Source organism: Chryseobacterium sp. VAUSW3 (genome assembly GCF_002205795.1).
Classification (GTDB): Bacteria; Bacteroidota; Bacteroidia; order Flavobacteriales; family Weeksellaceae; genus Kaistella; species Kaistella yananensis.
The window spans coordinates 57,672-115,223 of sequence record NZ_NIUY01000001.1 but is presented as its reverse complement, the minus strand read 5'-3'; the positions used below and the strand labels follow the sequence as shown (position 1 = coordinate 115,223).

The 57,552-nt window shown below is 39.4% G+C and carries 57 protein-coding genes (2 of these 57 running past the window's edge); 35 read left to right on the top strand and 22 right to left on the bottom strand.

Going from position 1 to position 57,552, the window contains the following annotated elements:
- Positions 1–1,145, bottom strand: the 5' portion of a protein-coding gene (locus tag CDW55_RS00535; protein ID WP_088467797.1) for an RsmB/NOP family class I SAM-dependent RNA methyltransferase. 61 nt of this gene lie to the left of the window's left edge; 1,145 of the gene's 1,206 nt are visible here — the first part of the coding sequence; the start codon lies at positions 1,143–1,145; its stop codon lies off the left edge, out of view.
- A gap of 252 nt (positions 1,146–1,397) precedes the next feature.
- On the opposite strand from CDW55_RS00535, the gene CDW55_RS00530 reads away from it, so the two are divergent.
- Positions 1,398–1,730, top strand: a complete 333-nt coding sequence (locus tag CDW55_RS00530) for a zinc ribbon domain-containing protein YjdM (RefSeq protein WP_088467796.1) — start codon at positions 1,398–1,400, stop codon at positions 1,728–1,730.
- A 174-nt stretch (positions 1,731–1,904) separates the two neighbouring features.
- Here CDW55_RS00530 and CDW55_RS00525 read toward each other — a convergent pair whose 3' ends face one another.
- Complete coding sequence (locus CDW55_RS00525; protein ID WP_088467795.1) at positions 1,905–2,843, bottom strand: sulfate/molybdate ABC transporter ATP-binding protein; 939 nt, start codon at positions 2,841–2,843, stop codon at positions 1,905–1,907.
- A gap of 90 nt (positions 2,844–2,933) precedes the next feature.
- Here CDW55_RS00525 and CDW55_RS00520 point away from each other — a divergent pair, with 90 nt between their 5' ends.
- Both CDW55_RS00520 and alaS read left to right on the top strand, forming a co-directional pair.
- Entirely contained in the window at positions 2,934–3,584 is a 651-nt protein-coding gene (locus CDW55_RS00520) for a YceI family protein (RefSeq protein WP_410492759.1), read from the top strand.
- Between the two features lie 166 nt (positions 3,585–3,750).
- A complete protein-coding gene (gene alaS, locus CDW55_RS00515) occupies positions 3,751–6,408 on the top strand; it encodes an alanine--tRNA ligase (protein WP_088467794.1) in 2,658 nt (885 codons plus the stop codon).
- 98 nt (positions 6,409–6,506) lie between these two features.
- Here the strand turns inward: alaS and CDW55_RS00510 are convergent, their stop codons facing one another.
- From CDW55_RS00510 to CDW55_RS00490, 5 genes are all read right to left on the bottom strand, one after another.
- Positions 6,507–6,944 carry a hypothetical protein gene (locus tag CDW55_RS00510; RefSeq protein ID WP_088467793.1) on the bottom strand — a complete coding sequence of 146 codons (438 nt, stop codon included), beginning with the start codon at positions 6,942–6,944 and terminating at the stop codon, positions 6,507–6,509.
- Between the two features lie 126 nt (positions 6,945–7,070).
- The gene (locus CDW55_RS00505; protein ID WP_088467792.1) at positions 7,071–7,313 is read right to left on the bottom strand and encodes a hypothetical protein; all 243 of its coding nucleotides are present in this window, start codon (positions 7,311–7,313) and stop codon (positions 7,071–7,073) included.
- 80 nt (positions 7,314–7,393) lie between these two features.
- Entirely contained in the window at positions 7,394–7,888 is a 495-nt protein-coding gene (locus CDW55_RS00500; RefSeq protein WP_088467791.1) for a GNAT family N-acetyltransferase, read from the bottom strand.
- A gap of 13 nt (positions 7,889–7,901) precedes the next feature.
- The gene (locus CDW55_RS00495) at positions 7,902–9,107 is read right to left on the bottom strand and encodes a metallophosphoesterase (protein WP_088467790.1); all 1,206 of its coding nucleotides are present in this window, start codon (positions 9,105–9,107) and stop codon (positions 7,902–7,904) included.
- 61 nt (positions 9,108–9,168) lie between these two features.
- A complete protein-coding gene (locus CDW55_RS00490; protein ID WP_088467789.1) occupies positions 9,169–10,236 on the bottom strand; it encodes a 3-oxoacyl-ACP synthase III family protein in 1,068 nt (355 codons plus the stop codon).
- Positions 10,237–10,338: 102 nt separating this feature from the next.
- Here CDW55_RS00490 and CDW55_RS00485 point away from each other — a divergent pair, with 102 nt between their 5' ends.
- From CDW55_RS00485 to CDW55_RS00455, 7 genes are all read left to right on the top strand, one after another.
- Positions 10,339–10,908, top strand: a complete 570-nt coding sequence (locus tag CDW55_RS00485) for a hypothetical protein (RefSeq protein ID WP_088468646.1) — start codon at positions 10,339–10,341, stop codon at positions 10,906–10,908.
- Between the two features lie 7 nt (positions 10,909–10,915).
- Positions 10,916–11,638, top strand: a complete 723-nt coding sequence (ubiE, locus tag CDW55_RS00480) for a bifunctional demethylmenaquinone methyltransferase/2-methoxy-6-polyprenyl-1,4-benzoquinol methylase UbiE (RefSeq protein WP_088467788.1) — start codon at positions 10,916–10,918, stop codon at positions 11,636–11,638.
- Between the two features lies 1 nt (position 11,639).
- Positions 11,640–12,425, top strand: a complete 786-nt coding sequence (locus CDW55_RS00475; RefSeq protein ID WP_088467787.1) for a porin family protein — start codon at positions 11,640–11,642, stop codon at positions 12,423–12,425.
- A 138-nt stretch (positions 12,426–12,563) separates the two neighbouring features.
- The gene (locus CDW55_RS00470) at positions 12,564–12,866 is read left to right on the top strand and encodes a hypothetical protein (RefSeq protein WP_088467786.1); all 303 of its coding nucleotides are present in this window, start codon (positions 12,564–12,566) and stop codon (positions 12,864–12,866) included.
- Entirely contained in the window at positions 12,866–13,153 is a 288-nt protein-coding gene (locus CDW55_RS00465) for a cell division protein ZapA (RefSeq protein WP_088467785.1), read from the top strand. The genes CDW55_RS00470 and CDW55_RS00465 overlap by 1 nt, the downstream gene beginning before the upstream one ends.
- Before the next feature lie 216 nt (positions 13,154–13,369).
- Positions 13,370–14,941: a ribonuclease Y gene (gene rny / locus CDW55_RS00460; protein ID WP_088467784.1), complete on the top strand. Its 1,572-nt coding sequence runs from the start codon at positions 13,370–13,372 to the stop codon at positions 14,939–14,941.
- Between the two features lie 171 nt (positions 14,942–15,112).
- Positions 15,113–15,463 carry an arsenate reductase family protein gene (locus CDW55_RS00455; RefSeq protein WP_088467783.1) on the top strand — a complete coding sequence of 117 codons (351 nt, stop codon included), beginning with the start codon at positions 15,113–15,115 and terminating at the stop codon, positions 15,461–15,463.
- A gap of 89 nt (positions 15,464–15,552) precedes the next feature.
- Here the strand turns inward: CDW55_RS00455 and CDW55_RS00450 are convergent, their stop codons facing one another.
- Positions 15,553–15,777 (bottom strand): hypothetical protein, encoded by a 225-nt coding sequence (locus CDW55_RS00450; protein ID WP_143332905.1) that lies wholly within the window; start codon positions 15,775–15,777, stop codon positions 15,553–15,555.
- A 183-nt stretch (positions 15,778–15,960) separates the two neighbouring features.
- On the opposite strand from CDW55_RS00450, the gene CDW55_RS00445 reads away from it, so the two are divergent.
- On the top strand, positions 15,961–16,389 hold the full coding sequence (locus CDW55_RS00445; RefSeq protein ID WP_088467781.1) for an Hsp20/alpha crystallin family protein: 429 nt from the start codon (positions 15,961–15,963) through the stop codon (positions 16,387–16,389).
- 71 nt (positions 16,390–16,460) lie between these two features.
- Here CDW55_RS00445 and gcvT read toward each other — a convergent pair whose 3' ends face one another.
- Both gcvT and idi read right to left on the bottom strand, forming a co-directional pair.
- The gene (gcvT, locus tag CDW55_RS00440; protein WP_088467780.1) at positions 16,461–17,543 is read right to left on the bottom strand and encodes a glycine cleavage system aminomethyltransferase GcvT; all 1,083 of its coding nucleotides are present in this window, start codon (positions 17,541–17,543) and stop codon (positions 16,461–16,463) included.
- A 150-nt stretch (positions 17,544–17,693) separates the two neighbouring features.
- Positions 17,694–18,206: an isopentenyl-diphosphate Delta-isomerase gene (gene idi, locus CDW55_RS00435; protein WP_088467779.1), complete on the bottom strand. Its 513-nt coding sequence runs from the start codon at positions 18,204–18,206 to the stop codon at positions 17,694–17,696.
- 200 nt (positions 18,207–18,406) lie between these two features.
- Between idi and CDW55_RS00430 the strand changes: the two genes are divergently transcribed.
- Positions 18,407–18,808, top strand: coding sequence for a phosphoheptose isomerase (locus CDW55_RS00430; RefSeq protein ID WP_088468645.1), 402 nt, complete (start codon positions 18,407–18,409; stop codon positions 18,806–18,808).
- Between the two features lie 7 nt (positions 18,809–18,815).
- On the top strand, positions 18,816–19,775 hold the full coding sequence (locus CDW55_RS00425) for a D-2-hydroxyacid dehydrogenase (RefSeq protein WP_088468644.1): 960 nt from the start codon (positions 18,816–18,818) through the stop codon (positions 19,773–19,775).
- A 67-nt stretch (positions 19,776–19,842) separates the two neighbouring features.
- Here CDW55_RS00425 and mscL read toward each other — a convergent pair whose 3' ends face one another.
- Positions 19,843–20,214, bottom strand: coding sequence for a large conductance mechanosensitive channel protein MscL (gene mscL / locus CDW55_RS00420; protein WP_088467778.1), 372 nt, complete (start codon positions 20,212–20,214; stop codon positions 19,843–19,845).
- A 143-nt stretch (positions 20,215–20,357) separates the two neighbouring features.
- Between mscL and CDW55_RS00415 the strand changes: the two genes are divergently transcribed.
- Positions 20,358–21,860 (top strand): NAD(P)H-hydrate dehydratase, encoded by a 1,503-nt coding sequence (locus CDW55_RS00415; protein WP_088467777.1) that lies wholly within the window; start codon positions 20,358–20,360, stop codon positions 21,858–21,860.
- Positions 21,861–21,905: 45 nt separating this feature from the next.
- Here CDW55_RS00415 and lgt read toward each other — a convergent pair whose 3' ends face one another.
- Together lgt and yidD are read right to left on the bottom strand one after the other, a co-directional pair.
- A complete protein-coding gene (gene lgt / locus CDW55_RS00410; RefSeq protein WP_088467776.1) occupies positions 21,906–22,775 on the bottom strand; it encodes a prolipoprotein diacylglyceryl transferase in 870 nt (289 codons plus the stop codon).
- A 22-nt stretch (positions 22,776–22,797) separates the two neighbouring features.
- Positions 22,798–23,052, bottom strand: a complete 255-nt coding sequence (gene yidD / locus CDW55_RS00405; protein WP_088467775.1) for a membrane protein insertion efficiency factor YidD — start codon at positions 23,050–23,052, stop codon at positions 22,798–22,800.
- A 184-nt stretch (positions 23,053–23,236) separates the two neighbouring features.
- Here yidD and CDW55_RS00400 point away from each other — a divergent pair, with 184 nt between their 5' ends.
- The 4 genes from CDW55_RS00400 to CDW55_RS00385 all read left to right on the top strand — a co-directional run bounded on the left by CDW55_RS00400 (position 23,237) and on the right by CDW55_RS00385 (position 28,486).
- Positions 23,237–24,208: a beta-ketoacyl-ACP synthase III gene (locus tag CDW55_RS00400; protein WP_088467774.1), complete on the top strand. Its 972-nt coding sequence runs from the start codon at positions 23,237–23,239 to the stop codon at positions 24,206–24,208.
- A gap of 80 nt (positions 24,209–24,288) precedes the next feature.
- On the top strand, positions 24,289–25,113 hold the full coding sequence (locus tag CDW55_RS00395) for an SDR family oxidoreductase (RefSeq protein WP_088467773.1): 825 nt from the start codon (positions 24,289–24,291) through the stop codon (positions 25,111–25,113).
- A 91-nt stretch (positions 25,114–25,204) separates the two neighbouring features.
- Positions 25,205–26,482 carry a replication-associated recombination protein A gene (locus CDW55_RS00390; RefSeq protein WP_088467772.1) on the top strand — a complete coding sequence of 426 codons (1,278 nt, stop codon included), beginning with the start codon at positions 25,205–25,207 and terminating at the stop codon, positions 26,480–26,482.
- Positions 26,483–26,560: 78 nt separating this feature from the next.
- Positions 26,561–28,486: a M1 family aminopeptidase gene (locus CDW55_RS00385; protein ID WP_088467771.1), complete on the top strand. Its 1,926-nt coding sequence runs from the start codon at positions 26,561–26,563 to the stop codon at positions 28,484–28,486.
- 4 nt (positions 28,487–28,490) lie between these two features.
- Here the strand turns inward: CDW55_RS00385 and pheA are convergent, their stop codons facing one another.
- Genes pheA through CDW55_RS00370 form a run of 3 tightly spaced genes read right to left on the bottom strand, consistent with a single transcriptional unit; the run spans position 28,491 to position 31,673 of the window.
- Positions 28,491–29,330 (bottom strand): prephenate dehydratase, encoded by an 840-nt coding sequence (gene pheA / locus CDW55_RS00380; RefSeq protein WP_088467770.1) that lies wholly within the window; start codon positions 29,328–29,330, stop codon positions 28,491–28,493.
- Positions 29,327–29,863 carry a hypothetical protein gene (locus CDW55_RS00375; protein ID WP_088467769.1) on the bottom strand — a complete coding sequence of 179 codons (537 nt, stop codon included), beginning with the start codon at positions 29,861–29,863 and terminating at the stop codon, positions 29,327–29,329. The genes pheA and CDW55_RS00375 overlap by 4 nt, the downstream gene beginning before the upstream one ends.
- Positions 29,864–29,912: 49 nt before the next feature.
- Positions 29,913–31,673, bottom strand: a complete 1,761-nt coding sequence (locus CDW55_RS00370) for a discoidin domain-containing protein (protein WP_088467768.1) — start codon at positions 31,671–31,673, stop codon at positions 29,913–29,915.
- Between the two features lie 206 nt (positions 31,674–31,879).
- Between CDW55_RS00370 and pepE the strand changes: the two genes are divergently transcribed.
- Positions 31,880–32,572: a dipeptidase PepE gene (gene pepE / locus CDW55_RS00365; protein WP_088467767.1), complete on the top strand. Its 693-nt coding sequence runs from the start codon at positions 31,880–31,882 to the stop codon at positions 32,570–32,572.
- On the opposite strand, the gene CDW55_RS00360 is transcribed toward pepE, so the two are convergent.
- Positions 32,569–32,985 (bottom strand): acyl-CoA thioesterase, encoded by a 417-nt coding sequence (locus tag CDW55_RS00360; protein WP_088468643.1) that lies wholly within the window; start codon positions 32,983–32,985, stop codon positions 32,569–32,571. The two genes, pepE and CDW55_RS00360, sit on opposite strands and share 4 nt — an antisense overlap.
- A gap of 133 nt (positions 32,986–33,118) precedes the next feature.
- Here CDW55_RS00360 and dnaA point away from each other — a divergent pair, with 133 nt between their 5' ends.
- The 4 genes from dnaA (at position 33,119) to CDW55_RS00340 (ending at position 36,269) form a co-directional block, all read left to right on the top strand.
- Complete coding sequence (dnaA, locus tag CDW55_RS00355) at positions 33,119–34,573, top strand: chromosomal replication initiator protein DnaA (protein WP_088467766.1); 1,455 nt, start codon at positions 33,119–33,121, stop codon at positions 34,571–34,573.
- A gap of 88 nt (positions 34,574–34,661) precedes the next feature.
- Positions 34,662–35,123 (top strand): low molecular weight protein-tyrosine-phosphatase, encoded by a 462-nt coding sequence (locus tag CDW55_RS00350; protein ID WP_088467765.1) that lies wholly within the window; start codon positions 34,662–34,664, stop codon positions 35,121–35,123.
- Positions 35,124–35,129: 6 nt separating this feature from the next.
- Positions 35,130–35,828 carry an SAM-dependent methyltransferase gene (locus CDW55_RS00345; protein ID WP_088467764.1) on the top strand — a complete coding sequence of 233 codons (699 nt, stop codon included), beginning with the start codon at positions 35,130–35,132 and terminating at the stop codon, positions 35,826–35,828.
- Between the two features lie 63 nt (positions 35,829–35,891).
- Positions 35,892–36,269, top strand: a complete 378-nt coding sequence (locus tag CDW55_RS00340; protein ID WP_088467763.1) for a hypothetical protein — start codon at positions 35,892–35,894, stop codon at positions 36,267–36,269.
- Between the two features lie 47 nt (positions 36,270–36,316).
- Here the strand turns inward: CDW55_RS00340 and CDW55_RS00335 are convergent, their stop codons facing one another.
- The 3 genes from CDW55_RS00335 to metG all read right to left on the bottom strand — a co-directional run bounded on the left by CDW55_RS00335 (position 36,317) and on the right by metG (position 39,804).
- Positions 36,317–36,721, bottom strand: coding sequence for a hypothetical protein (locus tag CDW55_RS00335; protein ID WP_088467762.1), 405 nt, complete (start codon positions 36,719–36,721; stop codon positions 36,317–36,319).
- Between the two features lie 52 nt (positions 36,722–36,773).
- Positions 36,774–37,649, bottom strand: a complete 876-nt coding sequence (locus tag CDW55_RS00330) for a DUF4349 domain-containing protein (RefSeq protein WP_088467761.1) — start codon at positions 37,647–37,649, stop codon at positions 36,774–36,776.
- 121 nt (positions 37,650–37,770) lie between these two features.
- Complete coding sequence (gene metG, locus CDW55_RS00325; protein WP_088467760.1) at positions 37,771–39,804, bottom strand: methionine--tRNA ligase; 2,034 nt, start codon at positions 39,802–39,804, stop codon at positions 37,771–37,773.
- Between the two features lie 334 nt (positions 39,805–40,138).
- Here metG and CDW55_RS00320 point away from each other — a divergent pair, with 334 nt between their 5' ends.
- The 8 genes from CDW55_RS00320 to CDW55_RS00285 all read left to right on the top strand — a co-directional run bounded on the left by CDW55_RS00320 (position 40,139) and on the right by CDW55_RS00285 (position 53,237).
- The gene (locus CDW55_RS00320) at positions 40,139–42,907 is read left to right on the top strand and encodes a SusC/RagA family TonB-linked outer membrane protein (protein WP_088467759.1); all 2,769 of its coding nucleotides are present in this window, start codon (positions 40,139–40,141) and stop codon (positions 42,905–42,907) included.
- A gap of 12 nt (positions 42,908–42,919) precedes the next feature.
- Positions 42,920–44,485, top strand: coding sequence for a RagB/SusD family nutrient uptake outer membrane protein (locus tag CDW55_RS00315; RefSeq protein ID WP_088467758.1), 1,566 nt, complete (start codon positions 42,920–42,922; stop codon positions 44,483–44,485).
- Positions 44,486–44,504: 19 nt separating this feature from the next.
- Entirely contained in the window at positions 44,505–45,596 is a 1,092-nt protein-coding gene (locus tag CDW55_RS00310; RefSeq protein WP_088467757.1) for a SusE domain-containing protein, read from the top strand.
- A 26-nt stretch (positions 45,597–45,622) separates the two neighbouring features.
- A complete protein-coding gene (locus CDW55_RS00305) occupies positions 45,623–47,053 on the top strand; it encodes a SusE domain-containing protein (protein WP_088467756.1) in 1,431 nt (476 codons plus the stop codon).
- A gap of 136 nt (positions 47,054–47,189) precedes the next feature.
- A complete protein-coding gene (locus tag CDW55_RS00300) occupies positions 47,190–49,346 on the top strand; it encodes a glycoside hydrolase family 97 protein (RefSeq protein ID WP_088467755.1) in 2,157 nt (718 codons plus the stop codon).
- A 67-nt stretch (positions 49,347–49,413) separates the two neighbouring features.
- Complete coding sequence (locus CDW55_RS00295; RefSeq protein WP_088467754.1) at positions 49,414–51,273, top strand: glycoside hydrolase family 13 protein; 1,860 nt, start codon at positions 49,414–49,416, stop codon at positions 51,271–51,273.
- 33 nt (positions 51,274–51,306) lie between these two features.
- Entirely contained in the window at positions 51,307–51,831 is a 525-nt protein-coding gene (locus CDW55_RS00290) for a nuclear transport factor 2 family protein (protein ID WP_179285881.1), read from the top strand.
- Positions 51,832–51,851: 20 nt separating this feature from the next.
- Positions 51,852–53,237 (top strand): MFS transporter, encoded by a 1,386-nt coding sequence (locus CDW55_RS00285; protein ID WP_088467752.1) that lies wholly within the window; start codon positions 51,852–51,854, stop codon positions 53,235–53,237.
- Between the two features lie 54 nt (positions 53,238–53,291).
- On the opposite strand, the gene CDW55_RS00280 is transcribed toward CDW55_RS00285, so the two are convergent.
- Positions 53,292–53,651, bottom strand: a complete 360-nt coding sequence (locus CDW55_RS00280) for a DUF488 domain-containing protein (RefSeq protein ID WP_088467751.1) — start codon at positions 53,649–53,651, stop codon at positions 53,292–53,294.
- Positions 53,652–53,748: 97 nt separating this feature from the next.
- On the opposite strand from CDW55_RS00280, the gene CDW55_RS00275 reads away from it, so the two are divergent.
- Both CDW55_RS00275 and CDW55_RS00270 read left to right on the top strand, forming a co-directional pair.
- Positions 53,749–54,462, top strand: coding sequence for a pirin family protein (locus tag CDW55_RS00275; protein WP_088467750.1), 714 nt, complete (start codon positions 53,749–53,751; stop codon positions 54,460–54,462).
- A 48-nt stretch (positions 54,463–54,510) separates the two neighbouring features.
- The gene (locus tag CDW55_RS00270) at positions 54,511–55,047 is read left to right on the top strand and encodes an NADPH-dependent FMN reductase (RefSeq protein WP_088467749.1); all 537 of its coding nucleotides are present in this window, start codon (positions 54,511–54,513) and stop codon (positions 55,045–55,047) included.
- Positions 55,048–55,120: 73 nt separating this feature from the next.
- Here the strand turns inward: CDW55_RS00270 and CDW55_RS00265 are convergent, their stop codons facing one another.
- Entirely contained in the window at positions 55,121–55,996 is an 876-nt protein-coding gene (locus CDW55_RS00265) for a DUF808 domain-containing protein (protein WP_088467748.1), read from the bottom strand.
- A gap of 292 nt (positions 55,997–56,288) precedes the next feature.
- Between CDW55_RS00265 and purM the strand changes: the two genes are divergently transcribed.
- Positions 56,289–57,278, top strand: a complete 990-nt coding sequence (purM, locus tag CDW55_RS00260; protein WP_088467747.1) for a phosphoribosylformylglycinamidine cyclo-ligase — start codon at positions 56,289–56,291, stop codon at positions 57,276–57,278.
- 16 nt (positions 57,279–57,294) lie between these two features.
- Positions 57,295–57,552, top strand: the 5' end (the start) of a protein-coding gene (gene purN / locus CDW55_RS00255; protein WP_088467746.1) for a phosphoribosylglycinamide formyltransferase. 315 nt of this gene lie beyond the right edge of the window; the window shows 258 of its 573 coding nt (coding positions 1–258); the start codon lies at positions 57,295–57,297; its stop codon lies off the right edge, out of view.

Below are 57,552 nucleotides of genomic sequence, written 5' to 3'. Positions count from 1 at the left end.
TTTTCTTCTTTTATTAAAGAAAATCCATCGTTGTTTTTAAGGAAAGTTTCCACCTGTTCGTTGTTTTCACTTGGTAAAATGGAACACGTTGCGTAAATCATTTTACCGCCTTTTTTCAAAATTTTAGAATAATCTTGCAGGATTTGCTGTTGCTCTTTTTTAATTCTGTCGATAAAATCCTGGTCAATTTTCCATTTGGAATCTGGGTTTCTTTTTAAAACGCCCAATCCCGAACACGGTGCGTCGATCAGCAGTCTGTCGGCTTTTTCATGAAGTCTTTTGATCACTTTATTGTCTTCAATGAAACGGGTTTCAATATTATGTGCTCCGGCTCTTTTCGCACGGCGTTTCAGTTCGGCCAGTTTCCATTCGTAAATATCCAATGCGATAATCTGACCTTTGTTTTTCATTAAGGCTGCTAAGTGAAGGGTTTTTCCACCGGCTCCGGCGCAGGCATCCACCACCCGCATGCCTTCCTGAACATCCAGAAGTTCACCGATTTTCTGAGAAGAGGCATCCTGAACTTCGAATAAACCATCCTTAAAAGCTGAGGTTAAAAATACGTTTTTCTTCTCATCAAGCTGAACGGCATCAGGATAATTTCTGATCTGGAAGCTTTCCACATTTTCATCCTTCAGGTCAGAAATCAATTCTTTCGCTGTGGTTTTCAAGGTATTGGCGCGAAGAATTGTCGGAGCCTGCTCATTCAGCGCATGCATTTCTTTTTCCCAGTTGTTCCCGAGTTCTTTTTCCATCGTTTCGGCAAGCCACTCGGGAATTGAATATTCAATTGCTTTGGTGGGAACTGTATTCTTCTTCAGTTTATTAAGAATGTCAGCATTTTTAATCCCGTCAAATTCCTCAAACTTTTTATAATGTGTTTTGGTCCAAAGGCAATAGGCGAGGATCAGTTTATAGATATTATTCGGTTTCACGCCTTCGCCCATATAATATTCTAGGCGTTTTTTCCAGCGGATGATGTCGTAGAAAATTTGTGAAACTACCTTGCGGTCTTCGCTGCCCCATTTTCTGTTGGCTTTCAGAAGCCGCTCTATCACTTTATCTGCATATTTTCGGTCCTCGAAAAAGGTTTCCTGTAAAGCGTCGTGAATTCCTATTAGTAAGTTTCTGTGTATCAGTTCCATGTATGGATAGTTAAATGTTTAGTTTCGCTCGGATTTCCGGGACAAAATTTTTGCAAAAATACAGTTTTTAACTGAATAATGATGCCATTGATTTGGGCGCCAATTTCCGCCCTCCGTTCCCGCTTTTTTTCTTCCACTGCGTTCCATATAAAAGAGCTCCACTCAGGTCGGGGCGCAGCGGGGTTGTTGAGAATCAGGGATTTTTAATGACCGTAAAAAATCCGTACTTTTGTGTTTCAAAAAAATAAAACGATGAGCGATACCATAATTTGCCCGAAATGCCAGTCCGAATTCACTTACGAACAGGATAATCTGCACGTGTGTTCCCAATGTTTTCATGAGTGGGATCCTAATGAAGTAGCCAGTGGCGAAACCATTCTGGACATGAACGGCAACGAACTCCAAAACGGAGATTCTGTAATAGTGATGAAAGATCTTCCTGTAAAAGGAGCACCAAAACCTGTAAAGGCGGGAACAAAGGTTAAAAACATCCGCCTTCGCCCTGATTCTGATCATAATATCGACTGCAAAATCGACGGTTTCGGAGCGATGGCGCTGAAATCTGAATTTGTGAAAAAGGCATAAAAAAAGGAAAGATTTGGACAGGGTTCTGTTTCAAAGACTTGGTTGTCCGAAATTAACGGACTAATTTCGTCTTAAAGGCAGAAAGAGAATTAACCAAAAATTTCCTTATTTGGGAAGAGTAAAGTTAAGAAAATATTTTCAATTTCCATACCAGTTTTTTAAAACATGTTGATTTTAGTCTATGAAATCAACTTTCACCGCACCGGAAATTTGAGTGTCGTTATAGATAATCAATTCTTTTCCGCTCACCAAAGCTTTGTTCCAATAGTGGTTTCCGGCGAAACGGCTTTCGAGAATTTGGGCATCTTTCCCTGACTGTGATATTTTTATCTCGTGAGGATACCAGAAATTTTTAAAAAGACCGAATGCTGACTTCTCTTCATCAGAGAAAACATTCACTTCCCCGAAAAGTTTAGCCACATAAGCATTGTAGGGGTTTGTGAAAATATCTCTTGGGCTGTCGTTCTGTATCAGCCTGCCTTCCTGAAGAACAACAATCTGATCAAGCCACGGCATCACTTCCTGAATTTCGTGAGTGGAAATAATGAGTGAAATGTTTTTCTCCTTTACATAATTAAAGAGTTTCTCCCGCAGTTCAATTTTTCTGGAATAATCAAGATTGCTAAAAGGTTCATCCAGCAAAAGCAGTTTCGGCATTACGGAAAGCGCCCGTGCAATCGCAACACGCTGCTGTTGGCCTCCGCTCAGGTATTTTGGGAGAACATTCGTGTATTGTTCAAGGCCTACAACTTTCAGCAGTTCCAGCACTTTGTGTTTTTTTTCCTGAAGATTAATATTCGAAATAAACTTTCCTACGTTATCGGAAACCGTTGCATAAGGCATCAGATCATAGTTCTGTGCCACGAGTTTCATCTCTCTTTCTCCGGGAACGATGTTTTTTTTAGGACCATATATGGGTTTTCCATCAAAAATAATCTCTCCTTTTTCCCAGTCGAGCAAGCCATAAATTAAATTAAGCAATGTGGATTTTCCACAGCCGCTTTCGCCGGCCAGCGCTATAATCCTGCCTCTTTCAATCTTTAAATTCAGATTTCGGAAAAGCTCTTTTTCAGGGGAATAAGAGAAAAACAATTGATTGATTTCTAATAGCATATCTGCAAAATTAATAAATTTGATCTTACTGTGAATTATTTTTATTATTTTAGCGGGAGCAATAAAAAAAGCAAAAATTTGATGAAAAATATGTTTAAGATCTCAGTGTTTTCAGCATTTATTTTGGGAATGACAGTAGTTTCATGTGGAAAAGACAAACCGCTGAGCAGCGTAAACAACGAGGTTACTACAACAACAGAAGGAAATTCTTTTCAGGTAGATACTTTAAACAGTAAAATTGAATGGAAAGGCTTTAAAATTCTGAAATCCGACAATACCAGCCATTTTGGAACCATTAAGTTCGAAAGTGGAGATGTTACCGTAAAAGACGGGAAACTGGAAAGCGGAAAATTTGTTGCAGACATGAATTCTTTAACTTCAGTTGATCTGAAAGATGATGCTGAACAACTCAATAAATTAAATGGACATTTGAAAAGTGGTGATTTCTTCGAAGTAGAAAAATTCCCAACCGCTTCTTATGAAATTACAAAAGTTTCTGAAAATGCCAACGGCGACTATAATACTTTACTCGATGGCAACTTAACCATTAAGGGAATTACAAAACCGCTTCAGTTCAATGCGAATGTTACCGTTAACAATGGTGAGGTGAGCATTGCTACAGAACCCAAAGACATCAACAGAGAGGATTTCGGTGTGAAATTCCAGATGCCTGTTGCAAACGGCGTGATCAAAAATGAGGTAAATCTTCAGATTTTGATTAAAGCCCTGGAAAAGAAATAATTTTTTTTATTTAAGTGTGATAAGTGATGTGAATTCGTCTCATTGTTAATGAGGCGGATTTTTTTTAATGCCGATAATTACGCCCTGTTTTTCCCTCAAAATTTATTAAATTTGCAGACTTACGGAAGGCTTTAAACCAAGCACTTTCTGCATAAATTCAAAACATATGACTTCACAAGAGATACGCCAGCAGTTTTTAGATTATTTTAAAGAAAAAGGTCACCTTATCGTTCCTTCCGCACCTATTGTGCTGAAAGATGATCCAACGCTCATGTTCTCGAACTCGGGAATGACGCAGTTTAAGGATTATTTTCTGGGTTATAAAGAACCCAAAGCCCCGAGAATTGCAGATACGCAAAAATGTTTGCGGGTTTCCGGGAAACACAACGATTTGGATGATGTGGGCCGCGATACTTACCATCACACGATGTTTGAAATGCTGGGGAACTGGTCTTTCGGCGATTACTTCAAGAAAGAAGCCATCGGTTTTGCCTGGGAACTTTTAACGGAAGTTTATAAAATCCCGAAAGAGAATTTATATGTAACCATTTTCGAAGGTGATGCTTCCGAAAATCTTGCGCGCGACCAGGATGCCTATGATTACTGGAAAACACATATCGATGAAAGTAGAATCATCAATGGAAATAAAAAAGACAATTTCTGGGAAATGGGAGAAAGCGGACCTTGCGGACCCTGTTCGGAAATCCATGTCGATTTAAGGTCTGAAGAAGAAAAGGCGAAAGTTCCGGGAATTGAATTAATCAATAATGATCATCCGCAGGTCGTGGAAATCTGGAACAACGTTTTCATGGAGTTCAATAGAAAAGCCGACGGAAGTTTAGAGAAACTGCCCGCTCAACACGTTGATACAGGAATGGGCTTCGAACGCCTGTGTATGGCTTTGCAAGGCAAAAAATCCAATTACGATACCGATGTTTTCACGCCTTTAATTGCTAAAGTAGAAGAGCTTTCAGGTAAAAAGTACACTGGGATTTTAGAAGATGAAAAAGACATCGCGATTCGTGTTGTCGTGGATCATATTCGTGCTGTAGCATTTGCAATTGCCGACGGACAGCTGCCTTCCAACGGTGGAGCAGGATATGTGATCAGAAGAATTTTAAGAAGAGCAATTTCATATTCTTACCGTTTTTTAGGAATGAAAGAACCTTTTCTTTTTGAATTGGTTGCTGTTTTGAGAAGTGAAATGGGCGAATTTTTCCCGGAACTTGTGAAACAGCAGAAACTGGTTACAGAAGTGATTAAAGAAGAAGAAACTTCTTTCCTGAAAACCATTGAACATGGTTTAAAAAGAATCGATTTAATTATTAATGAAACCCTTTCCAAAAACGAAAAAACACTTCCCGGTGCTGAGGTTTTTGAACTTTATGACACATACGGCTTCCCGGCAGATCTCTCAAGAATCATCGCGGAAGAAAAGCAGTTAACCGTCGATGAAAAAGGTTTTGATGAAGAAATGGAAAAGCAGAAACAGCGTTCCAAAAAATCATCAGCGCAGAAAGTTCACGATTGGGTGATTCTGGAGGAAAAGCAGGAAAGTTTCGTTGGTTATGACCAAACCGAAGCTGAAACATACATCACCCGTTACCGCAAAATCGAGAATAAGGACGGCGAGTTTTATCAGATCGTTCTCTCAAAATCGCCTTTTTATCCAGAAGGCGGCGGACAGATTGGCGACAAAGGTATTCTGATTCCAAGTTATACTGAAGGTTTCGACATCTCTAACCCAAGCGTTTTCGGAATTACTGATTGCGCAGATATTGTAGAAATTCTGGAGACGAAAAAAGAAAATAATCTTATCGTTTCTTTAATTAAAGATCTGCCGAAAGATGCAGGAGCGGTTTTCTATGCAAAGGTGAACGCAACAGAAAGAAAAAACACCCAGGCTAACCATTCAGTGACGCATTTGTTACATGAAGCTTTGAGAGAAGTTTTAGGAACTCATGTCGAACAGAAAGGTTCTTTTGTGGGTCCGGATTATCTTCGGTTTGATTTCTCGCATTTCTCTAAAATGAATGAAGAAGAACTGAAATTGGTTGAAGAGAAGGTAAATTCAAAAATAAAAGAAAATATTGCTTTGCAGGAATTCAGAAATATTCCGATTGCAGAAGCGATGGAAAAAGGAGCAATGGCACTTTTCGGCGAGAAATATGGTGATAAAGTAAGAATGATTCAGTTCGGAAGTTCCCGTGAACTTTGTGGCGGAACTCACGTAAAAAATACCGGTGAAATCGGGTATTTTAAGATTCAGAACGAAAGTTCTACCGCAGCCGGAATCCGTAGAATTGAAGCGATTTCAGGAGATAAATCTGCGGAATACTTCAAGAATCTGGAAGCTCAGGTTAAAGAAATTTCTGCTTTATTAAAATCCAGGGATTTAGCGAAATCTGTAGAGAAATTACTGGAAGAAAATTCGGCTCTGAAATCAGAAGTTGAATCCTTGAAAAAAGAGAAAGCAAAAGGCGAAACAGCGAACTGGAAAAATGATTTCACTGAGAAAGGCGACAAAAAACTGTTGGTTAAAAAAGTTTCAATGGATGCCGGAAGTGTGAAAGATATCGTTTTTCAACTCAAAAAAGAGGTTGAAAATTCTGTAATCATCATTATTTCAGACGCTGATCAGAAACCGATGATTACGGTTGGAGTTTCTCAGGACCTGCAATCTACATATCACGCTGGAAACATTGTAAAAGAACTGGCAAAAGAAATCCAGGGCGGCGGCGGCGGAAATCCCGGGTTTGCTACAGCCGGTGGGAAAAATCTTGCCGGGATTGATGCAGCTTTAGCAAAAGCGCTTGAACTCTAAATCTAAAGTCGAAAAATTAAATAAAGTAAAAGAGTTTCGGGAAGACCGAAACTCTTTTTTTTTATGGGACATCAATTTCAAAATTAATTGTAGAAATTTCAGTCAGGAACTTCTATTAATTCCATTTTCGGATTGAGTTTCCTTATTTTTTCTTCCGTTTTCCTGATTTTTTTCTCAAGATTTTCGATGTTTCTTTTGCTTCGCGCGAGTCTTTTATTTGCAGTTTCGGCTTTTTTCATTTTTCTTGCTGCTGATCTTGCTCCTCTTTCATTTTTACCGAAATTTGTTGTGCTTTTGAAATTGTCGCCGGCTTTATCAGCATCGCGGGTCGCTTTTTTAGCATCTTCATATTCCACGGCGTACTCTTTTCTGGCTTTTTCGAGTTCTTTTTTGTCTTCGGTCAGTTTCATGCTTAATTTCAGAACTTCTTTTTCAGACTTTGAAATAGTAACACTGTCGGCAACAGATTGGGCATTTAATGTACCACAGCTTAAAATACCAACGAAGATTATGGCGATATACAGCGTTTTTTTCATAATGATTTTTAAAACTTAATTAATACAAATGTAGCCGATTTATTTTGTATTTAAACTCAGTTTTACATAATAAAATCCCGAAAAACGAATTTTCCGGGATCTTAATATAAGTGAAATTAATGATGTTTATTTGTTTCCTCCTCCTCTGGCTACCAATGCGATGATTACGATAAGAACTAATGCACCGATTACCCAAACTAATGGATTGCTCATCCAGTCGCCACTCATGCTGTCTCCGCCTTTATCCAGGTCTACATCGACATTTAAATCGGCTGCTTTTTCCTGTGCTTTTACCATAATTGTTGCAAAGTTTGCGGCAACTGCCAATGCGAAAATCTGAATCTTTGTAAGTAGGTTAGAACGTGTCATAATTTAATTTTTTAATGTTATACTTTCTAAGTATTCTAAAAGTGTACCAAAACTAAATGACGTTCAAAAAAATTCTGGGATCATAAAATGCATTCCATTAAATAATCGTCCATTACAAATCCGTTTCCGATATCAAAAACGCCTTCTTCATAAATGTTGAAACCTTGTGATTCGTAAACAGATTTCGCGCTGTTTTCTTTGTTTACATTCAAAATAATGCGGGAATCTCCTTTTTCGGAGGTTTGTTTTTTAAGAAAATTCAACGCGGTTTTTCCACAGCCTTTTCCTTTTGCTTCTTCAATAAGATAAATCCTGTGAAGTTTGGTGGTTTTGGGCTCATAATGATGTTCGTAACCTATAAAACCAACGGCTTTATTATCATTGAAAATTAAATAATAATGATAATCTGGATTTTGTAAATGTGCTGAAATTTCCTCCACCGAATACATTTGAGATAACATATAATCAATCTGTTGCTGAGAAAGAAGTCCGCTGTAAGCCGAATTCCAGGATTTTTCGGCAAGGTCGCGGATCAGCGGGATGTCTTTTTCTGTTGCTTTTACTAAAGAAGTCATTGATTTTAACTTTTTAACTCAGTTCGAAAAGGGTGATTTCGGGTTCAATTCCAACTCTTCCAGGGAACGCAATTACTCCAAAACCACGGTTAACGTAGAGGTATTTCCCCTGGCTTTCATATAAATCTGCCCATTTTTTATACCGATACTGAACCGGCGACCAACGAATATTTTTCAAATCGATCCCGAACTGCATCCCGTGTGTATGTCCGGAAAGCGTGAGCTGAATATTTGCCGGATGATGTTTTACGATTTCATCAAAATGGGTAGGATCGTGACTCATTAAAATTTTGGCAGCATCTGCCGGCACCCCAAACGCAGCTTTATTCAGGTCGCCATATTGTGGGAAGGGCTTCAGTCCCCAATTTTCAACGCCCAGAATATAAAGTTTTTCTCCATTTTTTTGGATAATACGGTGTTCATTACGGAGCACCTCAAATCCAGCTTCTTTCTGAAGTTGAATTAAATTCGGGACGTTCTGTGCTTTTTCACCTTGGGATTTCCATTCGGCGTAATCTCCGTAATCATGGTTTCCGAGGACTGAAAATTTCCCGTCTTTTGCCTTAATTCCGGCAAACATCGGAACAAATGGTATGAATTCACTGGCAAAATTATTAACAATATCGCCAGTACACAGAACCAAATCTGCATTCTGTTCATTGATTAAATCAACTGCTTTCTGCAGTTTTTCGGGATTAAAAAAACTACCGGAGTGAATATCTGAAATCTGGATGATTTTGTACCCTTTAAAACTCTCTGGTAGTCCGGCAATTTTCAGTTTAACGCGACGTACCCGGTGTCTGTATTTTCCGAAAACAATTCCGTCAATAATCATGGCCGAAAATCCTGCAGCTACGGCAAGCCCAATGATGCTTACAAATTTTCTTCTTTCAGGGAAATAGGTTTCGGGTTTTACGAAAAACGTAAAAAGATAATTGAAGAATCTTGCAATGTCTTCCATTAAAAGAAGAAGAACGATGAAAAGTTTTGGAACCAGAAAAATGAGAAATGTAGATGCTACAACCTGAATCCGGTGATGGTCTCGGTCGCTCCGTTTAAAATTAAGTAGTTCATAAACAAAAAAGCCATATACCAAAAGCGTTACAAGCCAGTAACCAACCCGCATCCAACTGTTGGAAGTGATGGTTTTGAAGGCTTGGTAGACGTAGAACTCCAGAATGAAAACAATTCCGGTGATGATTAGAAAATTTTTCTGCATAAGTTTTCATTAAAAAAGCACAAAATCGATTTTGTGCTTTCTTTATCTTTATATAAATTTTTTAAGGAAATCGGTACACAACCGCATTGATATTCATTCCTGCACCTACCGATGCAAAGACGATGTTACCTTTTTCTGCGAAGGACTGATCTTTCATTTCGCCTTTAATGATGAGGTCGAACATTGTTGGGATGGTGGCTACAGAAGAATTTCCGAACTGCTGAATGGTCATGGGTGCGATGTCATGGTCGTAATCTTTTTTACCATAAAGTTTAAACAGCCGCGAGATCATTGCATAATCCATTTTCGCATTGGCCTGATGAATCAGTATTTTATCAATATCATCAATGGTTAATCCTGCTTTGTCGATGGTTGCTTTTATTGCATCCGGAACATTTTTCAGCGCATATTCATAAATTTTTCTGCCGTGCATTCTGATGTATAGTGGTCGCCGGTCTTCATCCTGTTTCAGCGAAGGTGCGTTTTCGAGATAATTCAGTTCTACATTATTGTCGCAAAGTGTGGCATCTGCAATAATTCCCACATTTTCTTCATCCGTTGCCTGTACAACTACGGCTCCTGCGCCGTCGGCAAAGATCATTTTATTTCTGTCGAAAGCGTCGGTTACACGGCTTAGTGTTTCTGAACCCACTACCAGAATTAATTTGGCTTTTTTAGCTTTAATTAAAGTGTCGGCCAAAATCATGGCTTCAACCCAACCCGGGCAGCCAAAAATCATATCGTAATTTACGCAGTTTCTGTTTTGAATCCCGAGTTTGTTTTTTAAACGTGCCGACATTGAAGGCATAAAATTGGTCATCCCATTTGTATCTACTTCGCCAAAATTACTTGCGTAAATGATATAATCTAAATCTTCCTGATTAATTTTCGCATCGTAAATAGCCTCTTTTGCCGCCCTGAAACCCAGATCAGAGTTAAATTCATCGTCCTCCAGATATCTTCGGTTTTCGATTTCGGTGATTTCTACAAATTTCTGAATAATTTCTTCGTTGGGCTTGTTGATTTTATCGCCTTCGTCGGTATAAAATACCGAATCCATGAAGTGGTCTCTTCCGATAATTTTGGTTGGAATGTAACTTCCTGACCCTATTATGATTGTATTGGGCATATTTTTTTGTATTGAAAAATTTCGGACAAAGTTAAGAATTATATTGTATCGGGTTGAATGAAAATTATTATTAAATTTGCAAAGGTTTTTTTGAAAGATTTTATGAAAATAAGTCCTGCTACTAAAGGTTTAATTATATCGGTCATTGCTGTACTGTTTGCTTTCGGAGTTTACTTTTTGTTTTTGGCTAAGAAAAATTATTACCTTGTAGATAATCCTACCGGCGAAACTTATTATTTCAGACTCAATAAAGGAGACGAAAAAATCATCGCTGCTGGGCAAATGCTTAAGGTAAATCTGAATAAAGGTAAAAACGGAATTCAGGTTTTTGACGGGAAAAAAGAACTGCTTTATGACTCTGCATTTGTGGTGAACAAAAACCGTGGTTTGCTGAATATCGCCCATCAGGATTATTATATCAACGAACAGTTCTACGGTTATGGTCTCGATAAAGATTCACTCTTATCTGCAAGAAAAACAACAGTGATCGACGGAAAAAAATATGTGAACGCCCCAAAACACTTCAATAAATTATACACAGACGAATTTTACTATAACATTGATGAAGACTACGACAAAATCGTAAAAAATGTTCAGAAAGTAGAATCGCGTACCAAAATATTCAGAAAAGTTGATTTTCTGAATTATTACAAAGAATATTACAAATTTTAAAATCTCAATCTTGAACACTGTAAAACCTTATAATACAGAAGCCGGAAAAAAGCATGAAGTTGAAGAAATGTTCGACAATATTGCTCCGAAATACGATTTGCTGAACCATGTTCTTTCGATGAAAATTGATGTGCTGTGGCGAAATACACTCGTGAAATGGCTAAACAAAGACCAGCCAAAAGAGGTTTTGGATGTGGCTACAGGAACAGGAGATCTCGCCATTGCCGTTCAGAAAGGAACCGGTGCGCAGATTGTAGGTTTCGATCTGTCGCAGCAGATGCTGAATGTAGGTATCGATAAAATAAAAAAACTTAATTTAGACGGCAAGATAAGCATGATAAAAGGCGACGCCGAAAACATGCCTTTCGAAAGCAATAAATTCGATGCGGTTACCGTTGCCTTTGGAGTAAGAAATTTCGAGAATCTGGAAAAAGGTCTGGCGGAACTCAGAAGAGTAGTGAAGGAAAATAAAAGCGTTTATATTCTTGAGTTTTCTAAAGTGGAGGGCTTTTTAGGTCCGCTTTATATGTTCTACTTTAAAAATATTCTGCCTCAGATCGGTAAACTGGTTTCTAAAGATAACCGCGCATACACTTATCTTCCGGATTCGGTAAATGCATTTCCGTTCGGCGAGAAAATGAAAAATATTTTGCTCGAAACAGGATTCAAAAATGTGGAATATAAAAAACTGAGTTTAGGCATTGCAACGATTTACAAGGCAACCAAATAATATGTGGAAAACAGCATCTAAAATTCATTTTGTAGCAGCAATTTTTATTGCCTCCCTCGGCAATGCACAGCTTTTCCGGACGAAAGACCGGGCAGATAATCTGGAGGGTTTTGATAATCAGAAATTCAGTTATGGTTTTTATCTTGCCGGTAATAACTTCGATTATAAATTGGTTTTAGATCCTATGTTTGGTATGGAAGGGCAGAAAAATCTCGTGCAAAGCAAATCATCTTACAGTTTTGGCGCCGGACTTATCGGGAAACTTCGTCTGAATGATAACTTCGACTTAAGATTTGAGCCCGGTTTGCAGTTTGTAGAACGAGAACTTTACTTCAATACCCAATCTAACGACCAGTATGCGGGCGGAACCAACGCTAATCCACCTTTCACCCCCAGAACTTTAACGGATGCAGATAAACTCAGAACCGTAAAATCTACGTATGTTGATCTGCCTCTTTTAATTGAAGTACATGGTGACCGATGGTACAACTCCCGTCCTTACGCAGCGGCAGGAGTGAACTGGATGATGAATCTCCAGTCCAACAGCAAAGCAGCCGATGACAATTCTCAGGGCCTTTTCCGGACCACTTCAAGTAACTTTGCATGGTCGGCGGAGCTTGGGATTCAGTTTTATTTCAGCAGATTTAAGCTCACGCCAGGCTTCCGCGGAACATTTATGATCAATGACGAAATGGTTGCCGATAATCCAGATACACCACCTTACTGGACTTCAGCCATCAGCAGTGCGAAATCCCGTGCGCTGATGTTTGTCCTGAAATTCGAATAAATTTTCATTTAAAATATTGATAAAGAGAAGGCAATCAGGGTCTTCTCTTTTTTATTTCAAGATATTTTTAAATAATCCATCAATTCAAATTAAAATTTTATATTTTTGCTTCATAGTTAGAATTAATTAAGCCTGAAAATGCTCAAAGATTTAGAAAACAATTTTTCGGTTTTAGAAAAAAAGATTTTGAATGTAAGCAAGAATTACCAAAATCTGAACGAAAAATATTTGGAATTATCGCAGGAGCATGAATTACTGAAGAAGAAATACGACGAGGAAAGAAAAAAAAGCCAGGTTTTAGCAGAAGAACAAAAAAATATAAAACTTTACTCAGCAATTACCGGTAATCCCGATCATAACCGACTGATGAAAAACCACATCAACAGGTTGATAAAAGAAGTGGATCACTGTATTGCAGAACTTCAAAACAGCGGTCTGTAATGGAAGTAAGAAGAATTACCATCAGCATTGCCGGAAGAAATTATCCGCTGAATGTGCCAGCTGCAGAAGAAGAAACCCTGCGGAAAGTAGGGAAACAGATTGAAGTGATGATTAAAGATTTTGAACAGAATTTTGATGTTAGAGATAAACAGGATGCCCTCGCAATGTGTGCCTTAAAATTAGGTACGAATGCAGAAGTATCGGTGATCACCAACGAAAAAAATATACATGCTTCCAACGAAAGATTAATGAAAATTAATCAGATGCTGGAAGAGCTGGAAAAGTAGATTTTTCTTTTCCGAAAACAACTGCCTACAATAGTTCTAACACATTAAGGTAAACTCAACGCTAAACAATTACCGAACGAAAGTTCACTTAATGGCGCGCCGGCCTGCCCGGATTACAGAAAGTGAAAATCAGTTCAAATCGTGTTGATTAGGAGTTTACTCTAAATCACTGAATTATTGTAGGTTTTTTTATTTGAGACAATTTAAACTAAACATATGACAACAACCGCCATTATTATCGGTATTGTTTGCCTGGTAGCCGGAGCTGTAATTGGAATGTTATTTTCCAAAAGTTCCCTTAATGCCAAGGCAAAATTCATCGTACAGGATGCAAAGAAAAATGCCGAAAACCTTATAGAAAAAGCCAACGTACAGGCAGAATCCATCAGAAAGGAAAAACAGCTTCAGGCTAAAGAAAAATTCATGGAACTGAAATCTCAGCACGATGCTGATATCCAGGCCCGGGAAAAGAAAATGCAGGATGCTGAAAAAAGAATCAAAGACAAAGAAAACAAGCTCAATGACGAATTGAGTAAAACCGGTAAACTGGAAAAAGATCTGGACCGACAGATTGCAGATTACGCCAAGAAGCACGAAATTCTCGAAAGAAAACAGCAAGAACTTGATAAAGCCACAGCACAGAAAGTTGAAATGCTTGAAAAAATAGCTAATTATTCTGCCGAAGATGCCAGAAATGAACTTGTTGAAGCCATGAAATCTGAGGCGAAAACAAGAGCTCAGGCTCATGTACAAAGCATCATGGAGGAAGCTAACCTTAATGCAAAACAGGAAGCCCGAAAAATCGTCATCCAAACCATCCAGAGAATTGGTACAGAGCAGGCTATTGAAAACTCAGTATCTGTTTTCAATATTGAATCTGATGAGGTAAAAGGAAGAATTATCGGTAGGGAAGGTAGAAATATACGTGCTTTAGAGGCTGCTACGGGTGTAGAAATTATCGTTGATGATACACCGGAAGCTATTTTGCTTTCATGTTTCGATCCGGTAAGAAGAGAAATCGCAAGACTTTCGCTTCACAGACTTGTTACAGATGGAAGAATTCATCCGGCGAGAATCGAAGAAGTGGTGGAGAAAACCAAAAAACATATTGAAGAAGAAATTATTGAGGTCGGTAAAAGAACCGTCATCGATTTAGGAATACACGGTCTACATCCGGAACTTGTGAAAATTGTGGGGCGTATGAAATTCCGTTCTTCTTATGGGCAGAACCTTTTGCAGCACTCCAGAGAGGTTGCAAATATCGCTGCTACCATGGCTGCAGAATTAGGACTGAACGTAAAATTGGCCAAAAGAGCCGGTTTACTTCACGATATAGGGAAAGTTCCTGAGCAGGAATCTGAACTTCCTCACGCACTTCTCGGAATGCAGTGGGCAGAAAAGTTTGGTGAAAATGCAGAAGTGGTAAACGCGATCGGAGCGCACCACGATGAGGTGGAAATGACTTCATTACTGTCGCCAATCATTCAGGTTGCCGATGCGATTTCCGGTGCAAGACCGGGCGCACGTCGTCAGGTTTTGGAATCTTATATCCAAAGACTGAAAGATCTGGAAGCGGCAGCATTAAGTTTCGATGGTGTGTCCAGTGCTTACGCCATTCAGGCCGGTCGCGAACTTCGTGTTATGGTAGAAAGCGGAAAAGTAAGCGACGATAAATCAGCACAGCTTTCTTATGATATTTCAGAGAAAATTCAGAATGAATTAACTTATCCTGGGCAGGTGAGAGTAACAGTAATTCGCGAAACCAGATCAGTAAATATTGCAAGGTAATTCCTTTTTTATACCTATTGCAATCCTTCCATTTATATAGTGGAAGGATTTTTTTTTCTGTTTTAGTAAATTGTTGGCCAAAGAAATGTTTTATTAATTATATTTTCTTAAATTTCACTAATTATTAGCTAAACCTTTTTTAATTCCTTTTATTAACCCTATTTTTGAAAAATGAAGAAAGTATTTTATTTAAAAACTTGTGATACCTGTTTGAAAATTCTTAAGAAATTTAATTTAAAAGATTGGGAACTTAGGGAAATAAAAATAAATCCTGTAACAGTTGAAGAGCTGGAAGAAATGTACAAGCTAGCAGGTTCCTACGAAGCACTTTTCAGCAAAAAATCAAACCAGATCAAGCTCCGGGAAATAAATCCTAAAACATTGCAGGAAAACGATTACAAGGAACTTATCCTGGATCATTATACTTTTCTTAAACGTCCGGTTTTTATGACAGATAAAGAAATCTTTATTGGTAACGAAAAGAAAACCCTGGAAGCTTTACGCGGATATTTTGCAGATTAAATCATGAAATTCCTGTCGGTTTTTCTTTTGTTATTTGCCCTGACTATTTCAGCACAAACTGTTTATAAAACACCTTCAGGCTCTAAATATCATTTGTCATCCTGCCAGATGGTAAAAAATGTTTCCTCAGCATTAAGCATCGAGAAAGCACTGAAAGCGGGTCTTTCGCCCTGTAAAATCTGTAAGCCACCTTTCAGACAAGGATTGGGAATTGTTTCAAAGCCCAAAAAAACATCCGGAACAGATATAGCGAACCGGTGTTTTGCAACAACAAAAGCAGGAACACGGTGCAAGAGAAATACAAGTATAGGCAACAATTTCTGTTTCCAGCATTTACCCAAATAAGTCAAAAATTTTAGAAATTTTATTTCATTTATGACATAATTTCCTGAGATTCAGTTTTGTGCAGTAATTTTGTCTGGTAATTGTAGCAGGCATTTTTTTTGAGGAACATACCGTAATCAGTTACAAAATGTTTAACCTTTAAATTTAATGTCATGTCAAATTTAATCAGAAGCAACAGTTTTTTTGATGATTTCCTTACAAAAGATTTATTTGAATTTAACAGACCGAAATTTAACAGATCGGAGTTGACTTTGCCATCAGTTAACGTGAAAGAACTTGATAATGGTTTTGAAATTCATGTAGCTGCACCCGGAATTAAAAAAGAAGATTTAAAAATTAATCTGGAGCGAAATGTTTTAACCATTTCCAGCGAGACTAAAACCGAAAACCAAGAAAAAGACGAAAAAGGTGCATTTACCCGAAGAGAATTTAATTACAGCTCTTTCAGCCGTGCGTTCACCCTGCCTGAAGATGCTGAACCGGAAAAAATTGAAGCAACCTATGAGGACGGTATTCTGAAAATCACCATTCCGAAGAAAGAAGTAATGATGCAGAATGTGAAAACAATTGAAGTGAAATAATTTGATTTAACAATAAAAATAAAACCGTTTGAAAAATTCAAACGGTTTTTATTTATATCGAAAGAGATCTTTTATACAAATGGAAGTTTTACCACTTTCGCAGGAACATTTTTATTTCTAATCTGGACGAAGATTTCAGAACCTACTTTAAAGTGTGGTTTTGCTACGTAAGCAAGACCGATCCCGATATTTTTCATCGCGCTCATGGTTCCTGATGTTACTTTGCCAATTTCTTTACCTTCTGCATCCACCACAAGGTAATCGTGTCTTGGGATGGCTCTTTCCTGCATTTCGAAACCAACAAGCTTTCTTGTAACCCCTTCTTCCTTCTGTTTTGCGAAGGTTTCTTTGTCTACAAAATCTTTATCAAATTTGGTGATCCAGCCCAAACCGGCTTCCATTGGAGAAGTGGTGTCATCAATATCGTTTCCGTAAAGACAGAATCCTTTTTCTAACCTCAAAGTATCTCTGGAAGCTAATCCGCAAGGCATTAAACCGAATCCTTCGCCAGCTTCCGTTAGGGCGTCCCACATTTTTACGGCATCTTCATTTTTAAAATAAATCTCGAAGCCGCCGCTTCCTGTATACCCGGTGTTGGAGATAATCACGTCGGAAACTCCCGCAACGGTACCTACAATAAAATGATAGTACGGAATATCTGCCAAATTAGAGTCAGTAAGTTTTTGAAGTGTTTCTGTTGCTTTCGGACCCTGAATCGCGATAAGCGACATTTCATCGGAAGCATTTTTCAGTGTCGCCCCGAATTTTTCGTTGTATTTGGAGATGTGATCCCAGTCTTTATCAATATTCGAAGCGTTTACCACCACAAAATATTTTTCGTCGGCCATTTTGTATACGATAAGGTCGTCTACAATTCCGCCGTTTCCATTGGGCAAACAGGTGTACTGCGCTTTTCCGTCTTCAAGCGAATCAACGTTATTGGTGGTTACGTATTGCAGCAAATCTTTTGCGGCGGGGCCTTCAACAAAAAATTGTCCCATGTGTGAAACATCAAAAATCCCGACTTTTTCGCGTACGGCAAAATGCTCATCAGTAACGCCGGAATATTGCACAGGCATCTCGAAGCCTGCAAAAGGTACCATTTTTGCACCCAGAGCAACATGCTTGTCAAACAGGGCTGTCTTTTTATTCATTTTTTCTAATTTATTTTATTTTTTTTTCAGGAGCTTGGGGTTTCGGTTCTATTTCGAAAACCCGTCCCGCTTTCCGCTGTATCTTTTGCTCCGCTGCGCTCCGCAAAAGGATGCCGCTTCAATCGGGGCTATAACAAAGTTTCTTTTTTTTTATCCGAGGTGCTGTTTGTATTCTTTGAGGATAATCTTAAACCATTCCGTGAAGTTTTCCGGATTCGCCGACATTTCCTTATCAAGCTCATCAATCGAAATATAGCGAACTTCCGACACTTCCTCTTCATTCAGCTTAAATTCTCCCTCGAAATTTCCGGTGAACACATGATCCAGTTCGTGTTCCCACAAATTCTGGCCTACATCTGCCTTGTAAAGAAAATTAAACCGGTAGGTGATTGGCGTTTCGATTCCCAACTCTTCTTTCAGCCGGCGCTGTGCCGCTTCCATATAAGTTTCGCCCATTCTTGGGTGCGAGCATACCGCATTGGTCCATTGGTTAGGCGAATGGTATTTGTCGGCAGCTCTTTTCTGCAGCAGCATTTCACCTTTGTCATTAAATAAAAAAACTGAAAATGCACGATGCAGAATCCCATTTTCATGAGCCTGCATTTTATCCATGACGCCTAGAATTTCGTCCTTTTCAGAAACTAAAACCACTTGTTCTTCCATATCACACAAATTTAAGTTTTAAAAACTAGGTACTCAAATTTTTGTGAAATTTTAATAACCCAACCATTAAAAATCACCGGTTACAAGTAATGTTATCTTACGTTTTCTGGCAGATTTTATGGCATCCATTTGCGGAATTTTAGATTTATATGCCTGTGAACCGACGAAAATTTGTAATTTTGCTCCTTAAAATTCACGCCATGGAACTCGAATATAAAGACCATTTAAGCCCGATGTTGAAGGGTGATATCAAGAACTATCTTATTGATATCGATGGCACCATAACCGATGATGTACCCAATGAAGAGCCGGAAAGAATGATAGATTGCCAACCCTATCCGGATGCGCTGGAAACCATCAACCGCTGGTACGACCAGGGACATATCATCTGCTTTTTTACATCGCGTACAGAGAATCTTAAGCAGCTTACCATCGACTGGTTAGATAAACACGGGTTTAAATATCACAGTGTTTTATGCGGAAAACCACGTGGCGGAAATTATCACTGGATCGATAATCATTTGGTAAGAGCCACAAGATATAAAGGAAAATTCACAGATTTGGTTGAAAAACAGGTCACCATTGAAGTATTTAAAGATTAAGGAAAAAATGAAGATTTTAGCAAACGACGGTTTAGACCAATCAGGGATCGATGCCCTAACCGAAAAGGGTTTCGAGGTTATTACCACTAAGGTTCCACAGGAATTGTTAGTGGGTTACATCAACGAAAATAATATAAGAACAGTTTTAGTAAGAAGCGCAACACAGATTCGCAAAGAGCTTATCGACGCTTGCCCGTCCATCGAAATTATCGGCAGAGGCGGTGTAGGGATGGATAATATCGATGTGGATTATGCACGTTCGAAAAATATTCATGTCATCAACACACCGTCTGCATCATCGGAATCGGTGGCAGAGCTCGTATTTGCACATTTGTTTTCGGGCGCGAGATTTTTGCAGGATTCTAACCGCAAAATGCCGATAATAGGCGATTCGGAATTCGCAAAACTTAAAAAATCCTACGAAAAGGGAATCGAGCTTCGCGGTAAAACCATCGGGATTATCGGGATGGGAAGAATCGGTCAGGAGGTTGCGAGAATCGCTTTAGGCTTAGGAATGCGCGTTATCGCAGCAGATAACAATGTAGGTCGCGCGAGTATTAAAGTTAAATTTTACAACAATCAGTTCATCAACGTTGATATTGAAACTGAACCTCTCGAAGGAGTTTTGAGACACGCAGATTTCATCACTCTTCATATTCCGGCACAGAAAGAAGGTTACATGATTGGCGAAAAAGAATTTGCTGTTATGAAAAACGGTGTTGCAGTGGTAAACTGTTCCAGAGGTGGAGTAATCGATGAAGAAGCCTTAATTTCAGCTTTAGATTCCGGAAAAGTTGCATTTGCAGGTCTGGATGTTTTCATCAATGAGCCAACGCCTTCAAAAGAAGTGCTGAATCATCCGAAAATTTCTCTTACGCCTCACACAGGTGCCTCAACCGTGGAAGCACAGGACAGAATCGGGCTCTCATTAGCAGAGCAAATATGCAGCATTCTGCAGGTTTACTAGGACATTCTGCTTATCATAAAAAAACAAACCCGGAATTTTCCGGGTTTTAATATTTATGACAGTCTGTTTATTTATTCTTTAAAAGGTCACGAATCTCTGCAAGAAGCACTTCTTCATTACTAGGTCCTGCGGGCACTTCTTCTACCGGTTTGTTCAGTTTATTGGCTCCTTTAATCAGCCAGAATAATACCATTGCGATACATAAAAAGCTGATGACTGCGGAAAGAAAATTTCCGTACTTTACGCCATTCCAGCTCAGCTGGGCAATGTTTTCTGCGCCTACCGCTTTCAGCGCTGGATTCAGTAATAGTGGAGTAATTACGTCTTCAACCAAAGAAGATACAATTTTGCCAAATGCAGCGCCAATAATCACACCGACTGCTAAATCAATCACATTTCCTTTGAAGGCAAATGTTTTAAATTCCTGTACAAGTCCCATAATTTAAGTTTTTAATTTACTCAAATGTAATAAATAATTTTAAAATCTGGCTATTTTGTTTACGGAAACTTCAACCCATCAATATTTTCTTTAAACTTTTATCTATTTAAATTTATTTAAGTAAATTTATTTAAACAAATGATATGAAAATATTTACCTCACCACAGATCAGAAAGTGTGATGCTTTCACGATCGAAAATGAGCCTGTAACTTCTCTGGCTCTTATGGAAAGAGCTGCTTCAGCCTGTGCGGGTTGGCTTAGCCGCAAGTTTTCAGGAGAAACAGTGTACAACATTTTTTGTGGACACGGAAACAATGGCGGCGATGGCTTTGCATTGGCAAGGCTGCTGTATCATAAAGGCTGTGATGTAAATGTTTTTATGGATTCTGCCCAAAATTTAAGTGCGGATGCTGAAATAAATTTTAAGAGAACCAGGGATATTTCAGGAATTGAATTTTCAGATTTCAGTAAGGTTAATAAATTTCAGTTCGAGAAGGAAAGCGTTATTATTGACGCGCTTTTTGGTACAGGACTTAATAAAGCCATCAAAGGGAAATCTGCTGAATTGATTAAGGTATTGAATGAACTTAAATTTACGAAAATTTCTATCGACATTCCTTCTGGTTTATTTGCTGATGAGGTTTCGGATAAAAACAGTGTCGTGTTTAAGGCCGATGAAACATTGAGTTTCCAATTCTGGAAAAAAGCATTTTTACATTCTGAAACCGGTAAGTTCTGTGGTAAAATTAATATCCTTGATATCGGCTTAAATTCCGAATTTATTGAGAATGAAATTTCAGACAGTTTTGTGATTGATGAAGGTTTGGTACGCGAAATTTATCGCCCGCGGCAAGAATTTTCTCACAAAGGAAACTTCGGAAAAACCGTAATTGCCGCCGGAAGTTCAGGCAAAATGGGTGCTGCAGTTTTGGCGACGCAGGCCGCGTTGAAAACCGGTTCGGGACTCACTTTCAGTCTTTCACCGCAGTGTGGATACGAAATTCTGCAGACTACCTGTCCGGAAGCGATGTTTCTGAAATGTGGGCAGGATTTCATCACCAGTTTTGCGGTTGATGAAGGTGCTATTTTAGGAATCGGTCCGGGTTTGGGAACAGAACGCCAAACCTATAATGCTCTCTTAGCTTTTTTAAAAGTGTGCGACAAAACTTTAGTGCTTGATGCGGATGCACTCAACATGATTGCGGAAAACACCGATCATGTAAATTTAATTCCTAAAAAATCGATTATAACGCCACATCCCAAGGAGTTTGAACGTCTGTTCGGAACAACTGAGAATTCGTTTGAAAGATTAAATCTGGCGAAAGATAAAGCAAAAGAACTGGAGATTTATATCGTTTTAAAAGATCATCACACCCAAATCGTAACGCCAGAAGGCGATGTTTTTTATAATCTTACCGGCAATTCCGGAATGGCCAAAGGAGGCAGTGGCGATGTTCTGCTCGGAATTTTGACCTCGCTGCTCGCGCAAAATTATTCCGTGAAAGAAGCAGCGCTTTTTGGAGTCTGGCTTCATGGCAAAGCCGGTGATTTTGCTGCGGAAAAACATTCAAAAGAAGCGATGCTACCTTCCGATCTGATCGCGGAACTTGGTAACGTATTTAAGTATTTGAACAGTTCCCAATAAAAAACCCTCCAAAAGATTTGAAGGGTTCGGGTTTATTTTAAAGAATTATTCGGGTTTCCCGTTTTCTTCTTCGGTAATTTTATTGTTTTTAGAATACCACATAATCACGAAACCAGCCAGCATGAATGGTATCGAAAGGATTTGTCCCGTATTTAATCCTGCAAACTGAATAAATTCGTCTCCCTGTGGTTCTTTTAAAAATTCAACAAAGAATCTTACCGCCCAAAGGATGATAAAAAACAGACCGAAAAGCCAGCCCTGCTGGTATTTTTTATTTGTGTAACGGTAAAGAACCCATAAAAGGATAAACAGTAAAAAGTAGCCTGAAGCTTCGAAAAGTTGGGTAGGGTAACGCGGAACGATTGCACCGTATTCTGTACTTTGCTGTGGAAAAAGGATCGCAAAAGGCGAATTTGCAGGAGCAGGTTTGCCAATGATTTCTGAGTTGAAGAAATTTCCGATTCTTACAAAAGCGCCTCCTAAAGCTACTACGATTCCAATCCTGTCGTACACCCAAAACGGATTTTTCTTAATGATTTTATAGGAATAATAAAGGGTGGTAAAAATCAGCGCGATGGTTGCTCCGTGACTTGCCAATCCTGAAAAACCGGTAAATTCGAATTCCGGTTTGGTACGGATCGGCAGAAATACCGACCAGAAATCCTCTTTGAAAAGTTCGGGCTGGTAAAAAATAACGTGGCCTAATCTTGCACCGAGAATGGTTCCTACCAAAGTCCAGGTGAAAAGCGGCTCCAGGTATTTTTGGTTTACATTGTCGATTTTAAAAATTTTCGACATGATCGCATATCCCAGTCCGAAAGCAAGGATAAACATTAAACTGTAATAGTGAAGTGTTATTGGGCCTAAATGTATTCCGGTAGACGGATCCCAGGTGGTATATAAAAATGTAAGCATAGTTTATTTTATTATTTTAAATTTAATGTTGATGGCCACATTTCGGCGGAACCGGATCGTAACCTTCACCTCCCCAGGGATGGCAGCGTGCAATTCTTTTGGCTCCCAGCCAAAAACCTTTAATGGGGCCGTGAACTTGAAGTGCTTCAACCATATAGTGAGAACAAGTCGGTTCGTAACGGCAATTTTTCGGGAGTAAAGGCGAAATAAACCATTGGTAAAATTTAATGAAAATTACCAAAGGAAACGTGATGATTTTGTTGAATGTGCTTTTCAAAACAGTGCAAAAATAAACTAAAATTTTTTTACATTAAAACTTGCCTGTATGAAGATGTTTGGTACATTTGTTTATTGAAAATTTGATAAAAAAGGATTCAAATAGATGGATTATAGATAAAAATTGTTCATTCTGAACATCAAATTTTCAAAATTTTATTAAAACACAAAAATTACAATTATATATGGCAAGAGCAATTATTAAAGGAACCGGATCTTACACGCCACCAAAAGTTTTAAAAAATGATTTTTTTGAAGCCGTAGGTTCTAACGACGAATGGATTTATTCCCACTTAGGAATTAAAGAAAGAAGAATTGTAGATGGAGAAGTGACGAGCGATTTAGCTTCCAAAGCAGGTTTAAAAGCCTTGGAAAACGCCGGAATCACTTCGAAAGAGGTGGATTTAATTATAGTTGCCACTTCCACTCCCGACAGACAGGCACCTTCTACTGCGTGTTTTGTTCAGGAAAAAATTGATGCAAATCATGCTGTAGCTTTTGATATTTCCGCAGTTTGTTCCGGTGGAATTTATGGTTTAGCCATTGGTTCTCAGTTCATTCAAACGGGGATGTACAAAAATGTTTTAGTAATTGGAGCAGATACTTTTTCGAGCATTACGGATTGGTCTCGCAAAGATTCTGTGTTTTTCGGAGATGGAGCCGGTGCAATTTTATTGTCTGCAACAGAAGAAGATAAAGGATTTATCGATTTCAAGCTTCATGCAGACGGAACCGGGAAAATGCATTTCAATATTCCTGCAGGTGGCTGCGAAATTCCTGCCTCAGAAGAAACCATCAAAAACGGACTCCATTATTTTCAGATGAACGGAAAGGAGGTTTACAGCACTGCCACCAAAGTTTTGCCTGAATGCATCAACGAAATTCTCGAAGCCAACCAAATGAAATCCGATGACATCGATTGGGTAATTCCACACCAGCCCAGCATCAGAATTTTAAAGGAAGTCGCCGAAAAAGTGAATATTCCGTTTGAAAAGGTGATGACGAATATGGACAAATACGCCAATACTTCCGGCGGAACCATCCCAATTGTGCTTGATGAAACCTACCGAAGCGGAAAAATTAAAGAAGGCGACACATTACTATTCGCCGCTGTGGGTTCCGGTTGGACTTGGGGAACTGCGATTTATAAAGTTTAGGTTTTAGGATTTATGTATTAGTTAATAAACATTCAACATTATTTCATAATTCATCATTTATAATTTATATTAAACAAAATATGTTCACCAATAAAACCTTTTTAATCACCGGAATTGCAGATGAAAATTCATTAGCGATGAAAGTGGCCGAAAAAATTATTCAAAACAACGGAAAAGTAGTTTGCACCGGACTTGGCGTAACGCCTTTCCACAAAAACCTTTCCGAAAAAGCCGCAAGTTTTTTGAATAAATCCTACGGCGATTTCGAAACTGCTTGTAAAAATAAACTCGGCGCTGATACGTTGACATTTCCACTCGACGTTACGCTTCCCGAAAGTTTGGATTCTTTGGTTGAATTTTTAAATCAGAATAACGTCAAATTAGATGGTTTCCTTCATGCAATTGCGATGGATAAAACCATTCGTAACAAATCTGTAAAACCAATGTTGGAAGTTACGGCAGAAGAATTTAATGATACGATGACGGTTTCAGCGTTTTCACTGATTTCACTTTCGCACGTTCTTTTGATGAGCCATATTTTACAAAAAGGCGCTTCCATAGTTTCTTTAAGCTATATTGCCGCGGAAAAAGTTTCGTTTTTCCCATACATTAACATGAGTATTGCCAAAGCTGCACTTGAAAGATTAACCATTGAAATGGCTTATGAATTGGGCAGAGATTACGGAATTCGTGCTAATTGTGTGCGTTTTTCACCTTACATGGGAAGTAAAGCCGGAAACGCCACGTTGAAAACCGAAGATGTCGACAGAGCCGACCGTTTGAGTCCGCTCGGAAATGCCACTCCGGAAGATTTGGCACACGAAGTCGTTCATCTTTTCCGTCCGGAAACCCGAATTACCGGCGAAATTCGTCATGTAGACGGTGGCTTTCATATTATGGGATAACACCATTTCGAGGTTAAAGTTCAGGGTTAAAGTTTATAAAATTGTTTTTTAATTGTAATTTTGTTTAATCTAAAACTTTGAACCCGAAACCTTGAGCTCCAATACACCTTTAGCCGAAATTTTAAGACCGAAAACGCTAGACGAAGTTCTCGGGCAGGAACATTTAACAGGAAAAAACGGCACCATCCGAAAAATGCTGGAGAATGACACGCTGAATTCTCTGATTTTTTGGGGACCTCCCGGAACGGGAAAAACAACTTTAGCGGAAATTATTTCGGAAAAATCAGGCAGGAAATTTTTTAAACTTTCCGCTGTTTCTTCAGGGGTGAAAGATGTTCGTGAAGTGATTGACGAAGCCAAAAAGCAAAACCTTTTTTCAGGAAAATCGCCGATTCTTTTTATTGATGAAATTCACCGTTTCAATAAATCGCAGCAGGATTCTTTACTTCATGCCGTGGAAAAAGGCTGGATTGTACTCATCGGCGCTACGACCGAAAACCCGAGTTTCGAAGTGGTTTCGGCTTTGCTTTCGCGGTCGCAAGTTTACGTTTTAAAATCTTTGAGTTATGAAAAACTGGCAGAACTGGCAGAACTTTCTCTGACAAAATACAACGAAAAAGAGAACACCGAATTCAAAATAAAAGACAAAGAAGCCTTTATTCAGTATTCTGGCGGCGATGCACGGAAACTCATCAATTCGGTAGAAAATGTACTGAATAACTTTAAAAATTCGAAGAAAAAGGAAATTTCCAACGAAGATGTGCTTGAAGTGCTGCAGGAAACCATGGCGCTTTATGATAAAAACGGCGAGCAGCATTACGATATTATTTCGGCTTTCATCAAGTCCATGCGCGGTTTTGATCCCAATGGTGCGGTGTATTGGCTCGCCAGAATGTTGGTTGGTGGTGAAGATATCAAATTCATCGCAAGGCGAATGCTGATTCTGGCTGCTGAAGACATCGGTTTGGCCAATCCGAACGCGCTTACGGTGGCAAACAACTGTTTTCAGGCCATCAATGTCATCGGAAATCCTGAGGCAAGAATTATTCTTAGCGAAACAGCAGTTTATCTTGCGGTTTCTCCGAAAAGTAATTCCACTTACGTTGCGATTAATGATGCAATTGCAAAGGTAAAGCAAACCGGAAATTTACCTGTTCCGCTCCATCTGAGAAATGCGCCCACAAAACTCATGAAAGATTTAAATTACGGTAAAGATTACGCTTACGCCCATTCGCACGAAGGAAACTTTGTAGATCAGGAATTTCTGCCCGAAGAGATTTCCGGAATAAAATTCTACGAACCCGGAAATAATTCCACCGAAAATAAAATACGGGAAGAGCTTAAAAGAAAATGGAAAGATAAATATTAAGCTCTGAAATTTTAAAAATAATTTAACATCTGGCTGATTGTCAGGTGTTTTTTTTATCTTTAAATTAAATTTCGTGTGATGAAAAAGATTTATTTTTTAATGATTTTCCTTCTTTTCTCTATTCAGATTCCGGCGCAGTTTATTTCGGAAAACAAAGATTTGATGAGCAAGGAAATGGGCAGATATCAGCGGATGATTGATTTTAATGTTAACCCCAATACTTTAAATTATGATCTTCAATATCAAAGAATGGAGGTGTTTTTGGATCCGGCGGTTTTTCAGATTTCAGGCACGGTAACGTCTCACTTTTTGACAAACCAGAATATGTCTTCAATTTATTTTGATTTTACCAATCTTTTGCCAGTTTCAAAAGTTACATATCATGGTACAGATCTTAATTTTCAGCAGTTAACGACCAAAGAACTGAAGGTCGATTTTCCGGCTTCACTTCCATCAAATACGCTGGATTCTCTTACGATACACTATTCCGGTGCGCCCGATAATTCCGGAAGAACGTCTTTTTATATGGGAACGCACGACGGAAGCCCGGTTTTATCAACGCTCTCGGAACCTTACGGCGCGCAGAACTGGTTTCCGACAAAACAGAGCATGAACGACAAAATCGACCGTTTCGATATTAAAATTACCACACCCAACCAATACAGCGTTGCATCAAACGGCAAACTGATGTCTGAAACTTTGCTTCCGGATAACAAAAAACTTACCTTCTGGCGAACCAATTATCCCATGGCGGCTTATCTGGTAGCATTTTCGATCGGTAATTTCAATAAAATTAATGATGTCATCGGAAATAGCAGTTTTCCTTTTGTGAATTATCTTTATCCGTCGACCAATGCTAATTCTGGAGTGATGGATAATATCGAATGGACTAAAACCGCAATGACTTTATTTGAAAATCATTTCGGAACTTATCCTTTTGCCGCCGAAAAGTACGGTCACATGGAATTTGCGGTAAACGGCGCTGCAATGGAACATCAAACGATGTCGTCGATGAATTCTTTCGCGAAATCTACCATCGCTCACGAACTTGCACACCAATGGTTTGGTGATAAAATAACCTGTGGCGCCTGGAATGACATCTGGCTTAATGAAGGTTTTGCAACCTTCGGGGAACACTTGGTCAATGAAAAAAAACTGATGACCCACTCTGAATTTATGAATTATCTCGCGAACCAAATGAACGTTATCACAAGTCAGCCAAACGGAAGTGTGTATGTTGACGACAGCGATTTGGCGAATATTCCGGTGCTCTTCAGCGGAAGACTTACCTATGTGAAAGGCGGCTATGTTTTGCGGATGATGAAGTGGATTTTAGGTGATGAAGCGTTTTATCAGCTTCTGAAAGATTATGCGGCAAATCCTGCTTTTGCTTACAGTTACGCGAAAACCGAAGATTTCAAAAATCAGATTTTGGTTTCCACAGGAAGAGATTTCACTGGTTTTTTTAACGACTGGATTTACGGAGAAGGTTATCCAACGTACACCATTAAATGGAATCAGTCTGCAAATCTGGATATGAATTTTTGGGTTTCGCAAACGCAAAGTGACCCGTCTGTAAGTTTTTTTGAAATGCCTCTGCCTGTAAAAGTTACCGGAAGTAATGGTGAAACCGCTTTTTTGGTATTAGAAAACACATCAAACGCACAGTTATTTTCAAAACCATTGAATTTTCAGGTAGTAAATGTTGAATTCAATTATGAAAAACAAATCATCGAAAAAAACTCAACGGTAGTTTTTGATGATGCTTTATCCACGGAATCGGTTTCGGAAAATGAGGTGATGCTCTTCCCAAATCCAGTGAGTGATAGGTTGAATATGAAAGGAATCAAAAAAACTTCTGATTTTGAAATTTTTTCAACCGATGGAAAACTGATCAGAAAAGGCAAATACAGCCCTTCCCAAACTATTGATGTTTCCAGGTTAAAAGTGGGTGCTTATTTTCTGAAAATCAATGCTAAAAGTTTCAAATTCGTGAAGGAATAAAAAATTAATCCTCCAGGATATACTCGTTATAATGCCCGATGAATTTTACGTCTGCGCCAAATAACCGGAGCTCTTCAAGAGCATTTTCTGATAAAACGGGATGCCATTCGCTGGCTACATTGATAAAGAAGAAATAATTGCCCAGGTTTTTTTTCATCGTGCGGCTTTCAATTTTGGAAAGGTTCATTTTCCGCCAGGCAAAAACAGATAACACCTGATGCAAGCCTCCGGCATGATCTTCCGGAAGTGTTACCAGAAGCGAAGTTTTTTCCGAACTTTTAGGGAAATTGAGATTTAAAGAGGTTCTTTTTTTAGAAATTATGATGAATTTGGTGTGATTTTGCTCAAAATCCTGAATGTTTTTGTGGATGACCTTCAAGCCATATAATTTCGCCGCGTAGGAATTGGCAATTGCGGCCCATTTTTCCTGAGGGTTTTCAGAAACCAGTTTTGCGGCAGCTGACGTAGAGCTGTAGTCCTGGGTCAGCGTATTTTTATAGTGATTGAATCTGAAATGAAATGTTTGAGCCAAAGCCTGTGGATGCGAAATGATTTTAGAGAAATCTTCGTTTGCGGGATGCATCATCAGCTGGTGCGAAATCGGCATTATGGCTTCGGTTTGGATGAAAATGTTTTCGAAATCATACAGATAGTCCAGTGTCATGGATACGGTTCCTTCGATAGAATTTTCAAGCGGCACCACCGCTTTATCAACGTCACCGTTTTTCACTGCATTGAAACAGTCTAAAATACTCGATTCCGCAATCAACTCGTTTTCGGGGAAAATCTGTGATGCGGCGAGTTGGGTAAAGCTTGCCTGTGGACCGAGGTATGCAATCTTCATTTCAGGATTACGTTTTTAATGTTACTTCTGTTCTTGGGATTAATTTTTATTCCACCGGTTCTTTTTACAATTCCGCTGCGTTCTTCTTTTGTTAAAGTCCAGATGTTGAGGAAATGCTGTCCGTTATCATCAATAATTTCAGTCTCTATAATTGCGTTTTTCAGTATTTTAATATGGTTACTCTTCACTAAAATTCTGTTGATGTAAACCGCATTAGATTCCTCCAGGCGATGCTCCATGTTCATCTGATAGAGTAAAACGGTTGGAAGCGTTGAATTGTTTTTCAGCGTAATATCGATAATTCCTTCGGTGCTGAAATTGCTGAAAGGAGAAAGCTTATCAGGTAAATTATCGGATTTGTAAACGCTTACTGATGAGATTTCTGCTGAGGTAAATGCTTTCAGCTGTGCCTCATTCGCGATCATACCATCAACCACATACAGTGGAAAAATTCCTGCAGTTTGTTTTAAAGAATTTTGCTGTGCGAAGCAGAAAACGGAGAACAGGATCAATAGGAGGAGAAAATTTTTCATAGAACAAATGTAGAAATTGTAATGGAAGAACGTGAGATTTAGCGATTAATTATTCTGATTTAAAAACTTGCGACCTTTCTGAAATGCCATTGTTATTAAATGCTTCGATTTGAAAATAATAAGCATCCGTGCGGTCGGCACCAGTGAAAAAATATTCGTTTTTACCGTACACCATAATGCTTCCGTATAATTTATCCGGGGTTTTGCCAAAGTAAATCATATATCCGTCCGCTTTTTCGTTTTGTTTCCACTTCATCCAGATGCTTCTTCGTTCGCCAAATTTTTTCGGATCAGCGCGTAGCGGAACAAAATTTTCAACTTTAGCGGGTTTTTCGCCACCACCTTTTCCGAAAACTCTGAAACCGCTTAACGCAAATTTGCCGGTGGGCATTTTTAGATTTTCCATTTTTAAAAATCTTGCTTTTGCAGGTTTTTCCAGTTCGATATAATCGTGCGGAACATCGGTGTTGTTTTTGCTTTTGTCGACTAAAATCTTCCAGTTTTTGCCGTCATTGGAGCTGTAAATTTTATACTGATGCATTTTACCTAAAGTTTTGCCCATAAATTCTGCATCCTGGTCTGCGTAATTGATCTGAATTGCATTAATGGTAGAAATTTCGCCCAAATCGGTCTGGAACCACTCTCCGGAATTTCCTGTTTTTGCAGACCAATAGGTTTTAATGTCTTCGTCTACCGCAAAATTAGGCTGATAACCTCCTAAAGTTGATGAGGCAGAAACTGGTTTCTGGTAATTCAGCAGCATCCATCCGGTGAATAAACCTTTGGTGAAATCCTTACCCTGTGCAAATTCGGGAATATAGGTAGGGTAGTCGCCGTAGGCCGTGTTGCTGTACATTACATCATCATTATCGAACCCGGCCGGCCAAATGCCCAGCCGTCTTTCAAAATTGTTTTTGGTAGAAATAAAAATGGTGGACACATGCCAGTAATTTCCGTAATTATCCTGAAAAGTCGCGCCATGGCCGGCGCCACGGGCAAAGCCCCCAGGTTTGTAAGAGAAGGGGTTGTGCTGTTGGTATTCGTAACCTTCCAATGGGTTTTTAGATACATATACTCCGTCTGCGTATCCGCTGAATTCGGTAGCGGGCGCGCCGTACTGCATATAGTATTTGTCCTTGTATTTTGTTACCCAGGCTCCTTCTACAAACGGTTGCAGGAACACATTGTCGTTATATTCGCCAAATCTTTCCCAGCCATGATCTTCGGGTTTTAAACGCAGGATGGGTTTTACGTAACCTTCGGACTGAAGATTTTTCACTTTCACTTCAGTTCCCAAAAGCGGCCATTCGTTGCTTGATCCCCAATAGAGATAAAGTTTGTTTTTATCTTCATCATAATGAAATGCAGGGTCCCAGGCGCCTACTTTTAAGGTATCGACTGCAATTTGCCACTCATTTTTTGTAGGATTGGTCGATTTCCAGATCGGGAAATCTGATTCCCACGTGGAACCGTAAACATAAAGTGTATCCTTCATCACCCATGCAGCAGGTGCATTGAGGTCGTGAATATATTTGTCGTCGCGCAGGAATTTTCGGGACACGAATTTCCAGTTCAGCATATCATCGCTGTGCCAGTAGCCTTCCTGATTGGTTGAGAAAAGAAAAAGTTTTTTCTGAAAATTTACGATCACGGGATCTGCTGTAGCACGGTGTTTTCCCTGTTTTGAAAATACTTCAAATGGTGTATACCCGTAATCGATATTTATGGGATTGCAATATGTTTTTTGTTGGCCAAAACTGAAATTCATCAGAAATAAAAGAATAACCCCTAACGGAAAGCAATATTTCATAGAAAATTTTTAAGGAAAAATTCAAAGTTAAGTATTAAACCTAAGAAAACGGAACATAAAATAAAAATCCGCACTCGAAAGCACGGACTTTTTCATAAATGAAAAAATTGAATTTTAAGGTTATGCTTTTACTTCCGCATTTTTTCTCCTTTTTAAATATTGAGGAAGCGTTTTTTTTGGAATTAAATAATTTATAAGTTTGCGCTATGAATATTATCCTTGCTTCAACATCGACGCTCTTCGGAGGTAATTATCTTGAATATTTAAAGCCAGAAATTCAAAATCTTTTCAGCGAAACCAATGAAATTATCTTTGTGCCGTTTGCAAGACCTGGCGGAATTTCACACGAAGAATATACCAAAAAAGCTCGCGAATTTTTCACTCAAATTAATATAAAAGTAAAAGGCCTGCACGAGTTTGAAGATAAAATTGAAGCGGTAAACAACGCAAAAGGGATTTTCACCGGCGGAGGTAATACTTTCCTTTTAGTGAAAACGCTTCATGAAGAAAATCTCATGGAAGTTTTAAAAGAAAATGTTGAGAACGGAACGCCTTACCTTGGCTGCAGTGCCGGTTCGAACATTGGCGGACTGAATATGAAAACCACGAACGACATGCCGATTGTTTATCCGCCAAGTTTTGAATGTATGGGACTTGTTCCGTTCAACATCAATCCGCATTATCTGGATCCGAATCCGGATTTGAAACATAACGGCGAAACTCGCGAAACGAGAATTAAAGAATTTCTCACCCAGAACAATACTAAAGTTGTAGGCCTGCGGGAAGGTAACTGGATCCGGAAAATTGGGCAGAAAATTACTGTGGAAGGTAAAGAATTAACCCGTATTTTCGAGAAAAATAACGAACCGTACGAAATTGCTCCCGGTACAGAACTTTAAGCGGGTTCTGCCCATCTTTTTACAAGAAGATCCATTAAAAAATCCGGACATTTTATCACTTTGTTCTTTTTGGCGTCGAGAAAAAAGAGGGTGGTTTTTGCTTCCGTAATCTTTTCTTTAGAACTGTTATAAATTTCATATTCAAATTCAATTCGCACGCCTGGGAGTTTTTTGATGTAGGTATGGATTTCGAGAATTTCATCATATAAACCAGGCTTCAGATACTTAATGCTGAACTCCGAAACAGGTAACCAAATGCCCTGATTTTCAATCTCGTCATAAGGAATTCCGAGCTCCCGAAAAAGTTCGACTCTGGCCACTTCCAGGTACTCCGCATAGTTGCCGTAATAAACGTATTTCATAGGATCTGTTTCTCCGTAACGTACTCGTAATGAATGTGTTGTGTGTATCATTTTAAGACTTAAATCAATCATACAAATATATTTTTAAATAACCAATAGCACAAAAATTTTTTTATCATAATTTAAAATTCGATATTTGTCTTCCCACTAAAATTAAACACTTGCAGGTAATTGCAGAACGAAAATGAATGAAAATTTAACTCTTATTTGGGAAAAGTGTCTCCAGTTCATGAGGGATAACCTCAACGCAGCAGAAGACAATACTGACCTTAAAAAACTCGAAAACTCGTTTGATTTACTTTTCGACAATGTGCAGCCGGTATCTTTGGTGAATAATAACCTTACCCTGTTAGTACCGAGTGATTTTTACAAAGAATATATTGAGGATAATTACTTATCCCTGCTTTCTGCTGCGCTGAAAAAAAATCTAGGAAAAGGAGTTAAGCTTTGGTATTCCGTCATGGAAAACAAGCCCAGCGGTCAGGAAAAACCCATTACCATGAATGTAAAGGGTAAGAGTATTGCGACGCCAAAAGTACAGGAAACGCTTCCGCCTTCATTTTCTGCAAATCTCATCAACCCTTTTGTAGTTCCCGGAATGAAGAAGGTGAATATCGACTCTAACCTGAAAGCCGATTTTTCTTTTGACAATTATGTGGAAGGCGAAAGCAATAAATTTGCTGCCACAGTAGCAAAATCTATCGCCAAAAGACCGGGCGCAACTGCCTTCAACCCGCTGTTTTTATATGGAGGTTACGGAGTAGGGAAAACCCACTTGGGCCACGCTGTTGGTCTTGAAGTGAAAAATGCTTTTCCGGACAAAGTGGTACTTTATTTATCTTCAGAAAAATTCATTCAGCAGTTTGTATCTGCTGCGAAAGCTCATAAACAGACCGAATTTGCGAATTTCTACCAAATGGTTGATGTGCTGATTATCGATGATATTCAGTTTCTTTCCGGTAAGAAATCTACGCAGGACAGCTTCTTCCATATTTTCGATTATCTGCACCAGAACGGCAAACAGATTATCTTAACTTCAGATAAAGCGCCGGTTGATATTCTCGATATTCAGGATCGTATTGTTTCCCGATTCAAGTGGGGACTTTCTGCAGAAATTAAATCTCCGGATTTCGATACCAGAAGAAAAATCATCGTTGATAAGCTAAGCCGCGACGGAATTGTTTTAACGGAAGATATGCTCGATTTCCTTGCGTCTGAAGTAAAAACCAACGTTCGTGAACTGATCGGTGTTATCAATTCAGTAATCGCGTATTCCACGATTTATAAATCTGAGTTGAGTCTTGAACTTTTAAAGGAAACCATCAATAAAATTGCAGCCAACCAGAAAAAGGTGATCAATATTCCTTATATTCAGGAAGTGGTTTGCGAATATTTCGGCATCCAGAGAGAGCAGCTTTTATCGAAAACCAGAAAAAGAGAAATCGCTTTGCCAAGACAATTAGCGATGTATTTCGCCAAGGAGTTTACCAATGCCACCTTCACCAAAATTGGCGAGGAAATGGGCGGAAAAGACCACTCAACTGTAATGTACGCGTGCGATACGATAAAAGACGTATCTAAAATCGATAAAGAACTGAAAAAGTACGTAAAAGAACTTACCGAAAAAATTAAACAGTAGATTTGCCATATATTAATAATAAAGAAGAGAAGGGGTTTTTTGAATTCCTTCTTTTTTTATTTTAAATTTGAATCTGTAAAGAAAGCCTATGAAAATCCTTGTTGTATGTCTCGGCAATATCTGCAGAAGTCCGCTTGCTGAAGGTATTTTAAAATCAAAACTGCCTGAAAATTTTGTAATCGATTCGGCCGGAACCATTTCCCTTCACGAAGGCGAACATCCCGACAAACGCGCGATTGAAACTGCCGAAAATCACGGAATTACGATTGGAAAACAGCGGTCGCGACCTATTACCAAAACAGACTTAGAAGATTTCGATAAAATTTACTGCATGGATTTAAGCGTTTATGAAGATGTGATTTCGATGGCAAAAAACGAAGAACAGCAGAGTAAGATTTCTCTTTTTTTGGAAGCGGCAGAAATTCCCGAGAACAATTATGAAGTTTTCGATCCCTACTGGAGCGGTTTGGATGGTTTTGAAAAAGTTTATCAGTTGCTGGATCAAGCCTCCGAAAAGATTACATCAAAGCTCCTTAACAATCAAAATTAATTCTAAATGCTTTTCCTAATTCCCGCTTACCTTTCCGAAAATTCACCCATTGCATATTTCGCGCCTGCAATTAAAGAATATATCCTGAAGACCGATTATTTCTTCGTAGAAAACGAAAAAACCGCCAGAAAAGTCATTAAGTTTTTTGCACCTGAAAAAAAGCAGGCTGATCTAAAGCTCTTTCTTCTCGATAAATATTCTGAATCTGCAGATTTAAAGGAAGCTCAGAAATTAATGAAAAACGGTCAGGATTTCGGTTTACTTTCTGAAGCCGGACTCCCGTGTATCGCCGATCCGGGAAATCTTATGGTAAAATGGTGTCACGAAAATAACATCAAAATTATTCCGATTAATGGGCCTTCTTCGATTATTTTGGCATTAATTTCAAGTGGTTTTAATGGTCAGGAATTTACGTTTCACGGGTACCTTCCGATTGATAAGTCTGAGAAGAAATCACGAATTCAGTATCTGGAAAATCAGGTTCAGAAAACGGGCTATTCGCAGATTTTCATGGAAACTCCGTACCGGAACAATCAGCTTTTTGAAGATCTGTGTAAATTCCTCGCACCGAATACGAGGCTTTGTATCGCGGCCAATATCAATGATCCAATTGAGGAATTTATCAAAACGCTAAGCATCAAAGACTGGCAGAAAAACAAGCCGGAACTTCATAAAATTCCCGCTGTTTTCGTTCTGGGTAAATAGTTTAACTTCCTTTAACAGCGTGTTTGCATTGTTATTGAAGCTGACTTACGAAAATAAATTATTATGTCAGATAAAAAATTAGCAGGTCTTTGGCTCGATCAAACCAAAGCAGTAGTGGTGAAAAATCATGATGCGCAGAATGCCTTTAAATTTTTTCTTTGTTCACCTGTGAAAGCTGTTGTACAGCACGGTAATTCCAGCGAGAATGCGGGCAATAACGCGGAACAAACCAACAAGGCAAAATACTTTAAGGAAATTGCCCATCTTTTAACCAATTCCGAAGAAGTATATGTTACCGGTCCCGGTACGATTCAGGAAGAACTGAAAAGTTTCCTTCATGATACGGCACAATTCAAAAACCTTAAAATTACCCTGGATACCGCTCAGCAAATGAGTGACGAACAGGTTCTGGAAACAGTGAAAAAACATTTCGGTGAATAATCCGGAAAAGATGATAAAAAAAGCGGCCAAATTACTGACCGCTTTTTTTATTTTTTATAATGGTAAGAATATCCATCGTTGGAATGATCGCCGAGGTAGAGGTTTGAAGAGTCGATACCGTCAACAAAAACGTCGGGGTAATTCGAGAAATCGATAAACAGTTTTTCTTTGTGTTCATTTGGCGTAACTTCTATTAAAAGGTTGTAAGTTCCTTCGCTCACCGTTGCACCATTTTCTTTAACGGTATATATATAGGTCTCTGTAAAAGTGATGGTACGCTGAATTCCGGTGCTTGACGGAGTGTCATTAATATTTCCGATTCCGCCTGTTGTAGCTGCCCAGTCCCAGGTTCCTACAAACTGTTCGTTCGAGAGCTCATCTTCTCTTGTTCCGCAGGCTACAGCAGCGAAGAGTGCAGATAAAGAAAGTAAAAGGATATTTATTTTTTTCATGATGTTCATTTTAAACAACAAAATTACAATTTTTTAATCCGGTTTATATTTTTCAGCTTTCATTATTTGGATGAGAAGAATCATTAACAGCAGTTTTTTTACGGGCCCGCCATTTTCGGTAAAATATGATGAAAAAAGGCGCGAGGATAAAGAACGGCCAAAGGGAAATAAGACCCAGTACAAAACTTACAAAAATATTCCAGCCCTGTGCGACGGAATCTGAAAATCTGCTTCCAAAACCGATTTTAGATGTTACAGAACTTCTGGGTTTTTCTTTAGTGAGGCTTAGGCGCAGGGTGCTGTAGTTTACTCGGTCGTCAATGAAACGGAGTCTGCCTTCTGCAACATCAATCTCGTCTTCAAGTTTGCGGATGTTTTCTTGGATTTCGAGCATGTCTTTTGTAGTTGCTGCATTCTTCAGCAGATCGCGGTATTTTTCCAGATAAATCCTTTTGTTTTCAAGTTTTATGGCTACATCGGTATATTCTTCAGTCACATCTTCAGAGGAAATATTTTTATATTCAACTGCGCCAATACCCTCTGAAAAAGAAGAGATCAGCTGATCGAAATTCTGATAAGGAACACGGATTACGAGATCCAGTTCTTCTGAAATTTCTGTATTCCTGAAGGTTTCGCTTTGGGTGTATGCATTTTGTTTTTTCAGGATGCCGTCTACTTTCAGTTTAGCATCGTTAATATTGGCAACAGCTATTCCCATTTCCCCGTTTTTAATGATCTTTTTAGCAATTCTGTCATTTTTGGCTGGAGCACTATCTGGCTTTACAGAAGCTGATTTTTGGTTAGCAGCGGCGTCTTCCGGAATCACTTCCATGAGAGAAGCGTTTACCTCAGTATTTACCGCATAAGGATCAGTTTTTGAACAGCTGATGATGCTAAATAGAGCGAAAAATAGGGTGGATATTTTCATTTTGAAATAGAAATTGGATTTGTATTTATAAATGTATAAAAATTTAAAGTTGCTGAGATCATTTTAATAAATAAGACGCACAGAAAAGTGCGTCTTATTTTTTTGAAGAATATGATTTGTCTTACCCGATTTCGACACCGTTTTCTACGGTTTCATCCGGCGTTACAAATACCAGTTTTCCATCAGCGTTGTTGGTTAAAAGTAACATTCCCTGAGATTCTATCCCGCGGATTTTTCTCGGCGCCAGATTCAGTAGAATCATGACCTGTTTTCCCACGCATTGTTCCGGAGTGAAACTTTCTGCAACTCCTGAAACCACGGTTCTTACATCAACGCCTGTATCTACGGTAAATTTCAATAATTTATCCGCTTTTTCCACTTTTTCAGCGGTAAGAATGGTGGCTGTTCTTAAATCTATTTTCGTGAAATCATCAAACTGAATTTCGTCTTTCATGGGATTGGCTTTTGGATTTGTTTTTTTGTTGGATTCTTTCGTGTTTTCTAGTTTCTGAATTTGGAATTCAATCGTTTCGTCTTCAATTTTCGAAAACAGTAATTCCGCAGGATTGATCTGGTGACCGGTTTTAATAAGGATTTTCTCGCTTGCAATCTCTTTCCAGTTCAGCTGAGAAACGTTAAACATTTTAAGTAATTTTTCTGAACTGAAAGGCATAAACGGTTCTGAAATCTGCGCCAGACCAACCGCAATCTGTGCCGCTACAAAAAGGGAGTGTGCTGCTTTTTCGGGATGGTCTTTGATGGTTTTCCACGGTTCTTCGGTCTGAAGATATTGGTTCCCGAATCTTGCCAGATTCATCATCGCAGAAAGCGCATTTCTGAATTCGAAATTTTCAAGGAAATTTTTAATTTCAGCAGCGGCTTTTGTGATTTCTGCAAGTTCTGGAGCGTTTACCTCGCCTTCCGGAACAATTCCGTTATAATATTTGTGGATCAGCACGGCAACTCTGTTGATGAAGTTACCGAAGATTCCTACGAGTTCTGAATTATTCTTGGTCTGGAAATCTTTCCAGGTGAAATTATTGTCTTTGGTTTCCGGTGCAGAAGAAAGAAGTGCATATCTCAAAACGTCCTGCTGTCCTGGGAATTCTTCAACATATTCGTGTGCCCAGACTGCCCAGTTTCGGGAAGTTGAAATTTTATCGTTTTCAAGGTTTAAAAACTCAAACGCCGGAACATTGGTTGGCATAATATAATCGCCGTGAGCTTTCATCATCGCTGGGAAAATTATACAGTGGAAAACGATATTGTCTTTGCCGATGAAGTGTACAAGGTCGGAATTTTCATTCTGCCAATAGTCTTTCCAGTTTTTGCCGTTTTTTTCGGCCCACTCCTGTGTGAAAGAAATATAACCAATCGGTGCATCAAACCAAACATAAAGTACTTTTCCATCAGCATCCGGCAATGGAACGGGAACGCCCCAATTGAGGTCTCTGGTCATTGCGCGCGGTTTTAAACCGTCATTCAGCCAGGATTTTACCTGTCCGTAAACGTTGGGTTTCCAGTCGTCTTTATGACCTAGAATAATCCATTCGTTCAGGAAGTTTTCGTACTCATTTAATGGGAGGTACCAGTTTTTCGTTTCCTTTAAGACGGGAACGTTTCCGCTCAGCATCGATTTCGGGTTGATAAGTTCAGAGGGCGAAAGGGTAGAGCCGCATTTTTCGCACTGGTCACCGTACGCACCGTCGTTGCCGCAATTCGGGCAGGTTCCCACGATATATCGGTCTGCAAGAAATTCATTTGCCTGTTCGTCGAAATACTGTTCTGAAATTTCTTCTGTGAATTTTCTCTTATTATATAGGGTGGAGAAAAAATCCTGGCTTACTTCGTAATGTTTTTTAGAAGTTGTTCTGGAGTATTCGTCGAAGGAGATTCCCAGATCACTGAAAGATTTTTTAATGATTTCGTGGTATTTGTCTACAATATCCTGCGGCGTTACTCCTTCTTTTTTTGCGCGGATGGTAATCGGAATGCCGTGTTCATCGGATCCGCAGATAAAAGCGACCTCTTTTTCGAGTCTTCTCTGAAATCTGGCGTAAACATCGGCAGGAATATAAACTCCGGCCAGGTGGCCAATATGTACTGGGCCGTTTGCATAAGGCAAAGCCGCTGTAATCATCTTTCTCTCTGACATATTCTTCTAATAATTTGTGCAAAGATACGCGATATCCACTTTAATTGAAAATATTGGTGCCTGATTGCATAATCGGAAAAGTGGTGAAGGTATTAGATAAACACATGTTTAACTTTCTGTTAAAGTTCAAAGTCTCATTAGTGAGACAATAGAACTGTTAAATCACAATGAATCAACTGTTTAATAAAAGTGTGATCTGTTAATATATGATAAATCTCAGATATAATTAACTATTTTATGATAATTTTAATAATAATTGAAATTTTGTTTAAATTGCAATGCTTCTTCAATGGAGAAGAGATGTATTGAATATTAATCCTTAAATTTTATTTTTGTGAGAAACTATACTAAAGTTTTGAAAATTGCGCCGGCTTTTTTATTGGCGGGCACAATGTTACACGCACAAACTACGGATTCGGTTAAAACTGCCGATATCGAGCAGGTTGTACTGATTGGTTATGGTAAGCAAAAGAAAGAGGACCTTACGGGTTCTATTGCTTCGATTACTGCAAAAGATTTCAACGGTGGTTCTACTTCTGCTGATCAACTGATTCAGGGTAAAGCACCGGGTGTTACTGTTACAGGAAACGGAGGTAATCCTGGTGCAGGTTCTACCATCAGAATCAGGGGTGGAGCCTCATTAACAGCAAGTAATGATCCTCTGATCGTAATTGATGGAATTCCGATGGATTTTGGTGGTGTTTCCGGAGCTTCTAACGCACTTGCACTGATTAACCCAAATGATATTGAAAGTTTCTCGGTGCTTAAAGATGCATCTTCTGCTGCAATTTACGGTAACAGAGCTTCTAACGGGGTAATTCTTATTACAACCAAGAAAGGCTCTTCCGGCAGATTGAAGGTTAATTTCACGACTACCGCTTCGGTTTCTACAAAAATGGGAAATCTTGATGTATTAACTGCAGATGAGTTCCGTGCATTCGTTATGGAAAATGCTTCGCAGAATTACATCAATAAATTAGGAAATGCCAATACCAACTGGCAGGATCTCATTTATCAGGAAGCCTGGGGAACTGATAATAATGTGGCTATTTCCGGAGGAATTAAGAAATTACCTTACCGCTTATCCCTGGGATATAATGAGCAGAACGGTATCGTAAAAACCAATGAGTTCAGAAGAACATCAGTAGGTTTAAACCTGACCCCGAAATTATTCGACAACCACTTAAGCATCACAGCGAACGTAAAAGGTTCCATGACGGAGAACCGTTTCCCTGCCGGCGTAATTGGTGCAGCGCAGTATTTTGATCCTACGCAGCCTATCTACGACTACAGTGCCAACGGTAATTTGGTAAACAATTATTTTGAATGGTGGTTACCGAACAGTGACGGAACTCCTTCACAGAATATCAACGTGAACGCTACCAGAAACCCACTTGGTTCACTTTACGGAAGAAGAGATGTGTCTACCGTTTTCAGAGGGATCGGAAGTTTGCAGCTGGATTATAAATTCCACTTTTTACCAGACCTGCACTGGAATGTTAATGGTGGTTACGACTACCAGAAAGGTACCGGTGCTGTAACAGAATATCCTGGATATGCTGGTATGATCGCATCAAACAACGTAAGTACAAGAAGAGATTACACGCAGGAGAAGACCAACAAGTTATTGGATACCTATTTGAATTACGTAAAAGATATTACTGCAATCAATACCAAAGTTGATTTAATGGCAGGATACTCTTACCAGAATTTCCACGATCTTGTTCCCTCTGCTACAACATTTTTTGGTAATGCAACCAAACCGCCGGTAACCTCCAATAATTATGAAGGTAAACTTACGCTTCTAGGTTTCTACGGAAGAGCAATCTTTACTATTGCAGACAAGTATATCGTTAATGGGTCTATCCGAAGAGATGCTTCATCCAGATTCTATAACGGAACCGATGACTTAACGAATGTTTGGGGAACCTTCCCGGCAGTTTCTGTGGCATGGAAAGTTAAAAATGAAAGCTTCCTGAAAGAGGTAAACGCAATAAGCGACCTGAAACTTAGAGCAGGTTGGGGTGAAACCGGCCAACAGGAAATCGGAGGTTACTACTTATCTTTCCCTTCTTATAATATTTCTGAATCTACTGCTCAGTACGGATTTGGGGATTCATTCTACTTCATGTACAGACCAACTCAGTATAACCCAAATCTTACCTGGGAGACTACAAGAACAGTGAATGCAGGTATTGATTACGGTTTCTGGAACAACAGAATTTCCGGATCTATTGACTGGTTCAGAAAAAACACTGTGGATCTGTTGGCAAATGTTGGGGTTCCTGCAGGGGAGTTCAGTAACAGAAACAACAAGAATATTGGTGAAATGGAGACTGACGGTATTGAATTCCTCATCAATGTAACTCCTGTTAAGAGAGAAAACTTTACCTGGGATTTTACCTTCAATGCGGCTCATTACAATCCTAAAATCATTTCTTTCTCCGATCAGATTCAGGAAGGTTATATTATCCCAACCGGAGGAATTTCCGGAGGAGTGGGTAACAACGTACAGGGACATTCTGTAGGATATACGCCAAGCAGCTTCTATGTTTATCAGCAGGTTTACGACACCAACGGAAAACCATTGGATGGCGTTTATGTTGACCGAAACGGTGACGGAAAAATTACTGCACAAGGCGATAAGTACTTTTACAAGTCTACTACGCCGGATGCGACATTTGGATTCTCTACCAAGTTTGTGTACAAAAACTGGGATTTCTCTACCTCTCTTAGAGCGGTAATCGGTAATTATGTTTACAATAACTTCGCGTCACAGTCGAATGTGCAAAGTATTGCAACGAACGAATATCTTCAGAATATTTCAAGTACTACCGCAAATTATGGTTTTGCAACACCACAGTATTGGAGTGATGCTTTCGTAGAAGATGCATCTTTCTTAAGAATGGATAATCTTTCATTAGGTTATAATTTCGGGGATATCTTCGGCGGATCCAGTAACCTTAAGGTTTACGGTATGGCGCAGAATGTTTTTGTGGTAACAGATTATTCCGGTGTAGATCCTGAAATCTTCGGTAATATTGATAATGGATTCTACCAAAGACCGAAGGTATATTCATTAGGGCTTAACTTTCAATTTTAATAATTTAGAAAAATGAAAAACTTCAGAATAAAAAGACTATCAATCATTGCAGCTTTCTTAGGACTTTCGCTTACGGCAAGCTCTTGTGTTGATGATTTAAGACAGGAACCGATCACCGAAATTACGTCGGCAAGCCTATATAAAGACTTTGGGAACTATAAAAACCTTCTGGCGAAACTTTATGGTGGTTTAGCTGTGGGTGGCCAGGCCGGTGGTGACGGTAACGGAGATATCGCAGATATCGACGGTGGTTTCTCTAACTACATGCGTTTGCTGTATACTCTTCAGGTAATCACAACAGATGAAGCGGTAATCGGATGGAATGATGGTACTCTGCACGAGTTTCACAAAATGATCTGGACGCCAACAAATGAGTTCAACAATGCGATGTATTATAGACTTTATACTGAAATCGCGTTCTGTAATGAATTTATTAAGAATACGACAGACGAAAAACTAAGTCTGAACGGAATTACAGGTCAAAACCTTGAAGATGCTAAAGTAATGAGAGCTGAAGCGAAATTCCTCAGAGCTCAGACTTATTATCACCTTCTGGATCTTTACGGAAATGTACCGTTTGTTGATGAAACTACTTTCGGAACCGTACCAAAGCAAATTAAGAGAGCAGAACTTTTCAGTTATGTTGAATCTCAGTTACTGGAGGTTGCCAACGAACTGAAAGCTCCTAAAACGAACGAATACGGAAGAGTTGACCAAGCTGCCGCATGGAGTTTGTTGGCTAGACTTTATTTGAATGCTAAAGTGTACACTGGTGCTGAAAAATATGGCGAAGTAATCACTTATACTCAAAAAGTAATTTCTGCAGGATATGCACTGAATTCATCTTATGAAAATCTTTTCCTGGCTGATAACAATGTGAATAACCCTGAGAATATTTTCTCTGTCGTGTACGACGGGGTAAAAACTCAAACCAACGGTGGAACTACCTATTTAGTACATGCCGCGATTGGTGGAACAATGAATCCTGCTGAGTTTGGTGTCAACGGAGGCTGGGGCGGTATCAGAACCACGAAAGCACTTGTTAATAAATTTGAAGCAAATGATAAAAGAGGCCGATTCTACAAAGACGGACAAACTCTTGAAATCAACGATTTAGGTAACTTTAATGATGGCTATGCCTTCATTAAATACAAAAACGTGAAGAGTAACGGAACCCCTGGAATTCACGATAACTGGGTTGAAACAGATTTACCGGTTTACAGACTGGGTGATATTTATCTGATGTATGCTGAAGCTACCGTAAGAGGTGGTGCAGGAGGAAATATGGCCACAGCAATCGGTTATGTTAATGCATTAAGAGCAAGAGCAAATGCTTCGCAGATTTCAGTTTTAGACCTTAACTTTATTCTTGATGAAAGATCAAGAGAACTATCCTGGGAAATGACCAGAAGAACAGACCTTATCCGTTTCGGTAAATTTACTTCTTCTGCTTATCTGTGGCCTTGGAAAGGTAATGTAAAAGACGGAATCGCAGTTGCTGAATACCGAAACCTGTTCCCAATTCCGAACAACGATCTGGTTGTAAACCCGAATCTTGTACAAAACCCCGGTTATTAATACCTAATTTAGCAATACAATGAAAAATATAACAATTAATAAACTTTTTCTCGCTGTAATCATGATTTTCGGATTGATTTCATGTGAGGACCGCGATATTATTACGGTTGAAAACCAGTCGGCACCAATCGTGATGGATCTGTCTGCAGAGAATTTATTCCTTGATCAGAATTTTCCACAGAATCCTGCATTAACAGTTAGCTGGGAGCGCGCGACGTTCACGGTACCTGTAGAGGTAAAGTATCATGTCGAAATCAGTAAAACAGAATCCTTTGCTGATTCTTATCTGCTTGCACAAACCGCACAGTCGGTAACTAATGTTTCTTTTACCAATCAGGAAATGAACGAGGCTGCTAAGAGAATCGGTCTTGTTCCTTTTGAATCTCAGAAGATGTATTTCAGAGTTACTTCATATTTGGGAGACAATGTTTTACAGCAGCAGTCTAAGGTAACAAGCATTAACATTACCCCATATTTGGCAAGCCCAACTTATGATTTTGTTGACCTTTATTTGATTGGAGATGCCACAGCTGGAGGCTGGGATAATTTAGCCACAAATGGCAATTTATTGCCATTGCTAAAAACCGCAGATGCGTCTAAATATACATTTACCGGACTGTTCAAGGTAGGTGGATTCAAAATGATTAAGGTTAAAGGGTCATGGGATGCACAGTTCGGGTTAGGAGCAGCTGCAGGGCAGTTAAGTACAGACGGTGGTTCAGGTGATATCAAGGTATTGACTGAAGGTTATTACAAACTTACTATAGATACTTCAGCGCTAACCTATACCTTTGAGCCGGTGACTGCGCCGACAACAACCTACAGCAGTATTTCGATCATTGGCTCAGTCAACGGAAACTGGGATACAGATACACAACTTACCCAATCTGCCTTCGATCCACATGTATGGATGAAAAAAGGAGTAAGCCTTTCTGGTGGTGAATTTAAATTCAGAGCCAATAATTCCTGGGATACTAACTGGGGAACAAATTCGGAGTTCTTTGGAACCGCAACAATTAACGGTGCAAATATTCCCTTATCAGCAGAATGGACTTATGATGTTTATTTCAACGATGCAACGGGAGATTACACGCTAATTCCGGTAAAATAATCATCCACAATTATTAATTAAATCTTATGAAAAATATATTTAAAACAATAATGGTATTGATTTTACCATTGCTTTTAATCACCTCTTGTAGAGAGGATGCCGACCGCAACTGGACGACTGCAGAAGCATCGTTTAAGTTACACGACACCACTTTGGGTGCGGCAGTGCTTTACCCTACTATGCAAAATAATCCCTACATTCTTACCTGGGATAAACTTGCAGCGGCCACTTCTTATTCAGTGGTAGTTTCTTCAACCGAAGATTTTAAAAACAAGGCAGTATTGGGAACCCCAACTACCAATGTACTTAAAACAACAATTGGTGAATTAAATACTGCGATGCTTCAGGCGGGAATAAGCCCATATTCACCTTCCAAAGTGTACGTTAGAGTAGAAAGTGGAAGCGCAGTATCTAATGCGATTTCTTTTACAGTAACCCCTTACCCGGTTGATGTTCCGGTGATCACTAAACCTACGGCAGGACAGGCGATCGTGCTCGATGCAGCCAACCCACTTGCCACCGCTGCTACTGTTACCTGGACAGACTATTCTTACGGTGTAAATGTGAATTATAATGTAGAAATTGCCCCTAAAGGCTCAACTACATTCTCTTCTGCAGGAACTACTGTTAATACCAAAGAATTGGCATGGACTAATTTCAATCTGAACGATGCGGTACTTAAACTGGGCTTACCGGTAGGAGTATCTTCAGAAGTTGATGTTCGCGTTACTGCAACAACAGCTTCTGCCGGCGGTACCATCACAAAAGTTTCACAGATTGTAACCTTCAAAGTAACACCGTACCAACCTGCTTACGTAAACTTCTACTTAGTTGGTGGCGGAACAGCAGTTGGCTGGAATGCAGGTGAATCGCAGCTTTTGAAAAATACCAATGAAATTTCAGAGATCTATACTTATCTTGAGCAGAACGGCGAATTCAGATTCCTCGGTCAGCAGGACTGGGGCCCGATTAATTACAGTTTAAATGCTTCAGGAATTAACGATTCTTACAAATACTTCAATACCTGGTCAACCAATCTGGAGCCTTCAGGAAATGAGAATATGAAGTTTACAGGAAACTCTGGAATGTACAAAATTACAATCGATCAGAATTCAAGAGACATCACGGTAACTCCATCTGCGCTGCCAACTTTACCAACCAATTTATACTTGGTAGGTTCACTTAACGGTTGGGATGCGAACAACGCCTTGCCAATGCAGCAGGTGAACGATGGTGTTTACGAATATACAATCGCAATCCCGGACGGAGCCCAATTCAAATTCATCGGCCAGCAGGCTTGGGGAGATTTAGAGTGGGCAAATATCCACACCGGTGGAAACTCAGGATTCCTTGGGCCAAAAGGAGATAATGATAACATCCAATTCGATGGTGGCGGTGCATTATACAAAATCACGGCAAACATAAAATTGGGGACTTATAAATTAACGCCTCAGTAACCAGATTACAAATAATTATTTATAAAACTGTTGCTTTTCGGCAGCAGTTTTTTGTTTTTAAAAGGCGCAATTGATTGCTCAAAAAGTTGGATATTACTCACATTTTTTCTAAATTTATTGATTCGAAAATTATTGTATGAAAAATATAAAAATATCTGCGCTTTTCCTGCTGATGGGAAGTTTCGCACTTAACGCACAGTCTTTAAAATCTCCCGACGGAAAATTTGAAATGAATTTTCAACTCAAAAGCGGAGTGCCTTATTACAATCTTAAATATCAGGGGAAAACCGTGGTTGAAGATTCAAAATTAGGATTAAGACTGTTGAGAGACGGCGACATTCAGTTTGCCTCGGAAATAGAAAACAAAGACCAGAAAGGTAAAAATCTCGACAGCGGATTTACCAAAACCGCTGAAAAATTTGATTCCAAAAATGAGTCCTGGGATCCGATTATGGGCGAGAAAAAATCCTACATCAACCATTATAACGAACTGGCTGTAACTTTAAATCAGGATGAAAACGACAGACATATTATTGTGAAATTCAGGTTGTTTAATGATGGTTTAGGTTTTAGATATGAGTTCCCCGAGCAGAAAAACCTTAATTATTTCATAATCCGCGAAGAAGATTCCGAAATCGATCTTCCAACCGATATGAAAGCCTGGTGGCTTGCCGGAGATTACGATTCTCAGGAATATCAGACTCAAACCTCGAATCTTTCGGAAGTTCCTGCAAAATGGCCAACTTCCTACGACGGAAATGCATCACAGTCTTTAATTAAAAATGCGGTTCAAACGCCTTTAATGCTTAAAAAAGAAGGAAAAGACCAATTGTATGTGAATATTTCTGAGGCTGCAGTCATTAATTATCCGGCTTCCAATCTGGAACTTGATGCTGCGAATTTCAAATTTAAAACACATTTAACTCCTGACGCGCAGGGTGCGAAAGGGTATATTCAGACCCCTGCAGTTTCGCCGTGGAGAACCATCATTGTTTCGCCAAAAGCCGAAGAAGTTCTGGCTTCGAAAATGATTTTCAACCTGAACGAACCTACGGAATATAAGGATACTTCGTACATCAAACCCACAAAATACATGGGCGTTTGGTGGGAAATGATCATCGGTAAATCGAACTGGTCGTATTCAACCGCCAATAATGTTCACATCGGAAAAACTGATTTTTCTAAACTTACCCCGAACGGAAAACACGCGGCGAACAATACCAAAGTTAAAGAATACATTGATTTCGCTTCTGCTCACGGTTTTGATGCGCTTCTTATTGAAGGCTGGAATGCAGGTTGGGAAGACTGGTTCGGTCACAGCAAAGAATTTGTTTTCGATTTCATCACGCCTTATCCGGATTTCGATATCAAAATGCTGAATGATTATGCCCATTCCAAAGGGATGAAACTCATGATGCACCACGAAACTTCCGGCTCTGCGACCAATTACGAACGTTGGGCTGACAAAGCTTTCCAGCTGATGAACAAATACGATTATCCATCGGTGAAAACCGGTTATGTGGGAAATATCATTCCGCGTGGCGAACACCATTATTCCCAATGGACCATCAATCATTATCTGAGAATTGCCGAAAAAGCACATGAATATAAAATCATGGTGAATTCCCATGAATCCGTCCGTCCAACCGGTTTAAGCAGAACTTATCCGAACTGGATCGCCGCTGAAGCTGCACGCGGTACCGAATTCGAAGCTTTTGGCGGAAATAATCCCGATCACCAGACCATTCTTCCGTTTACCAGATTTATGGGCGGCCCAATGGATTATACCCCGGGAATCTTCCAGACTAAACTGGATTATTATTTCCCCGGAGATAAAAGATTTGTAAAAACCACGCTTGTGAAGCAGCTTGCACTGTATGTTGTAATGTATTCTCCGCTGCAGATGGCGGCAGATTTACCCGAAAATTACGCCCGGCATATGGATGCATTCCAGTTCATCAAAGACGTTGCGGTAGATTGGGATGATACTAAAATCCTTTCTGCAGAACCTGGAGATTATATCCACACCGCAAGAAAAGCAAAAGGCAAAGACGAGTGGTATATCGGCGGAATTACCGACGAAAATGCAAGAAACTACACCGTAGATTTTTCTTTCCTACCGAAAGGTAAAAAGTACGAAGCCACCGTGTATGCCGATGGCGACAATGCTGATTATATCAACAATCCGCAATCCTACAAAATCTATAAGAAAACCGTAACCAGTTCATCGAAACTACCGATGAAGCTTGCAAGAAGCGGTGGATACGCCATTTCTGTGAAACCGGTAAAATAAATCATTAGAAACGGGCTTCAGCCCGTTTTTTTAAGAACTAAACCAAAGGCTTTAGCCAAAATTTAAAATGAAGAACTATATTTCAGTATTTTTTATCCTCGTTTTTTCTTTCTCATCTGCCCAAATCCAGAAAGTGGAGCCCGCCTTCTGGTGGAAAGGAATGAAAAACCCGGAACTTCAGATTTTAGTTTACGGGAAAGATATTTCAAAATATTCTGTAGAATTATCCGACAATGTTCAGGTCATAAATCTCACAAAAACCGAAAATCCCAATTATGTTTTTATTACCGTAAATACCAACGAAATCAATACTTCTTCCTTTAAAATTAATTTTAAGGAAAAGAACAGAACACGGTATTCCTACAATTACGAACTCAAAAACCGAAAGCCTGGTTCCGCTGACAGAAATTCATTCACCTCGAAAGATGTAATGTATCTCATCATGCCAGACCGGTTTGCAAACGGTGACCCTTCTAACGATTCACAGAAAAACCTCACCGATAAACTCAACCGCGATGCACCAAACGGAAGACACGGCGGCGATTTGCGGGGAATCATCAACAATCTGGATTATCTGAAAAATCTTGGCGCAACGGCACTTTGGCTTACACCGGCAAACGAAGATAATGAGAAGCAGACTTCTTATCACGGGTACGCCCAAACCGATTTATACAAAATCGACGGACGCTACGGAACCAACGAAGAATATCTTGAACTTTCGCGCGAACTTCAGGAACGCGGCATGATGCTTATTCAGGATTATGTGACCAACCACTGGGGAATTTCGCACTGGCTCATTCAGGATTTACCGACCAAAGACTGGATTCATCAGTTTCCGGACGGTGAAGGAAAATATGGTTTCAAGCGATCCAATTACCGAATCACTTCGCAGTTTGATACCAACGTGGCAGATACCGATAAAAAAGAAGCGCTCAACGGTTGGTTTGATACCACAATGCCTGATTTAAACCAAAGCAATCCTTTGGTTCTAAAATATTTAACCCAAAACGCCATTTGGTGGATTGAATATGCCGAACTTGGCGGGCTGCGCGTGGATACGTATCCTTACAACGATAAAGTGGCCATGGCAAAATGGGCTAAAGCGATTACCGACGAATATCCGAAATTCAATATTGTGGGAGAAGCCTGGATGTATAATCCGGCGCATGTTTCCTACTGGCAGAAAGATTCAAAAATCGGTGAGATCGATGGTTACAACTCCAATCTTCCTTCGGTTATGGATTTCACGCTTTACACAGATCTGCCTTCAGCACTGAAAGAAGAAGACAGCTGGGACAAGGGGATGATTAAAATTTACAATTCCTTCGGAAACGATTTTCTGTATCCGGACATCAACAACATCCTCGTATTCTTCGAAAACCACGATACGGAAAGATTCAACGAAATCTTCAACGGCGATTCGCGTTACTACAAAATGGCCTTAACTTTAATTTCCACCGTTCGCGGAATTCCGCAGATTTATTACGGCTCTGAAATCGGAATGCGTGGCGAAAAATCGAAAGGCGATGCCGATATCCGAAGAGATTTCCCTGGAGGCTGGAAAGGGGATTCACAGAATGCTTTCAATCCGGCAACCAGAACTGCAGAACAGAAAGAATTTCATGATTTCACCCAGAAAGTTCTGAACTGGAGAAAAAGCAAAGAAGTCATCCATACCGGAAAAACAAAACATTATATGCCGAAAGATAGGGTGTATGTGTATTTCCGTTATAACGAAAAGGAGAAAGTTATGGTCGTGATTAACAATAACGAAAAAGTACAGACTCTTGATTTGAACCGTTTCACGGAGTCTTTAGATGGAGTTTCTGCAGGAAAGGATATCATCTCCGGAAAAGATTTTGTGGTAAATTCAAAAAATAAATTAACGGTTTCAGGAAAATCTTCTTTAATTTTAGAATTGAAATAATCTTACGCAACTGTAAGTTTAGAAACCATGATTATGAAAAAACTAAATTTTATCGCAGTCCTATTGCTGTTTTTTACATTTTCAGTAACACTTTCAGCCCAAAATAAAGGCTTTTACGAAAATGTGCAGAAGAAAAACATCAGCAAAGTTCTCGACGATCTCAATACTTTCGCTGCAACCGCCGATTACAAAAATTATTTCGATCTGTTTGCGGAAGAATCCACGTTCATCGGTACCGACGCCACCGAAGTCTGGAACAAAAAAGAATTTATGGCTTGGGCAAAACCTTTTTTTGACAAAGGCAAAGCCTGGAATTTTACTTCCCTGAAAAGAAGCATCACTTTCAGCAAAGACGGCAACTATGCATGGTTTGATGAGGTTTTAGATACCCAGATGAAAATCTGCCGCGGTTCCGGCGTCCTGGAAAAAATTGGTGGCAAATGGAAAATCCGGCAGTATGTTTTATCCACCACAGTTCCCAATGAGGTCATCGATGAGGTAGTGAAAATAAAAACGCCAATCGAGGACGCATTAATTTCAGAATTAAAGAAAAATTAAATATTCCTATTCATTAAGTTATGGCTAAAAAAATAAAACCCAACCTCAGTATCGCTCAGATTATCAATATGAGTATGGGGTTTCTCGGCATCCAAATGGCATTTGGCCTGCAGAACGGAAATGCGAGCAGAATTCTCGCCAACCTCGGTGCTGATGTGCACCAACTTTCCTGGTTCTGGCTCGTAGCACCCATTACCGGATTAATCGTTCAGCCCATCATCGGTCACATGGGCGATAATACCTGGAGTCCGCTCGGAAGAAGAAAACCTTACTTCCTCATTGGTGCGGTTTTGTGCGCCATCGGTTTGGTTCTTTTGCCAAACGCGGCTTCTGTAACCCATCTCATCGCAGCCAATGTATTGTTGTTGGCCGTAATCTTCCTTGCCATGATGGATTTTTCCGTGAATATTGCCATGGAACCTTTCCGCGCGCTGGTAGGAGATATGCTTCCGAAACATCAGGGCACGCTGGGTTTCTCTATCCAGACGATTCTGATAGGTATCGGCGCAGTCATCGGTTCCGAAATGCCCAACTGGCTCACCAAGATGGGCGTTTCTAATGTAGCGGCTGAAGGTTATGTAGCCAATAATGTAATCTATGCCTTTTATATAGGTGCAGCTGTTTTAATTGCCTCTATTTTATACACCATTTTTACGACGAGAGAATACTCACCAAAGGAATTTGCTGAGTTCGAGGGCCGGGAAGAAGGTACGGAACACCGTTCCAAGTTTTCGGATATGTTTAAGGATTTTGCGACCATCCCACCACTGATGAAAAAATTGGGTGCCGTGCAGTTTTTCTCTTGGTTTGCTTTGTTTACCATGTGGGTATTTACCACCAGTGCTCTAGCTACCCATCATTTCGGACTTTCTCCCGAAGATACGCAGTCTGCGGAATTTAATAAAGCAGGTGATTTAACCGGACATTTGTTTGGGCTTTATAACTTATTTGCAATTCCGTTTGCATTTTTATTAACGCCTATAGCAAAAGCCATCGGAAAGAAACAGACTCATGCATTAGCTTTACTCTCGGGAGGTTTTGGCTTAATATCCATGTTTTTTATTAAAGATACCGGTATGCTTTGGATTTCCATGATCGGGCTGGGATTTGCCTGGGCCAGTATTCTGGCAATGCCTTATGCAATGCTCATCGATGCCATTCCGCAGAGAAAAATGGGCGTTTATATGGGGATTTTCAACTTTTTCATTGTAATTCCTCAGATTTTCAACGGAATATTCGGCGGGCCTATCGTTAAAAATCTTTTCGGCAACATGTCCATCGATTATATTGTGGTAGGCGGGTTTTGTCTGATAATTGCTGCAGCCGTAACCATGTTTTTAATCAAAGGTGAAGGCAAAGAATCAGATAAAGAACTGGAAGAAGAAATCCAGCAGGTGCATTTTTAATTCAGATTTCTAAATTTAAAATAGAATTCCGTCATATTTAATTTGACGGAATTTTTATTTTAAATTCAGATGCTGTTCAATAAAATTTTTCAGCGCCGGAAGTTCACTCTCGTCAATTTCTTTTACAGATGTAAGTAGCGTAACGGTTTTGTGTTTTTTAATTTCCTTTAAAAACGTTTCGGTTTCAGGATTTTCTGAAAGCTCTTTCAAATACTTTTTACTGAATTTCTTAAAATCAATCTCTTTTCCGTGATACAATTTCCGGAGTTGGGTAGAAGGAGCAATGTCTCTTGCCCACCAGTTGATTGCGGCTTTTTCTTTGCTCATTCCCCTCGGCCACAACCGGTCTGCTAAAATCCGAAAGCCATCATCTTTTGCAGGTTTTTCATAAATTCTTTTTTCTGTGATTTTCATATCCGGTTTTTATCAAAGTTAATAACTTATCTTATATCAATGTTTCAGCCGTTCAGTTGTTCTATTTTTGCATCAACAAACCAATAAAAATATTAAAATGAAAACAGTTTATCATAAAGCAGACACCAGAGGTTTCGCCGATCATGGCTGGTTGAAATCCCATCATACTTTCAGTTTCGCCAATTATTACAATCCGGAAAGGATGAATTTCGGAGTGCTTAGAGTTCTTAATGACGATCAGGTCGCTTCCGGAATGGGTTTCGGAACGCATCCTCACCGCGATATGGAAATCATTTCTATTCCGCTGGAAGGCGATCTGGAGCATAAAGATTCCATGGGAACTACCGCAGTGATCAGAAATGGAGAAATTCAGGTCATGAGCGCCGGAACAGGTGTAATGCACAGCGAATACAACAAAAACAAAGATGAGTTCGTAAAATTTCTGCAGATTTGGGTAATTCCAAACAAGATGAATGTTAGCCCGCGTTACGACCAGATCAGTATCAAAGAAAACGAAAATATCAACGATTTTCAGCAGATTCTTTCTCCAAATCCCGACGACGAAGGTGTTTGGATTCATCAGAATGCCTGGTTTAATCTGGCGAAATTTGAAAAAGGAAATGCCAAAGAGTACAAAATACACCTCCCAGGAAACGGTGTGTATGTGTTCGTGCTGAAAGGTTCAGCGAAAATCGGCGATCAGATTTTAGGAACAAGAGACGGTTTTGGAATCTGGGAAACGGATAAATTTACACTTGAAGCTTTGGAAGATTCCGAAATCTTGCTCATGGAAGTTCCCATGGTTTTATAATTAATTATCTTTATCAAAATTTACTTAACCTTAACCTTAACCTCAATTATGAAAATATTAGCTTTTGCCGGAAGCAATTCCGAAGTCTCCATCAATAAGAAACTCGTGACTTTTGCCGCTTCATTCTTCCCCGATGATAATGTCGAAATTCTGGATCTAAACGATTTTGAAATGCCGATTTACAAGCATGAAAGAGAACTGGAAAACGGAATTCCGCAGCTGGCAAAAGATTTTGCATCGAAAATCGACAGCAGTGATCTTATTTTGATGTCTCTTGCGGAACATAATTCTGTCTATTCTGCGGCTTTTAAAAATGTCTTCGACTGGGTTTCCAGAATCAAAGACCGCAAACATTTCGGCGATAAACCCATCTTCCTGATGGCAACAGCTCCAGGTAACGGTGGCGGAAAAAATGTCATAGAAGTGTTTCTGAAACGTGCACCTTTCAGTGGAGCTAATGTGATTGCTTATTTTTCGCTGCCTAATTTTAAAGAACGCTTTGAAGAAGGCAAAGGAATTACTGATGAAGAGAAAAAAGCAGAATTCCATGAAAAATTAGAAGCCGTGAAAGCACATTTTTCATAAATACAGCCTTACACATTCATCACAAAAAAAGAGCAGTCATCAAGGCTGCTCTTTTATTATAATTTAAAGAAGATTATTTCTTCACCATGGCATACACTTTTTTGCCACCCAACACAAGTGGAACCATAATTAAGCCGGCAACCATTCCATAAAGAAACTGTTTGGCCATCTCAGGAACCTTCGGTAAAAAGTGATGCAGCGTATCGATATTATGGTCGAAAATTCCACCCGATACAAGGATTAGCGCAATCGTTCCCACAACGCCCAAGATTTTGATGACGATGGGCAATGCCTTCACCAGAATTTCGCCCAGACTGTTAAAAAATCCTTTTTCATTTGATCTCTTCATGAGTTTGTAACCGGCATCATCCATCCTTACAATAAGCGCCACAATTCCATAAACGCCTACCGTTGCAATGATCGAGACAATTGAAACCGTGATGATCTGTATCAGGAGACTCTTATCCAGAACTGTTCCCAGAGCAATAATTACAATCTCGATCGAAAGAATAAAATCGGTGGTAATGGCAGATTTTACTTTTGCAGCTTCAGCTTTTTCGCCATCCATTGAAGGTTCTTCCACTTCTTTTATGACTTCCTGCCCTTTTTTCTGGCGGTGGAAGAAATATTCGATCACTTTTTCAACACCTTCATACGCCAGATACAGTCCGCCTAAAATTAAAATAACCTTAATTGCAGGCGGATACACAACCTGAAGTAAAAAAGCAATGGGCACAATAATCAGTTTGTTGATAAACGAGCCCTTCATGATTTTTAAAAGCACGGGAATTTCTCTTGAAGAAAGAAATCCGGTCGCCTTTTCGGCATTCACTGCCAGGTCATCGCCCAAAATTCCTGCGGTCTGTTTGGTCGCAATTTTAGATGTTACTGCTACATCATCCATCAAAGCTGCAATATCATCCAGAATTGCAAAAAAACCTGAAGCCATATTTTTGTTTTAAGTTCAGACAAAAATAACCATTTGAATCAATATATACGCTTTTACTATAGTCAAAATCTGCTTTTTTTCACCAATGATTTTTTAAATTCATTTTAAAATCTTATTTTCGCAGAACAAAATTTTTACACTTTGAAACCGCAGAGATTACATTCCCCAAAAGAAAAATTCCAAGTTCTGGAAGTGAAATCTTCGCCGAAATAAATTAATTATGAGCCGACGTCTGAATGATTGTCGGCTTTTTTTATCATTAAACTTCAAACCGCTTATCTTAAATTATATCATGAGCAATACCTATAAATCCGCCGGAGTAGACAAAGAAGAAGGCTACAAAACAGTTGATAAAATTAAAACTGCAGTTGCTGAAACCCATAACAAAAATGTACTGAACAACCTGGGTAGTTTCGGCGCGTTTTACCAGATTGCAGGTTACAAAAATCCTGTGCTTGTAAGCGGTACCGACGGTGTTGGGACCAAACTGAAAGTTGCCCTGGATTCAAAAAAATACGATTCGATTGGGGTAGACTGTTTTGCGATGTGTGCCAACGATATCTTATGTCACGGCGCAAAACCCCTTTTCTTCCTAGATTATTTAGCGTGTGGAAAACTCGATTCCGAAATTGCTGCAGAAATCGTGATGGGAATGGTGAACGCCTGCAAAGACAACGAGTGCGCACTTATCGGCGGTGAAACAGCAGAAATGCCGGGAATGTACAAACCTGGCGATTACGATGTTGCCGGATTCTGTGTCGGTATCGTCGAAAAAGATGAAATTATCGACGGCTCGAAAATTAAAAACGGACATAAAATTATCGCACTGCCCAGTTCCGGTTTCCACAGCAACGGATTTTCTTTGGTGAGAAAAATTTTCCCTGATTTTAATGAGGAATTTGAAGGTAAACCGCTTTACGAAACACTTCTTGTCCCTACAAGACTTTATTATAAACCGATTCACAGATTACTGGAAGAAATTGAAGTTTCCGGTATTGCGCACATCACCGGCGGCGGTCTTATCGAAAATGTGCCGAGAATTTTAGGCGACGGCCTATGTGCAACAATTGATACTTCTAAAATTAAAATTCCAAGCGTGATGCTGGAGCTGGAGAAAAGAGGAAATATTGACAGAATGGAAATGTTCGGAACGTTCAATATGGGAGTTGGAATGGTAATCGTAGTGGACGAAAAACACGCAGAAAAAGTGCTGGATCTTCTGGATGACGCCTATATAATCGGTGAAATTACTGAAGGTACAGAAAAAATAGTATTGAATTAATAACTGCAGCATCTCCATGAAAAATATGGTTGTTTTGGTTTCGGGCGGCGGAACCAATCTGCAGAGAATCATCCACTGCACTGAAAACGGGGAAATTCCAAACGCTGAAATCACCATGGTGGTTGCAGACCGTGAATGTTTTGGACTGCAGCGCGCGGAAAAACACGGGATTAAAAATATTCTGATAAAAAGAGGAAAAGATTTCTCGGAAAAACTATCCGAAATGCTTCCCGAAAATACCGATCTTATCGTTCTTGCAGGATTTTTATCCATT

Bases quoted from the DNA above. Each gene is read 5' to 3' on its own strand.
- CDW55_RS00275 (WP_088467750.1), top strand. From the start codon at position 53,749: ATGAAAACAGTTTATCATAAAGCAGACACCAGAGGTTTCGCCGATCAT.
- CDW55_RS00340 (WP_088467763.1), top strand. From the start codon at position 35,892: ATGTCAGATAAAAAATTAGCAGGTCTTTGGCTCGATCAAACCAAAGCA.
- CDW55_RS00285 (WP_088467752.1), top strand. From the start codon at position 51,852: ATGGCTAAAAAAATAAAACCCAACCTCAGTATCGCTCAGATTATCAAT.
- CDW55_RS00485 (WP_088468646.1), top strand. From the start codon at position 10,339: ATGAAAATAAGTCCTGCTACTAAAGGTTTAATTATATCGGTCATTGCT.
- CDW55_RS00530 (WP_088467796.1), top strand. From the start codon at position 1,398: ATGAGCGATACCATAATTTGCCCGAAATGCCAGTCCGAATTCACTTAC.
- pheA (WP_088467770.1), bottom strand. From the start codon at position 29,330: ATGAAGATTGCATACCTCGGTCCACAGGCAAGCTTTACCCAACTCGCC.
- CDW55_RS00265 (WP_088467748.1), bottom strand. From the start codon at position 55,996: ATGGCTTCAGGTTTTTTTGCAATTCTGGATGATATTGCAGCTTTGATG.
- CDW55_RS00270 (WP_088467749.1), top strand. From the start codon at position 54,511: ATGAAAATATTAGCTTTTGCCGGAAGCAATTCCGAAGTCTCCATCAAT.
- CDW55_RS00520 (WP_410492759.1), top strand. From the start codon at position 2,934: ATGTTTAAGATCTCAGTGTTTTCAGCATTTATTTTGGGAATGACAGTA.
- CDW55_RS00375 (WP_088467769.1), bottom strand. From the start codon at position 29,863: ATGAAAAATTTTCTCCTCCTATTGATCCTGTTCTCCGTTTTCTGCTTC.
- CDW55_RS00395 (WP_088467773.1), top strand. From the start codon at position 24,289: ATGTTCACCAATAAAACCTTTTTAATCACCGGAATTGCAGATGAAAAT.
- CDW55_RS00490 (WP_088467789.1), bottom strand. From the start codon at position 10,236: ATGCCCAATACAATCATAATAGGGTCAGGAAGTTACATTCCAACCAAA.
- CDW55_RS00430 (WP_088468645.1), top strand. From the start codon at position 18,407: ATGGAACTCGAATATAAAGACCATTTAAGCCCGATGTTGAAGGGTGAT.
- CDW55_RS00360 (WP_088468643.1), bottom strand. From the start codon at position 32,985: ATGATACACACAACACATTCATTACGAGTACGTTACGGAGAAACAGAT.
- CDW55_RS00335 (WP_088467762.1), bottom strand. From the start codon at position 36,721: ATGAAAAAAATAAATATCCTTTTACTTTCTTTATCTGCACTCTTCGCT.
- CDW55_RS00315 (WP_088467758.1), top strand. From the start codon at position 42,920: ATGAAAAACTTCAGAATAAAAAGACTATCAATCATTGCAGCTTTCTTA.
- CDW55_RS00350 (WP_088467765.1), top strand. From the start codon at position 34,662: ATGAAAATCCTTGTTGTATGTCTCGGCAATATCTGCAGAAGTCCGCTT.
- CDW55_RS00455 (WP_088467783.1), top strand. From the start codon at position 15,113: ATGAAGAAAGTATTTTATTTAAAAACTTGTGATACCTGTTTGAAAATT.
- CDW55_RS00305 (WP_088467756.1), top strand. From the start codon at position 45,623: ATGAAAAATATATTTAAAACAATAATGGTATTGATTTTACCATTGCTT.
- CDW55_RS00310 (WP_088467757.1), top strand. From the start codon at position 44,505: ATGAAAAATATAACAATTAATAAACTTTTTCTCGCTGTAATCATGATT.
- CDW55_RS00510 (WP_088467793.1), bottom strand. From the start codon at position 6,944: ATGAAAAAAACGCTGTATATCGCCATAATCTTCGTTGGTATTTTAAGC.
- pepE (WP_088467767.1), top strand. From the start codon at position 31,880: ATGAATATTATCCTTGCTTCAACATCGACGCTCTTCGGAGGTAATTAT.
- CDW55_RS00415 (WP_088467777.1), top strand. From the start codon at position 20,358: ATGAAAATATTTACCTCACCACAGATCAGAAAGTGTGATGCTTTCACG.
- purM (WP_088467747.1), top strand. From the start codon at position 56,289: ATGAGCAATACCTATAAATCCGCCGGAGTAGACAAAGAAGAAGGCTAC.
- CDW55_RS00505 (WP_088467792.1), bottom strand. From the start codon at position 7,313: ATGACACGTTCTAACCTACTTACAAAGATTCAGATTTTCGCATTGGCA.
- CDW55_RS00475 (WP_088467787.1), top strand. From the start codon at position 11,640: ATGTGGAAAACAGCATCTAAAATTCATTTTGTAGCAGCAATTTTTATT.
- CDW55_RS00345 (WP_088467764.1), top strand. From the start codon at position 35,130: ATGCTTTTCCTAATTCCCGCTTACCTTTCCGAAAATTCACCCATTGCA.
- lgt (WP_088467776.1), bottom strand. From the start codon at position 22,775: ATGCTTACATTTTTATATACCACCTGGGATCCGTCTACCGGAATACAT.
- CDW55_RS00495 (WP_088467790.1), bottom strand. From the start codon at position 9,107: ATGCAGAAAAATTTTCTAATCATCACCGGAATTGTTTTCATTCTGGAG.
- CDW55_RS00400 (WP_088467774.1), top strand. From the start codon at position 23,237: ATGGCAAGAGCAATTATTAAAGGAACCGGATCTTACACGCCACCAAAA.
- CDW55_RS00500 (WP_088467791.1), bottom strand. From the start codon at position 7,888: ATGACTTCTTTAGTAAAAGCAACAGAAAAAGACATCCCGCTGATCCGC.
- rny (WP_088467784.1), top strand. From the start codon at position 13,370: ATGACAACAACCGCCATTATTATCGGTATTGTTTGCCTGGTAGCCGGA.
- CDW55_RS00280 (WP_088467751.1), bottom strand. From the start codon at position 53,651: ATGAAAATCACAGAAAAAAGAATTTATGAAAAACCTGCAAAAGATGAT.
- CDW55_RS00425 (WP_088468644.1), top strand. From the start codon at position 18,816: ATGAAGATTTTAGCAAACGACGGTTTAGACCAATCAGGGATCGATGCC.
- CDW55_RS00465 (WP_088467785.1), top strand. From the start codon at position 12,866: ATGGAAGTAAGAAGAATTACCATCAGCATTGCCGGAAGAAATTATCCG.
- CDW55_RS00470 (WP_088467786.1), top strand. From the start codon at position 12,564: ATGCTCAAAGATTTAGAAAACAATTTTTCGGTTTTAGAAAAAAAGATT.
- CDW55_RS00330 (WP_088467761.1), bottom strand. From the start codon at position 37,649: ATGAAAATATCCACCCTATTTTTCGCTCTATTTAGCATCATCAGCTGT.
- CDW55_RS00295 (WP_088467754.1), top strand. From the start codon at position 49,414: ATGAAGAACTATATTTCAGTATTTTTTATCCTCGTTTTTTCTTTCTCA.
- mscL (WP_088467778.1), bottom strand. From the start codon at position 20,214: ATGGGACTTGTACAGGAATTTAAAACATTTGCCTTCAAAGGAAATGTG.
- CDW55_RS00370 (WP_088467768.1), bottom strand. From the start codon at position 31,673: ATGAAATATTGCTTTCCGTTAGGGGTTATTCTTTTATTTCTGATGAAT.
- idi (WP_088467779.1), bottom strand. From the start codon at position 18,206: ATGGAAGAACAAGTGGTTTTAGTTTCTGAAAAGGACGAAATTCTAGGC.
- CDW55_RS00300 (WP_088467755.1), top strand. From the start codon at position 47,190: ATGAAAAATATAAAAATATCTGCGCTTTTCCTGCTGATGGGAAGTTTC.
- CDW55_RS00445 (WP_088467781.1), top strand. From the start codon at position 15,961: ATGTCAAATTTAATCAGAAGCAACAGTTTTTTTGATGATTTCCTTACA.
- dnaA (WP_088467766.1), top strand. From the start codon at position 33,119: ATGAATGAAAATTTAACTCTTATTTGGGAAAAGTGTCTCCAGTTCATG.
- alaS (WP_088467794.1), top strand. From the start codon at position 3,751: ATGACTTCACAAGAGATACGCCAGCAGTTTTTAGATTATTTTAAAGAA.
- CDW55_RS00290 (WP_179285881.1), top strand. From the start codon at position 51,307: ATGAAAAAACTAAATTTTATCGCAGTCCTATTGCTGTTTTTTACATTT.
- CDW55_RS00525 (WP_088467795.1), bottom strand. From the start codon at position 2,843: ATGCTATTAGAAATCAATCAATTGTTTTTCTCTTATTCCCCTGAAAAA.
- metG (WP_088467760.1), bottom strand. From the start codon at position 39,804: ATGTCAGAGAGAAAGATGATTACAGCGGCTTTGCCTTATGCAAACGGC.
- gcvT (WP_088467780.1), bottom strand. From the start codon at position 17,543: ATGAATAAAAAGACAGCCCTGTTTGACAAGCATGTTGCTCTGGGTGCA.
- CDW55_RS00385 (WP_088467771.1), top strand. From the start codon at position 26,561: ATGAAAAAGATTTATTTTTTAATGATTTTCCTTCTTTTCTCTATTCAG.